Here is a 57671-nt window from a genome sequence, read left to right as displayed (position 1 = left end):
ATCTACTATGACAATGGTAGGGCAAACAACAACCACTACAGATAGTAAACCAGAAACGTGGTATTTTAAAATAGGAGGTTCTTATTTTATGGAAGCTACTGGTACCGAATTTCCAGTTGTAAATGGTCAATTACCAAATTCAGATGTATATGCTGCAAATGGAACTACTTTGGTTTCTAGAGAGACTAACACGGGATCTTTCGGTCAAGGTTTTCGTACTGGTATTACTGCAGGATACCGTTTTACAACTCGTTTTGGACTTGAATTGGGTGTAAATTATTTCAATAGTACAGATAAATTAATGGTGAAAACAGTAAATAGATTAACTTCTGCTGCTCCTTCATTTGTTTCTGGTACTGCTGAGGGGCAAGTTACTGCTCTAGACATAGCTCCTGCTGCTGTCTTGTTTTTTGTACAAAACAAGAAATTTGAGTCGTACACAAAAGTAGGTGTAATTCTTCCTATCCATGGAGATTTGACTATAGAAACTAATAGAACCTATACTTCACCTGCTGGAGTTACAACTGCGTATGCAAAAGAAGAGGTGTTACCAAATCCAACTTTAGGGTTTTCTGGTGCATTGGGAACTACTTATAAATTAGGGAAAAATATTTCTTTATTTGCAGAGATTGAATATCGTAATTTTACAGTAGGTGGCGATACAAAAGAAACCAAAGAATACACCGAAAATGGTGTTGATAAATTAAACACTCCAACTTCATTTAGAGATGGAACGTATTCTTCAAATCATACAAATTACGTTGAACAATTAAACAGTAGTTCAAATCATTATTTGTTTAATCCAAACTTGGCTTCACCATACCCTACAGATACTACAAGACCAAACGAGGCTATGAATGACATTAGTTCTTACATAAGTATTAGTGGAGTAGGAATGACTTTTGGTTTGAAATACAGCCTTTAATTAAATACGATTAAAATATACTAAGACCTTCTGAAAAGAGGGTCTTTTTTTGTATACTACAGTTTTCGAAATCCTTGAAGCCCTAGCCCTGATAGCAGTGGAAATCCTTTTTATTCCGATTTTTTTTTCGGAATAAAAGATTGCAACGGATAGCAGGAAATAGCTCCTAATCACAAGGAAATAACTATTAGCAATACATTTATAGTGAAAACTAATTTTGGAATAGCGTTTGGTTGGGTTTTAATTTCTAAATTTGTATCTTATTTAAAAACAAACAAGCATTTAAACATAAAATAAAAAAAGTATGGCAATAGCAATAACAGATGCTACTTTTGAAGAAGTAGTTTTGAAAGCAACGCAACCAGTAATGGTAGATTTTTGGGCAGCATGGTGTGGACCTTGTAGAATGGTTGGGCCAATCATTGACGAACTGAGCAACGAGTACGAAGGTAAAGTAGTTGTAGGCAAAGTGGATGTAGATGCAAACCAAGAATTTGCTGCTAAATACGGTGTTAGAAACATCCCAACAGTATTGGTTTTCCATAACGGAGAAGTAGTTGGAAAACAAGTAGGAGTGGCTCCAAAACAAACGTATGCAGACAGTTTAGACGCATTGTTGTAATCGTAAGATTAAGATTTATATAGAAAGGTTTGGCGAAAGTCAAGCCTTTTTTTGTGTATTGATATTTTTGTTAAGTGAATATTTGAATTTCTGATGAATGAATTAAATGTAGGGCTCGCTGATTTTTTTAAATTCTCGCAGAGACGCAAAGGCGCAAAAAAACAAAGCAGTACTTTGCGCCTTTGCGTCTCTGCGAGAAAAAAAGCAAGATAAAATTTGGCTTTTGAATTTAATCGGGTTACAATCCTAAACGTTCAAACTTTTTTATACATTTGGAATATGAAGATCGAATCGCAAATAGAGAAAATATCCAGTTTTCAGCATTTGGAATTGTTGGCCAATCAAGTGGTGGAAGGTTTTATTTCGGGTATGCATAAAAGTCCGTTTCATGGATTTTCGGCTGAGTTTGCCGAGCATAAAGTGTACAATGTAGGCGAGAGTACCAAGCATATCGATTGGAAGTTGTTTGCCAAAACGGATCGTTTGTTTACTAAATGCTTTGAAGAAGAAACCAATTTGAGATGTCATATTATTGTTGACAACTCCTCATCGATGCATTATCCAAAACTGAAGGATAATCAGCCGTTTTATGAGAGTAAAATAGGTTTTTCGGTATTGGCATCGGCAGTTTTAATGAATCTGTTGAAGAAACAAAGGGATGCGGTTGGATTAAGTGTGTTTTCGGATAATTATGAGTATTATGCGCCCGAAAAAGGCAGTGATCGTCATCATAGAATGATATTGAACAAGCTAGAAGAGCTTTTGAAGGATTCGAAAGAGAAAAAGCAAACAGATACCATTACTTATTTGCACCAGATTGCCGAGAAAATTCATCGTCGTTCGATGATTATTTTGTTTACAGATATGTTTCAGTCAGATAATGAAGAAGCTCTTTTTAATGCCTTACAACATTTGAAGCATGATAAGCACAAAGTGGTTTTGTTTCATGTGGTAGACAACGAAACGGAGCTTAAATTTGATTTTGACAATGCGCCGAGAAAGTTTATTGATGTTGAAACAGGAGATGAGGTAGTAATTTTTGCCGATAACGTAAAGCAAGAATACGAAAAACAGGTGGGTGATTACTTCAAAAAATTAGCTTTAACCTGCGCTCAGAATAAAATAAAGTACATTCCTGTTGGGGTTGGTGAAAGTTTTGAAAAAATTTTAACGGCATACTTGGTTGAAAAACAAAAGTTTGGATAAAATTGCGAAATTATATTTAAAATTCTCTCACGAAAGGCTTGCGTAAACGAAAATCTATTGTATCTTTGCCACCGCAATAAAGCAGAGGTTTGGTAGTTCAGTTGGTTAGAATACATGCCTGTCACGCATGGGGTCGCGGGTTCGAGTCCCGTCCAGACCGCAATATTGGGGAAAGCCTTTCGTAACAGAAAGGCTTTTTTGCCCAATTAAGGTATCTAAAGCTAGTTGTGTTGTTTTCTCGTCTATGGCGAGAACGGTTTGTAGTTAGACCAATGAAAAGCTTTCCACTTTGTGGATAGCTTTTTTGATTTTAGGGAGATTGTAATTCGTTAATATGAAAAACTTTTTCTTGTTAGTCATGACAAAATGTATAGCTTTTTGATTTTAAAGGAGTTAGTTTTTTTTTTGATTCTTATGTTATAAAATAGTTGCGTAAACGAAAATCTATTGTATATTTGCACTCGCAATAAAACAGGGTTTGGTAGTTCAGTTGGTTAGAATACATGCCTGTCACGCATGGGGTCGCGGGTTCGAGTCCCGTCCAGACCGCAAATATTGTTAGAAGCCTTTCCTTTATGGAGAGGCTTTTTTTATGGATAAAGGTTTAAAATTAAAAGCACTCTTTTTTTTAAACCATTAAGAGATGAAGTTTATTAAGAAAGACTTCAGGACTTACTATTTTAATGTTTCAAGTACATTTTTAAATGTTTTCAGATTTTACAGAAAGATTTCAAGACTTAATTTTCTTAATATCTTAATGGTTCAGAAATTTTTTTATGTTTAGTATATATAGTATAAGAATTGAGCTTTAAAAAAAATAATGTTGAAATAATATCAAATATAGAAGGATTTTTTTTAAACCATTAAGATATTAAGTTTATTACGAAAGACTTCAGGACTTACTATTTTAATGTTTCAAGATATTTGAGAATTACATTTTTAAATGATTCAGATTTTATAGAAAGACTTCAAGACTTAATTTCCTTAATGGTTCAAAATGTTTGAGAATTGCATTTTTAAATGTGTTGAGGTTCTGTACAAATACAATAACAGGTTAAAACAATGCAAGACTATTTTGCCACACAATCCAAAGAAACAAACCCAGATACATCATACAAACCACAAACTTCATAAAAGAAGAAGCAAGAAAACCCAGAAGGGAGCCTGTTGCCGCTTTCAAAGCACGTTTATGGTTTTTGTTGTCATATATAAGTTCACCTATAAATGCGCCCACAAACGGCCCGATAATAAAGCCCAACGGAATTGGAGCAAAAATACCAACAATCAAACCAATATTGGTTCCCCAAATGCCATAGGAACTTCCGCCAAATTTTTTGGTTCCTTTGGCTGGAATGATGTAATCCAAAATGGTCAGTGTAATAGTTATCAATAATGAAATACCAAGAATCCAATAATTGGCTTGAACAGCAGTAGTAAAGTACAATAATACAATTCCAACCCAACTGATGCTTGGCCCAGGTAAAACAGGAAGGAAACTCCCAAAAACGCCCGCAACAACACAAACAAAACCCAATAGTAAAAGGAGAATATCCATAAAAATATTTTTAGTAATTTTGACGCAGAAAATACAAGACCTTAATCATATACGAATATGAGAAAAATAATTGTATTTTTATAACCTATTTGTCCCATTCAAAAAACAAACATTGAAGCAGTTTCCTTTTTTTATAGTTTTTATACTTTTTAATTCCTGTCAATATTTTGACAAGCAGGTTCCTTCCGAAAAGGAATTGTTGCAAAAGGAATTGAAGTCAATCAATTGGAAAGAGGTAGACGAATATCCATCAGTTGTTGATTGTGATAAAATTGAAAATAAGAAGCAGCGAGAACAATGTTTTTTTGAAGTTCTAACCCAGCTGATTCAAGAAAAATTATGTAACGACACCTTGTCTATGCTTTATCCAGAATTGGACACTATTGAGGTAAAAGTGACCATTTTCCCGAACGCTACCATGAAATTTGAACCTCAATTTCCTAAAGATTCGGTAGCATATGATACCGTGAAAATAGACAGTATTCTTAAAGCCCGTTTGGTCGACTTCCCAAAAATAAATCCAGCAATCAAGAGAGGGTTACCAGTAAAAACTCAGTTTATACTTCCCGTAATTCTAAAAGTGGAATAACTAATGCCTTTTACTTTTTCACATCCAGCTATTCTTTTGCCTTTTTTTAAAAGTAAAAAGTTTTCTATTACAGCTTTGATTGTAGGTTCTATGGCGCCAGATTTTGAATTTTTTTTTAGAATGAGAACACAAAGCGAAATAAGTCATACTTTTTCGGGTTTGATATTAATTGATTTTCCGCTTGCAATTATAGTTACTTTTTTGTTTCATGGAATAATAAAAAAACCATTTTTAGCTAATTCTCCTGCTTTTATTCAAAAACGAACTACCGAGTTAAAACACACCAATTGGTTTGAATATTTTAGAAAAAACAGAGTGATAGTCTTTCTTTCTTTTTTTCTTGGAGCATTTTCTCATTTTTTCTTGGATTCATTCTCGCATTGGGATGGTTTTATGGTACAAAGAATATCTTTTTTAAATTCGATATTTCTTTCGTTTCCAATTTATGAATGGATACAGTATAGTACTTCTTTGATTGGGATTGTAATTTTTGGTTTGTATTTCTTTAGAATTCCTAAACAAGCTGTTTCTATTGCTACTATTTCTATACCATTTTGGTTAATTACATTTTTAATTGCGTTAATAATTATTTTTTTTAGATTTACCATAGTAGTGGGTTGGCAAAGAATCGCAGATATCATAATAGCTGTATTAACCTCAATTGTACTGGGGTTAACTTTTTCAAGTCTTATTTTTATAAAGTATAAAAAGCCTTAGAATTTCCTGCCTTTCCAATCATATTTTCCAAACAAGCAATACATAGCCACAGTAGTGCTGAAAACCGGGTACCAAAAACTGCTTAAAAATAAATAGTGAATTTTATTTTTTGTCAAGAAACAGTTGGTTTGCTTGATTAACACAGTGTCTATTCCAAATTTGACAAGGAAATACAATCCAAGAATAGGAAAAGAAAATAAGCCAAAAACAGTTAGAAAAATAAGTGAAACCAAACTAAAATTCATGATAAAGACAAGAAATCCCAGTCTTTTTCCAAAATCACTTTGATAAGAGGTCGTTTTGGATGCCCATCGAACCCGCTGGTAAAACAATGACTTCCAATCATTCAATGGTTTTGTAGTAACAATGAAGTTCTTTGATTTTAAATACGCCACTTTTTCAGGATATTTGGCTATTGCCTTTTGCAACAGAAAAACATCATCTCCACTTGCTATTGTTGTATTTCCATCGAAACCCTTAAGCAATTGAAAGAAAGATTTAGTATAGGCAAAATTCGCACCATTACACATAAACCCTTTTTTGATTCCAAAACTCCCAATTGTTGCACCTTGTAAACTGGCCAAGTCCAATTGCTGGAACTGATGTAAAAAAGAACTTCCAAAATCATAGGTAACCGCGCCTGCAATCATAGAAAATTGATGCGATTGAATGTAGTTGTTCAAAGCTAACAACCAATTTTCAGAAACCACACAATCGGCATCAGTGGTGATAACCCAGTCAGTTTTTACAATTTGCATCGCTGTTGTAATTGCATCTTTCTTTGGAGAATTTGAAACTCGAATGTTGTCAATTAACAAAATCTTAAATTCAAAATCGTTCATCTTAAATCTTAAATCGGAATCATCATCAACCAAAATCACTTCAAACAAATCAGACGGATAATTCAATTTTGAAAAACTTTCCAATAACATGGGTAAATTATCAGCTTCATTTCGAAAAGGGACAATAATACTAAAGCTAGTTTTTGGTTGTAAGTCAATGTGTTCGTATGGATCTATTTTTGTAAAACCATAAATGAGCCAACTTATAGTCAGAACATAAATGATTGCAATGCCTAATAAAAACAAAATCATAGGATTTCTTTGGGGTTAAATTTTTCTTTAGGGGATAAGGGAGTAAAATTCATTACATAATAACTTCCAATAAGCACGGGTAAAACCACATTCAAAAACCACATTAACGTAGTTACAAAAACGACTACCCATTCATTAACGCCCAATATTCCAAAGAAATAAACAGCTACACTCCCTTTTACTGCAAAATCCAAAAACTGAAATGTAGGCAAAGAAGAAGCTAGAAAGTAAACACTTGATATGGCTGAAATGAGAATTAAATAAGGCAAATCAACATCAAAAGCCAAAAACAAAAAGTAGTATTGATGGGAGAAAACCAAATACCTCGATAAGGCCAAAAGCATATTTTTTTGATGAATCGATTTTGGGATTTCGTTAATTTTATGAATCAGTTTTTCTATAGAATAACCTTTAATTTTGATTTTTTTGACTGAGAACAAAACAACAATTAGAATTACCAGAATCCCAAAAAGAACCGCAACTGTTTTGACAGTAATCACGTTGTATCGTGCATTGAAATATAACAATCCAAAAATTCCAAAAACTACAGTCAGAATCATCTGAATTCCGTTGCAAATTAGGTTTAAAAACACTACTTTCTTAGCTTCTTTTTTGTCAAAGTACAATGCTTTTCCGGCATATTCTCCAACACCATTTGGAGTAAATAACCCTGCCGTTAACCCTGCCAAGACCTGTTTGGTAGCTTCTTTTAAAGAAATTGTGTGAAGGCAGGAAACCAAATATTTCCATTTCAGGATTTCGAATAAGCGATTTAATACACTCAAAAGCAGAATAAATCCAATTCCTAAAACCGATTGATTTTTATGAAAAAGCACCATGAATTTTTGCCAGTCGAGCTTGTCATTATTGACCAATTGGTTGTATATAAAATAAAAGGCGCCACCTACAATCAAAAGTTTGACTAGAAGTACGAGGAATTGCTTAGTTTTGTGTGGAATTGAAATCATACCGCAAAGTAAAGGAAAAACTAATACAAAAAGTCGAGTAAATACTGGCTGAATTTCATAAAAAAATCAAATTATAAATAGGTAATGATATGAGTAATAACAAAACATGGCACGAAAAACATAAAGAAGCTTTAGGCTTTGGTAGCCGTTTGGCCGATTCAGTAGCTAAAGGTATGGGTTCTTGGAGATTTATTATTATTCAAAGTGTTTTTGTAATAGTATGGATGGCATTAAACCTTATCGCATATACGAGTCACTGGGATGTGTATCCTTTTATATTACTGAATTTAGTATTCTCTACTCAGGCTGCTTATGCGGCTCCTATTATAATGATGTCTCAAAACAGGCAAAGTGAAAGAGACCGTATTCAAGCGCAATCTGATTATAAAACCAATATAGATGCAAAGTTGGAAATTGAAGCTTTGACAATTAAGTTGGATAAAATTGAAACCGAAAAATTAGATAAAATAATTGCGATGTTGGAAGAGATGAAAAACAATTCTATAAAATAAACTAAATCAGCATATTTCAGTATCACAGCTTTAAAAACAAATGGTGACAAAAGAACGCATTATATTAGGAATAGACCCCGGAACCACAATTATGGGTTTTGGATTGATAAAAATCGTCAATAAAAAGATGGAGTTTTTGCAACTCAACGAATTGCAATTGTCCAAATACGACAATCATTACCAGAAATTGAAAATCATTTTTGAACGCACCATAGAATTAATAGAAACGCATCATCCTGATGAAATTGCGATCGAAGCTCCATTCTTTGGCAAGAACGTGCAATCGATGCTGAAGTTGGGTCGCGCACAAGGAGTGGCAATGGCTGCAGGACTTTCCAGAGACATTCCCATTACGGAATACGAACCCAAAAAAATAAAAATGGCCATTACCGGAAACGGAAATGCCAGCAAAGAACAAGTAGCCAAAATGCTTCAGCAACTGTTAGGGTTGAAAGAATTACCAAAAAACTTGGATTCAACTGATGGTTTAGCAGCAGCGGTTTGTCACTTTTTTAACTCTGGGAAAACGGTCGGAGAAAAAAGTTATACGGGTTGGGATGCTTTTGTGAAACAAAATGAGGAACGAGTTAAGAAATAGTGATCAGTGGTCAGTTTTTTAGTGATCAGTTGTATTTGGTAAAATAGTATTGGCTCTGTTCAAAAAGATAGTAGTTACAGAAACAACCCTTATACATTTATTTTACAGATAAATTTGTTTGTATATATTGGTCTTACCTATGGCACTTTTTGAACACGCCGTGAAATGTGTATGGACTAAAGTCCATCCCTACAATATCTGTCGAGCCTACGGCTCTTTAAAGTGAAGTTCCGTAGGAACGATTCATATTGTAGCCCCGAACTTTAGTTCGGTGAAAGTAAATATCGATATCCAGAAAGTGCCGAAGGAACGACTCATATATACACAGCATTAAAAAACATTAATAGCATCCAAATTAAAACATCACTATCTTTTTAGAATAGAGCCATAGTATTCAATAAATAGTTACTTCTTTCAAAACTGATCACTAAAAAACTGAACACTGAACACTAAATTATGTCAGGAATTTACATACACATACCCTTCTGCAAGCAGGCTTGCCATTACTGCGATTTTCATTTTTCGACTTCAATGAAGAAGAAAGAAGAGATGGTTTTGGCTATAGCCAAAGAATTGCAAATGCGTAAAAATGAATTTCAGAACGAACTTGTTGAAACCATTTACTTTGGTGGAGGAACGCCCTCAGTATTGCAGATTGCAGAATTAAGATTTTTGATTGAAGAAGTCTACAAGAACTATAAAGTTGTTGAAAATCCAGAAATTACTCTTGAAGCAAATCCAGATGATTTATCAACAGAACGAATTATTGAATTGTCCAAAAGTCCAATCAATCGACTCAGTATTGGAATTCAATCCTTTTTTGAAGACGATTTGAAGATGATGAATCGTGCTCATAATTCGGCGGAAGCCAAAAAATGTTTGGCAGAAGCAACAAAATATTTCGATAATATTTCACTCGATTTGATTTATGGAATTCCGGACTCGAGCCAGAATGGCGAACAGGCGCAGCAAATGAGTAACGCAAAATGGAAGCAAAACATAGAGACCGCTTTGTCTTTTGGAATACCGCACATTTCCAGTTATGCTTTGACTGTAGAACCCAAAACAGCTTTGAACAAACTCATTCAAACCGGAAAAATAGCCAAACCCAATGACGAAGCTGCTCAGGAACACTTTGCGATTTTGGTTGAAACCCTCGAAGCCAATGATTTTATCCATTATGAATTATCTAATTTTGGGAAGCAAAATTATTTTTCAAAGAACAATTCGGCCTATTGGTTGGGGAAAAAATATTTAGGAATTGGCCCATCTGCGCATAGTTATGATGGTGTTTCCCGAAGCTGGAATGTCTCGAATAATTCGTTGTATTTAAAATCGATTCAGGAAGGCAAACTGCCCAATGAAATCGAGATTCTCTCGATTGCCGACCGTTACAACGAATCTATTATGACGGGTTTGAGAACGATTTGGGGTGTTTCTTTGGATAGAATTGAAAACGAATTCGGAGCGGAATATTTGGAGTATTTGTACAAACAAGCTCATAAGTTCCTTGACGATGGTTTGCTTGAAATTGTCACTTCGAGTGATTCCGCTTTTGGGAGGAATAGTATCGAGAAGATTTTGAAACCAACTCCAAAAGGAAAATTTTTAACGGATGGAATTGCAAGTGATTTGTTTTATTTAAATTTGGAATGAAATAGAACGCAGATAAAACGGATGCAAGCAACACTGATAAAAATCCGTAGAATCCGCGTTAGTATATCTGAAAAATCCGTGTTCAATTATGATAGCAAACATCAACAACGAATTTAAAGTCAATTTATCAAAACCCATTGATATTTCGATTCCGTTAACTAATTCAGACGAGAATCCAATTGCTTGGTACATCGAAAAACCAGTAATAGAACCCGTTGTTTTTGGCGATTGGATAGGAAGCAAAAAAGATGGAGCATCTACAAATTTCAATAACATTTCCTTCAATCCTCACGGTCATGGAACCCATACGGAATGCTTGGGTCATATTACTCGAGAGTTTTACAGCATCAATCAATGTTTGAAACAGTTTTTCTTTTTGGCAGAACTGATTTCTATTGTCCCAGAAATACGAGGAGAAGATTTGGTGATTAGCAGTAATCAGATTAAAACAGCATTGGGTTTGAAAACACCAGAAGCAATTATCATTAGAACATTACCCAATTTTAAAATAAAAAAATCACTAAAATATTCCAATACCAATCCGCCTTATCTGGCAGAGGATGCGGCAATTTTTATTCGCGAAAGCGGTATCAAACATTTACTGATCGATTTACCAAGTGTAGACAAAGAACATGATGAAGGAAAATTATTGGCACACAAAGCATTTTGGAATGTAAAAGATGTCAATAATTTAAATAATGATGCCCGATTGGATTGCACAATTACCGAGATGATATATGTATCAGAAGAAGTGGAAGACGGAAGTTATTTGTTGAATTTGCAAATTGCTTCTTTTGAGAATGATGCAAGTCCGAGTAAACCTATTTTATACCAAATATGATACAAGTATCCACAGATAAAAAGAAACTTGATGTTTCTTTTATCCAAAATTTTCTAAAAGATATTTATTGGGCAGCAGGAAGGACTATGGACGAAGTGCAGAAAACAATAGATAGTTCAATTTGTTTTGGAATTTACCTCGAAGACAAACAAATTGGCTTTGCAAGAGTAATTACCGATTATGTTGTTTTTGCCTATGTGATGGATGTTTTTATTATTGAAGAACATAGAGGAAAAGGATATTCGTCTGTTTTGATTTCGGCAATGATGGAAGAACCTTCTTTGAAAGAAGTTAAAATATGGAGACTGGCCACGAAAGACGCTCATTTTTTGTATGAGAAATTTGGTTTCAACGCCTTAGCATACCCAGAAAGAATGATGGAAAAAATAGTATAAACAGCAATTCGATTGTTTTCGGACTTTGACCAAGATTAGAGGTAAAGTTCTTATGAAAAACTAAACTTGTGGAAGAGCCCCGATAGCAGTGGAAATCCTTTTTATTTTTCTTTTAAAATAAAAAGATTGCAACGGATAGCGGGACTAATCGTCTTGAATACATCAAATGCTGTGCTCCAAATTAATTATTAATTAAGGCTACGATGAATTTAGAAACTTATTACGAATACTGCCTTTCCAAAAAAGGCGTTACCGAGCATTTCCCGTTTGACGAAGATACTTTGGTTTTTAAAGTTGGCGGAAAAATGTTCGCCTTATCTTCCTTACTGCAATGGGAAAAAGGACATCCTTCAGCTAATCTCAAATGTGATCCCGATTGGGCACAAGAACTACGAGCAGAATATGATGCAATTCAACCGGGCTTTCACATGAGTAAAGTCCATTGGAACACAATTGCTATAAATCAAGATGTCTCTGATACTTTTTTGAAAGAATTAATCGATCATTCGTATGATTTAGTTTTTAAAAGTTTAACCAAGAAAATTCAAACGAAATTTATTGAATAGCGGAGGTAAATAGTGCAAAATAATATTATTTTTGTTGATGTTGAATAGCAATTCTTTATTCTTTTTTTTTAGAAAATTTAATTTATTTAATTCATTCGTCTATACTTTTTTGCAATTCGCCGAAGTCTAATGTATTTTTAACGAAATTATTCCTTACATTTGAGTATAAGTTATATTTTTAGCGTACATAATCTTAAAAATTAACTAAAATGTCAAAATCCTTAAATATTCTTCTTATAGAAGATGATGCAATTGAAGTAATGAAGTTTAATAGAGTGTTATCTACTCTAGGGATGAATCATAAAATTGTTGAAGCTAATAATGGTGAGGAAGCTCTTGGAATATTAAAAGAGAAAGAATTTATACCACATATTATTGTACTTGATTTAAATATGCCTAAAATAAATGGTATTGAATTTTTAAGAATTTTAAAAAATGATGATTTTTTTAAATTTATCCCAGCTATTGTTTTGACAACTTCAAACAATCATAATGATATTTTTGAATGTTATAAAATTGGAATTGCGGGATATTTATTAAAGCCTCTTAAATATGAGGACTATGGAAATAGAATAAAAAATCTACTAGAATATTGGATGACAAATGAATTAATTTCTCAATAGACAATTTAATTTTTCAATAGATAATTATGTACGGAATAGTAAACAAAGCCATTGAAGATTTAGTAATTGCTAATTTTGGCGAAGAAAAATGGGAAGCTATCAAGGAAAGAAGTGGTATTGATATCGATTTTTTTATCAGTAGCGAGCCTTATGACGATGACGTAACTTTTAAATTAGCCGTTGCTGTTTCTGAAGAAATGAACATGACCGTATCAGAAGTGTTGATTGCTTTTGGTGAATGGTGGGTTATCAGAACAACCTCCGAAAAATATCCAGGATTAATGGATTCTGGAGGAAACAATTTAAGAGATTTTTTGGTAAATTTACCTAACTTTCACAACAGAGTAATGTTGATTTACCCAAAATTGACTCCTCCAGAATTTAAAGTAAGTGATATAACCGAAAATGGGTTGTGTTTACACTATTTTTCTAAAAGAGAGGGATTACAAGAATTTGTTAGAGGATTAATTCAAGGATTAGGAAAAATGTTTAATACCCCGCTTACGCTAGAATTAATTCAAACACGTAACGAAGGTAGTACACATGAAATTTTTAAAATAAACTTGTAAATGAATAAATTAGAATTTAATTTTAGTGATGATAGTTTTAACCGGTTATTTCCATTTTATATTCTAATTGATAAGTCATTACAAATAGAAAATTTTGGAAAAAGCTTAGTCAAAATTTGTCCCTTTATAAAAAAGAGCACTCCTTTCTCGGATAATTTTAGCATAAAAAAACCACGTCTTGATAATCCTACTTATGAGGATATAATCAATAACAGCAATCAGCTGACAGTAATTGAAAATAAAATTAACGGGATTCCTTTAAGAGGTCAATTTGAGCTAATAAATAATTCCTTGTTATTTGTTGGGTCACCCTGGTTCAATTCTACGCTTGAAGTTGTTGAAAACAAGTTAACATTTCGTGATTTTGCATTACACGACCCACTTATAGACTTACTCCACGTACTTAACAATCAAGAAAATAATTCTAAAGAATTGAAAGAATTATTAATGGTAGTTAACAATCAAAAAAATAAATTAAAGCAAGCCAATAAGGAAATTCATAATATCGCACTTTTTCCTACCAAAAACCCAGATCCCTTAATACGTATTGACGTTGAGGGAAATATAATTAATAAAAACCCAGCAGCCGAAAAACTCACAATTCTTGAATATGAGGGAATATCATATGAAACTAATGATTTTTTTAAATTTATTATCCACAAAATAGATTTAGATCAAGAGCGATTTACTTTTGAAGCAAAGGCAGAGACTAAAGATTTTTCCTTTATTTGCAAGAGTCTAAAAGAAGAAGGTTATGTAAATATTTATGGAAGAGATATTACAGAACAAAAAAAAGACCAAGCAGAGTTACGCAGATTGTCTCTTGTAGCAAGTATTAACGAGAACGGAATTGTTTTTACACATAAAAACGGAAAAATATTTTGGTGTAATGACTCTTATTTAAAACTTACGGGATATTCTATTGAGGAAGTGATAGGGAAAACACCAATTGAAATAGGAAAAATTGAAGGTTCTGACCTAGAGGATTTAGAAAAAATGTTAATTCCATTTTATAAAGGTGAACCATTTGATCTTGAACATCTTCATCGCAAAAAAAACGGAGAGAACTTTTGGGTTAAAACCAAAGGGCAACCTATTTTAAATTCGAATAACGAAGTAATTCAATACTTTGCTATGATCGAAGATATAACACAAAAGAAAGAGCAAGATGAACGACTTTATTTGCTCTCTTTAATCGCTGAAAAAAATATAAATTCAGTTGTTATTTGTGATAAGCTCGGGCGAATTGAATGGGTGAATGAAAGTTTTTTGAATCTATCCGAATATACTTTTGAAGAAGCAGTAGGTCAAGTTCCTGGGCATTTATTACAGGGGCCTGAAACTAAACCGGAAACTGTTGAGTATTTGAAAAATCAAGTCATGCAAGGATCATCTTTTGAATGTGAAATTGTAAATTACTCTAAATCTGGATACAAATATTGGATTAGGTTACAAGGGCAAGCATTGCTTGATAGAAAAGGTAAAATTAGCAAGTATTTTGCTGTTGAAGAAAATATTACAACCAAAAAAGAATTAGAAAATCAGAAAGAGGAGTTGATGGAAAGTCTGGCTAAAAGTAATAAAGATTTAGAAGATTATGCATCAATAGTCTCACACGACTTAAAATCCCCTTTGCGAAGCATTCATTCTTTGTTGACTTGGATTAAAGAAGATAATGACAAGGAATTTAATGAACAAACATTGAAATACCTCAATATGATTGAGGGGAAAGTGGAAAAAATGGATCACTTAATTGGAGGTATTTTGACCTATGCTAAAATTGATAAAGGAGATTTTGTTGAAGAAAATGTAAATGTTCATCAGATAATTGAAACCATAATCAGTATTATTGATATACCAAAAAATGTTAATATTATCATTAAAAATCAATTACCATTTATACAAGCTGATCGTTTTAGAATCCAGCAGTTATTTCAAAATATAATTGGTAATGCAGTTATTTATGTAGATAAACCCGAAGGTCTTGTTGAGGTAGGGTCCGAAGAATTTGAAGATCATTATGTTTTTTTTATAAAAGATAATGGGCCCGGAATTGCAAAAGAAAATCAAGAAAAAATATTTAATGTATTTCAATCATTTACAACTAGTGACCGTTCCACAGGCATTGGACTTTCTATTGTTAAAAAAATAATTGAGACTTACAATGGCAAAATTTGGATTGAAAGTGAACTAGGAATCGGTACAACCTTTTTTATACAACTTAACAAATAGTAAATATGAAAATTAATCAAGCATACAGAACTGAAAATAATGGTTGGATTTACATTCAGGAGAAAACAAAATTGAATAATCCTATAGTCTTAGTTTTTGCAAATCGGTTTTTATTGGAAAATCAGGAACTTATTCAAGATATTCGTAACGAGTTTCCATACGAGCATATTGTTTTTGGCTCCACTTCAGGTGAAATTATTGGGAATCTAGTTTATGAAAGTTCTATAACTGTAACCGCAATTGAGTTTGACAAAAGTACATTTGCCATAGAAACAGAGAATATTCTTAACTATGATAAGAATGCACTAAATTTAGGAAAAGCATTATTTAACAAAATCGACAAGAAAAATCTAAAACATTTATTTGTTTTGTCTGAAGGTAGTTTTGTAAACGGAAGCTCTTTGATAAATGGGTTGGAAGATCAAATCGATGATAGTGTATCAGTAACAGGAGGAATGTGTGGAGACGATTCCAGATTTGAAAAAACGTTAGCTTCATACAAAGAAGATCCAAAAGTAGGTGAAGTTGTTTTGATAGGTTTCTATGGAGAAACGTTGGAAATTTCTTTTGCTAGTTTTGGAGGTTGGTTGCCCTTTGGACCAGAACGTGTTATTACTAAATCAGAAGGAAATACACTGTATGAAATAGATGGCCAACCTGCATTAGACTTATATAAAAAATATTTAGGCGAAAAGGCGAGTGAATTACCACAATCTTCTCTTTTATTTCCTTTAAATGTTACTCCAATTGGTAAAACAGAGCCTGTTGTAAGAACCATATTAAATATTGATAATGAAAATAATTCGATGATATTAGCAGGAGATGTACCAATGCATTCAAAAGTTCAATTAATGATGGCATCAATTGATGGTATTTCTGAAGGAGCATGTTACGCAGCAAAATTGGCAATGAAAGGAAGAATAAACGACCCTGAAATAGCAATTTTGGTCAGCTGTATTGGAAGAAAGTTAGCTATGAATCAAAGAGTTGAAGAAGAAATAGAGCAAGTACAAGATGTAATAGGAAAAAAAACGGCTATAACAGGGTTTTATTCGTACGGCGAAATTGCACCTTTTAGCGGAACTTCAACAGCAACTTGTGAACTCCACAACCAAACAATGACTTTAACCTTAATAAGTGAATAATGAATTCGTTGTTAAAAAGACAAATAGAAAAAAAATTAAAGGGAACAGAAAACGATTTGAATCCTTTTTTTGAGGCTATTGATGAATCATATAAAAATTATGAAAGTCAGATTGATTTGTTGCAAAGAGCAATGAAAATAAGTTCTGATGAGCTTTTTGACGCGAACCAAAAATTAAGAGCAGAAGCAGAAAGTTTAAAAGAAGTGAATAAAAATTTGGAATTTATCCTAAATTCAATGAATTTGGATATGAATATCAATACAAATATCGATAATTTAAATCCCTCGGAATATATTAAACAGCAATCCATAGTTATTGTTGATATCAATAAGCAAAGAGAATTACTGCTAACTAATCTTGAGAAACAAAATAAAGCATTAAATGAATATGCTCATATGGTTTCCCATGATTTGAAAGCACCTTTAAGAAGTATTGATGCCTTACTTAATTGGTTTATTGATGATAACCAAGTTATTTTGGATGATAACATGAAAAAATCATTGCAACTGATATTGTCAAATGTAGAAAAAATGGATTTGCTTATAAAAGGGATTTTGGATTATTCTTCTATAGACAATCAAGGCATTGTAAATAGAAGTGTAGACTTAAATATGCTTATGGACGATGTTTTCAGAACAATTTTTGTTCCAGATCATGTTAAAATTTGTATCAAAAATAAATTACCTAAAGTATTTGGGAATGATTTTAGATTTAAACAATTATTTCAAAATTTAATTCAAAATGCCATTAAATACAACGATAAAGAAAAAGCAAATATTGAAATTGGAAGTGAAGAAAATAAGGATGAATTTAAGTTTTATATAAAAGATAATGGCATTGGAATTCCAGAGAAATACAAAGACAAAATTTTTGACATGTTTTCTAAATTGGAAAATAATGATCATTCGACGGGAATTGGGTTGTCTATAGTAAAAAAAATTGTGGACTTATACAAAGGTAAGATATGGCTGGAAAGTCAAGAAAATATTGGAACAACATTTTATTTTACAATACTCAAAGATAATGGAGCAACCTAATTTAAATTATATTAATCAATTATCTGGTGATAATGAAGTATTTAAGGCTAAAATTATTGCAATTATAAAAAAAGAATTACCGCAAGAAAAAGCCTTGTATGATAGTCAGATGCTAAATAATGATTTTGTGAACGCAGCCCAAAGTGTTCATAAATTAAAGCATAAAACTTCGATTTTAGGATTAGAAGTAAGTTATCATGTGGCAGAATCTTATGAAGATAATTTAAAAAAGAATTCTACAGAATTACAAAATGAGTTTGATGCAATTCTTAATTTGATGCAACAATTTGTAAACAATTTGTAATATATTTATGAAATGAATTGTATTATAATCGACGACGAAGAGACTGCAAGGGTCATCATTTCTGAAATGGTGTTAAATTTTACAGATTTAAAACTTGAGGAACAATTTCCAAGTGCTATTTCTGCCATCAAGTATTTAAACCAAAATGCAATTGATTTAATCTTTCTTGATATACATATGCCGGATTTCACCGGATTTGATTTTATTCAAACTTTAAAAGATCCGCCCAAAATAATTTTAATAACCTCTGACAAAAATTTTGCAATTGAGGCTTTTGAATATGAATGTATAGTTGATTATTTGGTTAAACCAATATATGAAGAACGCTTTTTAAAAGCAATTCAGAAAGCAAAATCAATAGCTACTGTCTCAAACAAAATACCTTCACCACTTCAGGATACCAATAAATGGATTTATGTAAATATAGACAGGAGATTAATAAAAATTGAGATTACTTCAATATTTGTTGTTGAAGCAAAAGGAGATTATATCTATATAAAAACGGATACTAAAAACTATACAGTTCATTCTACTTTGAAAAAAATTGAAGATAAATTACCCCAAGATATCTTTTTGAAAGTACACCGGTCTTTTATTATAAATACTACTAAAATCATTGATATAGAGGATAATAGTATTTTGATAGGTAAAGATGTTATTCCTATTAGTAGAACAAAAAAAGCAGAACTTATCCAAAGATTAAATTTATTGTAAATATTTTAATCTTTAAGCAGAAGAATTGTTTATAAATAGCATCAAAACACTCAAACGATTGATAAATCTATAAAAAAACACAAATACTTAAAAATTAATTAGTTAGGTGTTTTTTTTTGATTAAATTTGTTTTATTAATTCTTTTAAAATTAGTAAAATTGATTTTATACGTATTCTTTATATTTCCATTTTACACTATTTTGTATTAAGTACAGTACACCATTTAGATAATTGTTTTTTTAATAGTTAAATGGTTGAAATTTAAGACTAGGTTACAATTAAAATTTTTAAACACAAGATTTCTTTAAACTTAAAAAACACTTTTTTTCCTGATTATAATATCGATTAAATAAGTTCGTTTTAGGTTTTTTTTTGATTTGATTAATAGCATTATATTTTCTTTAAATTTTATATCGAAGCATTTGTGCATTTTGACCATAGAATCCCCATTTCTATCTAATACTAATTCAAGATATTGAATTGGTTGTTAATTTTAAATAATCTTAAATCTTAAAATCATGAAAAAACTTTTACTATCCATTAATTTGATTTTTTGTTCTGTATGTTTCTCCCAAGGTTACCAATTTCTGGGGACTTATACTTCAGATGGTACGCCACAGTATTTTGTTACTAGTGATGTGGTTAGTCAAGAAACTTTACAATTAATTGCAAATTCGTTACCCGAGGGTTACAAAGTTCCCGTTTATAATCCACAATATATTACTTCTGGGTATGAAACGGATTTGATTTTGGATAAGGATGCTGAAGTTTGGGTGACTTTTGTTGGAGAAGGCGCAGGATACAGAAATGTGCTGGGGTTTTATACCTATGACATTAATAATCCCCCTACTGTTGCTCCAACAGCTGATAAGATAACTATAATTTTTCCAAACGTATCAGCCGCAGGTAGCGGCGGGAGTCTAGTAGTTGGTAATAAAGTAAAAATAGGTTCTTTTAGTGCAGGAACAGCAATAGGTTGGGTACTTTTGGCCAATGCTTGGAATGGTACAAAGGTAACTTCTGGTTTGTGGCAATTGTATTCAAATCCTAATTTTAACCCAGAAGCCAAAGCATCAGACAGGCAACACAATGTTTTATTAAAAGACCCAGCCAATCAATTAGTTATACTTGGTTTTGAGGACATTAGAAGAGATTATTCTTCTTGTGATCAAGATTTTAATGATGCTATTTTTTATGTAACTGCAAGCCCTTATGATGCAATTAGAACAGAGAACATTGCTGATGTAAGTATTGCTTCAAATGTTTCTTCTGGAAATAATGGAGGTTTGGAAAGTAATGGTGATTTGGCAACATTAATAGCTAAAAGAAATTTCAAAAGAACAAAATTAAATAGCATAAAAGACATACAGTCCAAACAAACCAAATTCGAAAAATCAAATTCGAAAACAAGCAAAACAATGTCAGGAATTGATTTTAGCACTATTATACCAAGTACAGGTATGTATGGAACAGAAACTTCATTTGTTTCCTCTCCAACAGATCTTATTGGTATAACAAATGCAACACAAGTATATTCTGTGGATTATTATGAAAATACAAATAGAGTTGCAGCTGTTTTTGCTACTGAAACTACAAATGGGATATATGATCATTCTAAAGCAATTTGTGATCGTTTGAATAGTTCTTCATTAGAAGATGTTCGAACAATTGAAATTTTAGGCTATCAAGTGATTATGGTAAAACTCAAAAGAGAAAACGGCTTAATTGAATATGCTTTAAATTTTTCGATTCTAAAAGATGGAACCCAAAACAAATTAAAAAGTTATTGGAATATTGGACAGTACCCATTAGGAGACTATATTAATTTTCAAATTTGGGGGTCATCTATGGGGCAAGTAAATAATTTAGCCAATATTATTTTAGCCAAATTTGAAGAGCAAGGCCCAATTATTACAGATGTAGTAACCAATAGAATACCTAACGTATTTGTAAAAAAAGGAAGGTATAAAAACGGGAAATTATATTTGACGCTAATCAATAAATCAAAATCCACAAACGTTTTATTTGATGGAAATAAAAAATCTAATGAATTTGCTTCGGCTACTAATGTTTCTGAAAATTTAAATATTTCAACTTCCTTTGAACAAGATCTTATAGTTGATTTGGGGAATGTTTTTGATGTTGGATTTTCTATTACTGGAGATAAGTCAATGGTAAACGATGCTTTATATTTGGCAGACGGACCTTGGGGATTAGATTATGATATTAATGAAGTAAACAACGCAAAACTACTTATTGATAATACTACAAATACAGAGATTACCTCTGATCAATATGAAATAGAACGAAATTCATCCGCTAGTGGTAATGTAAAAGGAATTGTTAATTTGTTTCGCAATTTACTTCCTGGAGATTTAGTTTTTGATGCAACAAACTATTCGTCATTGGCTTTTACAGTTCAAAATACATTGCCAATTGAAGTGGTCTTAGTTACCGAGGGTATAGTTTGGGAAAACAGATTACGATTTGAGATTCCAGCCTATGCTTCGCCTGAGGCTATTAACTTAGCTTTTGATAAATTTACAAACCCATTGAATCAAAAGTATAATAATGAAAAATTAAGAGGTATTGTTTTTTCTATAAAAGGAGACAATACTACTTTTCAACCTTTTTCAGTAAATGTTTCTAAACTTTTATTGAACAATAAAACATTAGGCCTCCCAAATGTTCAGGGGAAATCTGCAAATAGAATTTACAATTATCCAAATCCAGCTAAATTGTCTACTACTCTTGTTCTGCCAATTAAAACAGAAAGTGTATCGGTAAGAATTGTAGACATTAATGGTGGAATGGTTTCCAAGCAAGAATTCAAAAGTATTTCCTCAAACAACGAAATAACAGTTTCTTTGAATGGATGCATTAAAGGAGTATATATGTTTGTGGTAACTACAAAAGAGAATAATAAATTTTATTCTAAGTTTATTGTAGAGTAATATCTAGTAATGAAAATGAGCTAGTCTTACTTTGAAGGGTACAGAAAATGGTTTTTGTACCGTTCACATTAAACTTCATTGAAAAACTATATTATTAAAAAAACATGATTTTACAAACTATTTTGAAGCTGTAAACAAAGTTCAGCGAATACCTTTTAGAAATAAACACTGATGACAGATTAATTTTGAAAATGAGAATAAGTTTTTTTTGTTTTGAAGAACAATTTAATGTAGTAGATTTCTAATGCTTAATCTGGGTTTAAAGATTAAATTATTATAAAAGCTTGATTTAAAAATAGAACAAACGCTTTGAAACTTTAATAAGTTTTGAATTTTTTTAAGTTGAAAAATATAGCTAAAAAAAGGGCTTAAACTGATTTAAAGTTTAAGCCCTTCTATTTTTGGATAGTTTTCAATACCCCTTCTATAATTTTTTTATTATTGAAATGGAGGTATGATTTGTATTATTAGACAATTATATCCATCAAAGGTCAAAATTCATGAAACTTTGAAAGAAAAATAATTTCACCTCTTTTGTCTAGAAGGGACTTATTAATCTATTTTTTTTGACCAATTATGTAAATGAATATTGTTTCTAAAGAAAACATATGGCATAACAAATTTAATTTATTTGCCAAAATTTATTGTTTAGTGGTCTAAAAAAACAAATTCAATTCTTGATTTGAATAACTGATTTTAGTCCAAAATAGACTGTCTATTCATTAATTAATTTGATTTGTGAAAATTTTATAAGCAATTTAGTCATTAGCCTTTATATGAAAAACAGGTTTTTTTAATATCACCCATCTTAACCGTAAACCGAATTCTGTATATGTAAACCCTGCTACCGAAACCGAAGCAATATTACTTTTGCCACCGTATAAATTAGCTAGTAATCGGTCAGAGAATTTGTATCCTAATCGAGCTTGAATTCTATATGTTAATTGTTTTTCATTATCTTCAATAAATTGATAGCCGAGTGCAGCATTTGCATTGTAAAACCAACTTTTGTTTTCGGTTATTTTTTCGTCTTTCAAGAAATCTAAAAAAATTTCAAAAGCATTAAACTTTTTTGGACTGAAATAAACAGTGGGTACTTGATCTTTAAAACTTATAAATTGGTAATTCAATCCACCTTTTAAAATGGGTTGAGACATAAAGTTGTAATAAAAGGAGGTGAAGAGTAAATTACGTTGGTTATTGTCGGTTTGAGTAGTGAAAAAATATTGGGTAAACCACCCCAAATTAAAATTGGTCCCCATATTATAATTTAAATAATAATTATGAGTTGCAATTTCTTTATCAATTAAATCGGTATTAAAATTTTGTATTTCTCTTTTGTATCCTATTTCTAAATCTTGCAATTTTAAAGGCTTCATTTTAAAATAAGCATTTATTAGGGGTTGGGTATAATTGCTTGCTGTAGAATTGGCTGAGGTTATACCTGCTTCTAAATTGAAACTGATTTTAGGATGAAATTTATAACCTAATCCTAATAAAAAGTCATTTGAGTTGGCCCTAATTTTTGTAATTGAATTTCCTGTTTTTCGAAATTGATAAGTCATGTTTGTTGACCATTTTGTGGATAGTGGAAACGTAATTAATGTTCTTGAAAACATAGCGGTGTTATTTCCGTTATCAAAAGAATAACTTAATTTCTCTTCTAATACAGGGGTATGTTCTTCATTTAATCTTTTTAAAAAGTTAGTTGCATCTTTTTGTTTTTCAAAAACAGTTAATGTAGTTTTTACGGCATCAAATGCAGCATTAATTTCTCCAGACGCATAATAGGCATTTGCGAGACCTAAATTCCCATCAAAAGATTTTGAGTCGTTAGCAAGTATAGTTTGATAATAAGTAACACTATCTTTAAAATCGCTTCTATAAATCGCTAAAGTTGCAGCTAATGAAAGGGCCCAGTTTTCGTTAGGGTATTTTGTGCTTAATTCATTAATTTTTAGTTCTGCTGATTTGAATTTTTTATTCCAGATCAGTGCTTGAACATAGCGTTCTTGCGTTTGTTTGATTAGATTTATGTCGTTGCTTGAAGCCATTTTTTCAATCGCTTCTTCAGAATAAGCAAGTGCTTTTTTGTCTTTCCCGTCAATATGTTCGATTAATGACTTACCGTTCAAAGCAAGAATAGGATCGGTTTTACTTAAAATAGAATAAACGGCTTTTCCCTTGTCAATGTTTTTTGTCATTAAATATAAATTGGCTTTGTTGAGTAGTGTTTCCTTATCATCGGGGAAATCAACTAAAATTTCATTGTAGAAATTTTCTGCTTCTGAATATGATTTATCACTAATTTTTTGATTGGCGTAACCCAATTTTATATATTTTCTCGAAACAAGAGCGCCACTATTGCCTTTGTCTATTTCCAAAGCTCTATTAACATAAAATAATGCGTCTTGAAATTCTTTTAGATTTGACAAAGTATTTGCATATCCCAAATGTGCAACAAAATTAGTTGGATAGTCAGCTACAAGTTTTGTATAGAAGACTTTTGCATCTTTAAAGTTTTTATTCCACAATAAAGATTCAGCATAATTCAGCTTAATTTCTAAATCATCCGGGTATTCTGTTCTTAATTTGATGAAAATGCCTAATGCTTTTTCTGGATCTTTATTTAATCCCACCGCTCTTGCATAACACAATCTTGCAGTTTTGTTTTGAGGATACTCTTTTAAAATAGTTTCAAAAAAAAGTTCAGCTTTGTTAAAGTCCCCTTTCTCAAGATGATCAAAACCCTGACTCATATCTTGAGCTTTAGCAATAAAATTAAACGCAATAAAACAAAAGAAAGTAAATTTTCGAGTAAAATTCATAATTGAATATATTAGGCTTGTTATAAATCAAAATAGAGACTTTAGGTATTCATTATAAATAAACTTATTAAGGGAAAGCATAATTAAAAAGATATTGATTTTCATTTTGAAAACACATACTACAACACCAATTAAATAGGCTTCCTTTTTAATTGGAAACTAATTTACAAAAATAATGTGGCTAATCACTTAAAAAAATGAGATTATATTAAAAATGTTTTTTTAGAATAAAGTTAACAAAAAATCTTTCTTTTTGAATGTAAATACTTCTAATAAACACAAAGTTTTGTTAATTATTTTGTATTTTTGAAATATGATTATGAAAAAAGTATCATTTCAAACATTTTCAATTCCAAAACAGCTAAGTGCTGATCATGTTTTTATGCTCACTATGTTGGGGGTAAATGCAGGGAATTATTTGTACAATTTGTTGTTGGGAAGAATGCTAGGTCCGGCAGCTTTTTCGGATGCGGCGATTTTGATTACATTTTTGTTGGTTTTGTCCTTTTTAGGAATGACTTTTCAGGTGGGGACTGCTAAATATGCTGTTTTATTAGAAAATCAAAAACTAGCACTTTTTATAAAAAATATTGCAAGATATGCATTGCTTATAGGGTTTGCTTTTGGGTTTTTAATATTTATTTTTAACAATAAGCTTCAAGAATTATTTCATACCAAGACAGCAACTATGTTTGTGGTTTTTGCATTTGGAATTCCACTTTACTTTTTAATGAGTGTCAATAGAGGTTTGTACCAAGGTTCCAATAACTTGAAAAAAATGGCTATTACCTATCAGACGGAAATGATAAGTAGGCTATTGATTACCTTATTAGTTGTTTTCTTTTTTCCGAGTTTTCAAAGTTCAATTGTTGTAGCCGCAGGAATAACCTTGTCCTTTGTTTTTGGTCTTTTTCCTTTTCAAAAAGTAATGCTAAAAAAAGTTGTTGTTGACCCTTCTGAAATTTTGGAAAGGAGAGAAATCATAGTATTTTTTGCCTTAACAGCTTTTTATGAATTTACTCAAATTATAATTAACAATAGCGATATTATTTTAGTAAAACATTATTTTGAGGAATATCAAGCTGGATTGTATGCCTCTTTAGCACTTATTGGAAGGGTTGTGTATTTTGTAGCATGGATGTTTGTGATGTTACTTTTGCCTAAAGTAATTCAGTTAAAAAAAGACGGAAAGGATACGCTTCCAATATTAATGACTTATGTAGGCTATATAATTGTTTTGTCCATCGGAATTGTTGGTTTTACTTTTTTGTTCCCTGAATTTGTAGTCTCTATTATGTTCGGAAAGGCCTATCTGCCTATTGCGTTTTTATTGTGGAAATATGCTTTGGCAACTGCTGTTTTTGCAATAGCTAATATTTTTGCCTATTATTTTTTGTCTTTAAATCAATATATGCCAGTAGTCGTTTCGGCTATTTTAGGATTAACTCAGATTGCTTTAATAGCATTTTTCCATTCCACTTTGGAGCAGGTGGTAGAAATGCAAATTTATACCATGTTTGTTTTATTGTTTTTTCAGTTGTGTTACTTTTTTTATTTTAATAAAAAAGGACCCAAATAATTTTATTTTTTAAAATGAAAATAATCTATAGCTAAAGTTTTTTTTCAAATTAGGTAGTGGATTTTTGAATTTTAAAGTATCAAAAAAATTAATTATAGACTTAAATTAAAAGAGTTACCCAAAATAATTTACTATTAACCTAAAACAAGAAAAATGAAAATAGCTGTTGTTACCTCATTTCCTCCAAGTAAAGTTACTTTAAATGAATATGGTTATCATTTGGTAAAGAATTTTGTTCTCAAAGAGGCTGTTTCTCAACTGATTTTAATTACTGATAAAACGGATGGTTTGAAACAGTTGGATTTTGAAAATAAAGAAAAAATTAAAGTAAGGGAATGTTGGGCATTTAATAGCTACTCAAATATTTACTCGGTTTGTAAAGTTATTCTAAAAGAAAAACCAGATGCAGTTTTGTTCAATTTACAATTTGTTAAGTTTGGTGACAAAAAAATACCTGCTGCACTAGGACTTTTAATACCAATGACTTTGCGCTTTTTTGGTTGTAAAACGGTTGTGCTTTTACATAATATTTTGGAACAGGTTGATCTTGAAAGTGCTGGTTTTACCAAGAATAAATTGACTCAAAAAGTGTATAATTTTATTGGAACAAATTTAACTAGATGCATTTTGAGAGCCAATATCGTTGCTGTTACAATAAGTAAATACGTTACCATTCTTCAATCAAAATACAAAGCCAAAAATGTTGTTTTAATTCCACATGGTTCATTTGAAACACCACATTCACCTAATTTCAACTTACCAGCAGGACCAAAGAAATTAATGGCTTTTGGAAAATTTGGAACTTACAAAAAGGTAGAAATCTTAATTGAGGCATTACAATTAATTAGAGAAAATAACAAGGAACCTTTGGAAGTCGTTATCGCAGGTACAGACAGCCCCAATACGCCCGGCTACTTACAAGCTGTGAAAGAGAAATATGCTCATGTTCCAGGTATTTTTTTTACCGGATATGTTGAAGAAAATCAGGTTGAAACTATCTTTAACGAAAGTACTGTAGTTGTCTTTCCGTACACTTCTACAACTGGGAGTTCAGGTGTTTTGCATCAAGCTGGAAGTTATGGAAAAGCTGTTGTAATGCCTGATTTGGGAGATTTGAGCATTTTGGTCAAAGAAGAAGGATATGCAGGCGAATTTTTCAATCCAGAAAGTCCTGCTTCTTTGGCAAAGGCAATCGAAAATATTTTGGACAATGATAGCTACAGACGCCAATTAGCAGAAACAAATTATAAGGCCGCCTGCGAATTATCTATGGAAAAAATTACAGGAATGTATATGGATTATTTTGAAGAAATAAATAAACTGAATTTAGCTTCTCACTCTTAATTAAGTTAACCCGTTGGGTGAAATTCAAATAAAATAAAAAATTAACCACATAGAATCATAGATTAATGCTGAATAGGCAAAGAATAAATAGAAATAGTACTATTTCACACATAGAATAGCTATGTGAATAGTAAAACGTCTATCTCTTTCTTTTAAGAACTATAAATTCTATGTTTCTATGCGGTAAAAAATAATTTCACCCAACGTATTAAGTTAATAATTTATATACAAAAAAGAGGGTTTTTTCTTTCCATCTATTCCTATAAAACCAAATTTTCGTTGTCTGTTTTTTTGCCAAGGCCATTTTCCTGCAACCTGATCTGGCACATGAGGAAAATCATATAGCGTCCATGATACAAATGCAAGCTTATTTTTTTGAAATAGAGCTTGTATTTTTTTATGATATTGTGCTTGGTCTTCTTCGTTTTCACCAAACCAATTCCACATACCTCTATAGGATGGAATACCAAACTCTTGGATGACTACTGGTTTTGAAGTTGCTTTTTCGATTGCTCCATTTTCTTTTTCAAAATCAGACAGTGCATTGTAAAAATGATAGGATACAATATCTACTTTGTCGCTCAAATGTGTAGCTTCGGTAGAATTTGACCATCCGATGGTAACCAAATGATTAGGGTCATTTTCTTTGATAACGGTTAACATTTGATCCAGCCATGACAGAACGTTGCCCTTGTCGCGGTTTTCAAAGTCCAAATTAGGTTCGTTTTTAATATCCCAAGCCAACACTGCTTTGTGGTCTTTGAAAGTACTTACTATTTTTTCTGCATGTCTATGGGTGAGTGTCCAATTTTCGGGCGTATAATCACTGTAAAAATCAAAAAGAGTAACCACTACTTCTAGATTTTTTTGTTCTGCTAAATCCAGTAATTGCGATAGTTTTTTTATTTTTTCTGGATTAACATCGGCTTTGCCAAAATCTTCATATTGAATAAAAATACGAATCGTATTCAGTTTTGCTTTTCTGATGATTTCAAAATCTGCAGCAATTGTATCCAAATTAAAGTTTTCTCCAAAAGTATCCCAAGCAGAGTTTTTCGGATAATAATTAATTCCTTTAATCGTAAATTCAATATTGTTTTTAAATATTTTTTTTCCAATGACTTTAAAAAAAGGTCTTGTTTTAACTGAGTCTTTTACAAATGGTAATATTGGTAATTTCTGGATGTGTCTGACTCTCCAAAATCCATCTTCCAATAGCATCATTACTTTGTAAGTTGCTGTATCTTGAATTTCGGTGATTAATTTTCCTTCTTGATATATTTTTTGGTATTGAATAACATTTTTGTCTGTAAAAACTACCAATTGACCATCTGCACTATAGAATTCTAATTTTGGATTGTGTTTTAATGTTGTAGCTTGAATTTTTATTTTTTCTTTTTTATTGTAAGCAATTGAGTTGTATAAATTAGTTCTTGTATTAATTGTGTAATAATCTTCGATACCGTCTTTTTTATTGGTTTTATGACTTTCATTTTTGATATACCATGAAAAAAGATAATCTCTTTCTATTGTTTTTAGAGTAGTTGGTTCCATAACTCTGCCTGGATTTTCTATACTTTCCCATGTTACTTTTGGTAAATAGGTATTGATATTTTCTTTTTCCAAATGTAGCATTGATGTTCTACTTGCACCAGTATTTAAATAGGACAAAACATTATTAACTGCTAAAAGCAACAATAGATTCAGTATGATGAATGAACTGAATAGTACAATTCGTATCGTATTTTTGTTGTTAATTGATATCATAATTTAGAATTGAAGTTTTTTTGGTAATTCCCAAGGTTGATATTTCAAAGCGATATGTTTTTTCTTTATAAAAATCTTTCGAAATATAAAAATTTGCCACTCCTTTTGCACTTTCTTCAAATAAGGTATCGACCAATTTATTGTTATGGAATATTTTGACTACTACTCTGATTCCGTCAGGGACAATTTGGTTCATAAAACTTTTTAACGGACCTACAGACAATAACCTATTCTCATTTGAAAAGTTGTAATTGAAGTTTGAAATAATCGGTTTGTAATTAATGACTATCGAATTACTTTCTGCTATTCCTGTCACATACCCCTTTATAGTATACGTTTCTTTATGGTCAGGGTGTAGCATTTTTGCGGAAGCAATACCTTTGATTGTGGTTCCAAATGTTTTTAAAACATAATTATTTTTTGTTCTAATTATAAAGGATACTAAAGTACCATCGCTTACTGTATTTCCATATACATCTTTTATTATGGATGTACTTAAATCTGTGATTTGGTTGCCATCTGCAAATTCATGATTTCGTCGAAAAACGATAGTGAAATTAGTTGCAATATTGGGGTAAACTTCTGTTTCTATTTCTTTTACCGCTATAGTATCACATTGAGTAGAAACTAGAAGTTTTCCTGATTTATTTGGCGAAAAAATATTTTTCCATGCAATGAAATTTTTGGTTTTCAAACGGTCTACGGTTATGTTCTCTAAAAATTGATGTTTTATTAACGTTGGGGTGTTTGCTCTTTTCGGGTTGTCGTAACTGTCGGTTGGTATAGTAACCATCATTGTATATTCGGAGCCACCTGCAAGAATACTTGGAGGTCCAAGGTAGTTTTCTATTTTTGTTTCGGTTTTGTCATTAGGCAAAATTTCAAAAGTTCCTTTCAAGCAGTTTTTATTATTGTCGATTAAAAACCACGAAACAACTCCAGCTTTATTTGCATAAAAATCAGGAAGGACAAAACTAATTTTTCCATTTTTGTTTTTTCCATTAAGTAATGTTTTTCCATAATCATGAACAATAAAAAGTTTTGGTTTTGCTGTTTTTGATAAGGTCAAAAAATTAATTTCTATTTTATTTCCAGCTTCAAAATTCGAAATTCGAGTTTGTAATGTAAATTGCAATTTTTTTGATTCTGGCAAAGAAGTTGCAAATGCTACTAGAATTAGTGCAAACAGGCAGAACAAGAAAGCTGTTTTTTTTGTTATCATCTTGGGTTTCCAATATAATTATTGATTTCAATTTTAATATAACTGAAACCTTTTCCTTTTACTTCTTGCAATTGTTCCGGTTCTTGATTTTTATTTCGATTTGGAACTACTTCTTTAGATATAGATTCATTGGCTAACCCATTTACGAAGCAATTTTCTAATGAGGATTTGATGACTTTGTTGTTTTTTAAATCTAGTAATTCGTAATTAAAGTAATTTTTTCGTTGTACTCTAACACCTTCTCGCATAAAGAAATGATCTACATAAATTAATTCTTTTTTTGAATCGTAATAAGATACTAAAAGTTCTGGAATAGTACTCTCTTGAATGCCAAAATTAAAAAGTGTTCCTTTGATATGATTGCCATCAATTTCAAAATCAGAGAGGGCAACTTGAGTGTATAAGTCGGTAATGGTAACGTTTCCAGCACACTGAATATTGAATGTAGAGGGATTTCCTTTCATGTCCAAGGGAGCAAACTCATTTGGATTGAATGTTTTAGGTTTTACATCTGTGTTTTTAATCCAAGCAATGTCTTCAAAGTTAACTTTAAAACTAGTAATTTCCTTTGGCATTAATTTGTGTTTGATTACATATTTGGCATTAAATGAGGCCAGTTTTTTATTTGTTTTATTGTATAAAGTTGCTTTTAAAACAACATCAGCAGGCACATTATCTACATTCTGAATTTCACCAACAATAATGTATTCTTTGTTGAAATAAATAAGTTTTACAGTTAATATTTCAAGGACAGGTTGTTTTAAAACATCATCATGATAGGTTTGTTGTGTCGAAATTTTTCGTCTTCCATGTTTGAAAAATTCGGTAAGGTTATTCGATACAAACTGATCTGGTGGAATGTCTAAGTCTATTTTATTAGGTTCTAAAAACCAATTTCCATTAATTTTCACAACCTCGTGAATATAGTCTTTTGATATAATTTCTAATGGAGTAATCCATTTAGTTTTAGCTATTATTTTAGCTGATTTTTCGGTTTGGTTTAGTATTTTGATGTCAATGGCGTCTAATTTTGCATAAGAATTTATAATTCCATCTTGAACAGCTGTTTCGAGCATAAATTGCGAAAGACTTTTTTTGCCATTAGGATCCAAAAAGGAATGTGCTTTTTCGAAATTTTTGAAATCTATAGCGTCGTAATACGATTTGACTACATTCTTAGGACTTAATTGTGAAGTATTGTTAAGATAAAATAAGAAGGTGAAATAAGAAATTACGACCAATAAGAAAACCGCCCAAAGGTGTAAAATAATTATTAATTTTTTTGAAAAAGAAGGGTATGGAACTGCAAAATCATAAAAATCTGGATGAATTCGGGGTTTTAATTTTAAAGCACGATAAAAAATAGCTTGAATATTTAAAATAAAAGCAATTGCAACGGTCAGTAAAGGTATAATTCCCCACATTAATTTTTGGTACAAGGGAACATCCTCAAAAGGAAGTATTTTTGACAATGGTGCAACATTGAGTTTTTCCCATACCATTATTCCGTTTTCTAGTTGTGTTAATCGATGCCAGCCAGAAAAATATAAAATAGGATCGTAAAATTTATCATTTGAAAACACATATTTTAAATTATATTTTTCGGGAACAGCCAAAAATTGTTGTAAGGATCCAATACCTTCTAATCCCCTAAATTTAGAATTCTCTAATCGTTCCACTGCACGGGATGTTAATTCTGGAAGTCGTCTTGCAGAATGGTAGTTGCCATCAACAGTTAGCGCTTTAGTTTGATAAGAAAGTGTTGCCATTTGATCTCCAAAACCCAAAGGCAAATAACGCCACTGATCGTGTTGATCTTGATTTAAGAAATTAATAATAGGTAGTGTGTTTATTTTTTGAGGTTGAAATGGTCTGAAATAGCCCAGTGTAATAGTAAAAATAGCCATAAATAAAAACGAACCAGCAAACATTCCTGTCAAAATTTTGTAGTACACAGAGCCAAATCGATTTTGAATAGCATCTCGTAAATCTCCCTCAATCAAACGATAAACAAATTCCCCAAACATTGGCAAACTCATGATAGATGCCCACAATGTAAAACGATCTAGAGTCAAAATATTAAAAGCATTATTCCCTAATATCTTGATTGGAATTGGAGTTGTACCACCTGTTCCTAATATGGTTAACAATGTAATTGATAATCCAAAAAAAATATAGCGTTTGGAATAATATCGGTAAAAAACATATGGCAAAACAAACATTAAAATACCCCAAGGTATTACAAAAAACATCAATCCAGAAGAAGTTACCTCCAAAAAATTATCACGACTCCCGTGCGGAATAGGAACTTGTGTTATTGGGTTTTTTTTCGAATTGATCCAATACGGCAAAATACAAAATACTATTAAAAAAACACCGGAACCTCCAATTAAGATGATTCTTTTGAGTAATGAAAGAGTAGTTTGAATGAATAATTTGATTTTTACTTGCTTATAAGATCCTGCTTTTTCTTTTGCCACATCCATTACTGTCATTCCTATTAATGGTAAAATGAAGAAAATCATTCCAAAAAGTGGCGTAACATGATGGGAACAAACAGTTACTGCAATCAAAGATACCGAGTTAAAATAGTGTTTGTATCGTCCAGTTTTTATCCAAAGATAGATTTCGGGAAGCGAGTGCATCAAAATAGAAATTCCTGTAATACTAGGTAATTGCCCAAATATATGAAGCGTTTCTACAAAGGAAGAAGAAAATACCGCTAAAAGCGATGCGTATCCTGCAACATTTCGATTTCCAGTCATTAATAAGGCAAACCGATATACGCCGGTAATAAAAAGAATGATAGCAATTATGGCAACCGTAAAAAGACCAAATTTTAATCCTCCTATTAACGATAAAGCACCTATGCATTGATGAACCAATGGAGGATAGCCCATAACTGTAAATCCAGTATACCAGCTATAATTCCAAGGTTCAAACCAACTGTTTGCATAATGATTACCAAAAAACAAATGAATTAAAGCATCATAAGTATTTTCTAAAGTAAAAAAAATAGCACTCGAGTGGAAGACAACTCCAATAAGTAAAGCGACTAATAAATATTTATTTGATTTTTCTTTCAATTGATAAGTGCTTTGTTTGCTTTTGTAAATATAACGTATATCAGCCAATTATAAATAACTACTGTAAACATTCATTAACCGAAACATAACTGCCATTCATCTAATTTATTAAAATAGTAGGAATATTAAAAATAAATTTGATTATGAATTTTAAATGAAAGTAAGATGAAAATTTTAATAGTTGACGACACAGAATCAGTTTCATTTGGTTTCTTTTTAACAAATTTTGGTTACGAGGTAAAATTTGCTAGCACGATTTGTGATGCAAAAGAAATTTATAATGAGTTTAATCCCTTGATGGTAATTGTCTGTATAGATGAACCGCTTTTAAAAAATAATCAAACTGAACAATATGTGTTTGGGTTGAATCACGAAATTCTAGGAATTGATTTTATAAAATACATTAGAAAAGTCAAAAAGCATTTTACGTCTATTATGGTTTTGTCAGAAGATGCCAAAGAAAATTTTTTCCTAAAAGGAAATGAATTTGGTTTTTCTTCCAATTTATTCAATAGTGTGGATAATAATATTAGATTAAGTTTACTTAAAAGCCGCAATTAATTGAATTACTCCCTTCTCAAGTTTCTTTAAATAGGAATGAGAATAACTTTTTTTAAATTCAAAATCATGATTTAATGCTTTTTATGTTTATAATTTACTTCAAAATCAAATAGAGATTTTTTTCTTTATTAGAAAAAGAAAAGTCAAGAATAACTGTGTTATGGTATCTTTTTATTTTGAATAGAAAGGAATAAAGAGTGTTTTATTGCGGTAAATTTAAGGATTAGATGGTATAAGAAATATAATAGAAGTCCATTTGCTATAAAACAAATTTAAATATAATAAAAACAAAAAAAATTACATAAATTAATACAACAACCCTTTTTAATGCCCTCCCCCCAAATCAGGTGATGCTTAAGTTTTAAACTTAAATGTTGCCTGATTTTTTTATTATTTCGCCTAATGGGTGTATTTCTGTTTCATCCAAATACTTGATAAAACTTCATAGCGAATCCGACACATACAATAATAGTAAGCTAACAGACTATTTTGATGTTACAAAAAAGGTTCAACGAATGCCTTTCAGAAATCAACAACTATAAGGAAATACTTTTTTTATTTGAATTTAAAAATGGAAGAACCAGACAAAATACATTTTGAACTCCAATTTAAAATATAATTACCATGTGAATTCAGTTGGAGTCGATTTCTTCTACGGAATCCTTGACTACATGTAATGGTCTTCTCTAATTTATGCAAATTGCTATGAATCAGTTTTTTTTGTAAATAATTGAGAAACATCTTTTTTATAGTAAGAAGTTGAATTCTTAATTTTGTTGTTGCACATGTCAAAAATTAACAATAGCTTAGTAGGAATTTATTATATTAAGTAGGTTGAGCAAATTAAGTATTTTTTTCGAGTTATTTTTAAAAAATTAAGTCACAGAACCCAATATCATTTTTTAATCATTTTTAAACCACTAAATATGAATATTTTAATTGTAGACGATCAAGAACTTGTATTGTTGTCCTTAGAGAAATGTTTGACAGACATAGGCTATGATGTCATTACTTCCCATAATGTTTTTGATGCCATAGAAAAATATGATCTTTTTAATCCAAGTTTAGTCATTGCGGATATTAATATGCCAGGATTGGCCGAAAAGAATTATCCAGAGTTAGAAATTTTAAAGGGCGAGGAAACTTCAGGATTAGATATTGTTCGTTATATAAAGAAAATTAAAAAACAAGATACACCTGTTGTAATTCTTTCTGGAAATAATGATGAAGAAATTATTTTGAAAGGATTTGATCTAGGGGTTTCGGATTACATGAAAAAACCGCTCAGTTTAAGTGAAATTGGTGCCAGAGTAAAGCGATTAATTGGTGCTAATGAACACAAGCCAGAATCGGTCGTTAATAATAAAAATAGACTCATACAAAATAATTGTGTTGGGGTGGTTATTCCTTGTTACAATGAAGAAAAAAGATTACTAGGTGCTGATTTCAGAGAATTTGTACACAAAAATCTTGGATATCATTTGTGTTTTGTAAATGATGGGAGTAAAGACAAAACACTAGAAGTACTTCAGGAGTTAAGACAAGGCAAAGAAGATTATATTAGTATTTATGATTGTCCACAAAATGGAGGTAAGGCTGAAGCAGTAAGGCTTGGGATGTTGCATTTGGCAAAGCAAACCCAATTTGATTATTTAGGTTTCTTGGATGCTGATTTGTCAACTAATTTTGAAGATTTTGATGATTTAGTAAATACAATTTCCAATTCGAATTACAAAATTGTGAGCGGATCCCGAATTAACAGAATGGGGGCAGATATTGCTAAAGAATCAGCAAGAGCCATTATAAGCAAATCGATTAATTTTATTATTAGAAAAACTTTAGAGATGGATTTTAAAGACACACAATGTGGCGCTAAAATCATGAGTAAGGAAGTTGTTGAAAAAACTTTTCAAAAGAAGTTCTTGACCAAATGGTTGTTTGATGTTGAGATTTTCATGAGAATGAAAAAAATATATGGAAAAGAAGAAACTAAAAAAATGGTATGTGAGAAACCATTAAATAGATGGGTACACATGGATGGTTCAAAACTTTCTTTTAAAGATTCGTTTAAAATTATATTCCAAATAGGACAAATTGCAATTCATTATAGATAGAAAGTTTTAAATGTTGTTAGTTTCTCCACGAATTGTGGGGGTTTTAATTTTAAATCCCTAAATAAGATTCATTAAGCTATTTAAACCTTAATGAATCTTATTTATTTAATTATCTTATTTAGATAAAGTCGCTACTTTAATATATTTCATACAATTGAAGGATTAACCATATTGTTTAAAGAAGTATTTGATTGTTGTTGTTTCGTTTTATATTAATTCTATTTGGTTTTAAAATTTTAACAAAGAAAAAATAAATGAATTTGTTGAATTAACAAATTAGACATTACTTTTGTGATGATATTTAGAATGAATAATAGCAAAGTACTTACTTTAATAAATTTGGCATATCCTATGAAAGAACAGATTAAAAAATTTTTAAACGAAGAACAAGATCCAAAAGCAATTGAGAAAGTAACTTCAAAATTGCAAGACATATTAATGAAAAACGAAGAAGTAGGATATATTGCAGTACAAAAAAAACCTGCACTAACTGTACTTCCGGATAGTATCGTTATGACAAATAAAAGAATCATTATTTGTCAACCGAAAAATTTAGGTCTTTCGATGAATTTTATTGATTATACTTGGGATGACATCGAAGGAACTTTTGTTAAAGAAAACATTCTAGGATCAGAATTTTCTTTTTCTACAAAGACAGATATGCAGGTTTCAATTGATTATATTCCAAAAATTCAAGCGCGTAAAATATTTACGTACGCCAAAGAACAATTGGATATTTTGAAAAATCGTGCTGCTTCAGGTACTCCAATTGCTGAAGAAGTTCAAGAATCTTTAATCGAAGAAGCCGAATTAATTGAAGAAATGGTTGCGGAAGAAGTAACTGATTTTGCCGAAATTATGCCAGTAGTTTCAAATTACGCTGAACCAATTGTGGAAAACACAGCGGGTTCAACCGAGAAAAAATCAAGTGAGTTGTCACAAGACGAATTGTTTGCAAAACTCCAAAATTATAAAAAATTGTTAGACAACGGATTGATTTTACAAGGCGAATACGACGCTTTCAAAAAAGAGATTTTGAGCTATATGTAGTTTAGTAGCTTCAATTATATTTAAAAAAAGAAACCCGACATAAATTAATTTGTCGGGTTTTTTTCTGTCACAATGTTTTCATTTGCTTTTCTACAAAATTATGAGATTGTTTTTCTAATAATTCGGTTGTATTTTTTCTTTGCAAATTATAGAGTTGTTTATCATCAGCAATATCTGCATATACTTTATCATGCATAACAGCACTTGTTTTTATCAATAACTCGCGTTGGTATTTGTCTTGCTCGATAGTGGCTTTGAGAGCTGTTTCCAAGTCTTCCAGTTTATAATCGTATTCTCCTCTTGGCGATAATAATTTGGCTATAATAGGAGAAGTTTCGATCGCTAAAAACAACAACATTATAAAAAAGGAAGGGATCCACGGTAATTTGTTCAACGCATTGATTCTCGCCATCAAACCGTCAAATCCATCAATGATAGGCTGAGTTTCGGTTACTTTTTTGTCCAAATCGGTTTGCAGTGTTTTGGTTCCTTTTTCCAAAATAGCGATTTTGGCCAAATTGTTTTTTCGAATGGTATCCAGTTCCTTTTTTGACAAATCGTGTTTGGCAATTTTCTCTTTAAAAACAGGACCTTTTCCTAGTTTTTTTGTACCAGCAGTTCCTTCAGCTTCTTTGATGTAAGTTTCATAAAGCGTATTAACTTCCTTTTCTTTAGAGGTTATTTCGGCATTAAGAGTCTTGATTTCGGCTTTGTTTTTGTCTAAATCCGATTTGAAATAATTGGCCACTTCTTTCTTGTTGTTCAAAGCCATAGCATTTTTCTCTTTCAATAAAACGGTATTGATTTCTTTTTCAAAAATTTTAATTTCCAATGGTTTCGAAATAACAATGGCAATAATGAAAGCCAATATAATTCGGGGAGTCGCTTGTAGCAATTCATTAGAAAAACTGTCTCTTTTTCGGATAGTAGATACAATAAAACGATCTAGATTAAAAATAAGCAAACTCCAAACAAAGCCAAAAAGCAAGGCAGGAATGACATTGTCGAAAACGGTAAAAAGGGCATAAGCACTGGCAATAAAAGCCATAACAGCAGTAAAAAAAACAGTGGCGCCAATACCAACAAATTTGGTTTGTTCACCATCAGAGCAACCTTCAAGTAGGTTTTTGTCTGCTCCCGAGCAGAGAATGAAAAATTGTTTTAACATGATTGATTTGATTTTTGATTGATGATGCAAATTTAACGCCAAATAATTAATAATGTTCTAAAATGTTGATTTGTTTTTGGTTAGCGTTTCGTTTTTAACTAAATATTAATTTAACATTATCAAACTTTTTTTTGTGCGAGTATTCATAACAATATGTTAATTTTTCAAAAGGATTGAATTAATGTTTGAAATATAGTTTTGCATTAAAATTAATTTAACAAAAATATGAAAAGAAAATACTTAGTTGTGATACTCTTTTGCTTTGCTTTAGTTGGATATGCCCAAAAAGGAGTTATTTCTGGAAAGGTTCTGGACAAAGAGGATAAAATGCCTTTGCCAGGTGCAATGATTGAAATTGTAGGGATGAATAAATACACCATTTCAGATTATAATGGGAAGTATGAATTTCTTAATGTTGCCGTGGGTTCGTACGCCGTTCAGCTGAAATATTTGGGGTATGCTGTAGCAAAAGGGGAGGTAGTAGTTACAGATGGGGCAAATACCGTTTATAACTTTGAGTTAACAACTTCAGGGACTGAATTGAATGAAGTTGTTGTTGGGGATATTTTAAAAGGACAGGCGAAAGCTTTGAGTCAGCAAAAACACAATAAGAACATTAGTAACGTGATTTCTTCTGATCAAGTTGGGCGTTTTCCAGATGCAAATGTTGGGGATGCTTTGAAAAGAGTTCCTGGGGTTACGATGCAAAACGACCAAGGCGAAGCCAGAAATATTATAATTAGAGGATTGGCACCGTCATTAAACTCGGTTACTTTGAATGGAGACAGAATTCCGTCGGCCGAAGGGGATAATCGAAATGTACAAATGGATTTAATTCCGTCAGATATGATTTCGACCATTGAAGTAAGCAAGACACTAACTCCTGATATGGACGCAGATGCAATTGGTGGATCCGTAAATTTGGTTACTAGACCCACTCCAAATGGTGAAAGAATCTCCGCAACCCTTGCAGGAGGTTATGCCCCAATTCGCGATAAGGCTATTTATACCGCGGGCTTAGTTTACGGTAATCGTTTTTTTCAGGATAAGTTTGGAGCTGTAGTAAGTGGCTCTTATAATAATGTAGACTATGGTTCAGACAATATTGAAAACGAATGGGTAAAAGATGATTTTGGAAATGAATTTGTGCAGGCTTCTGAAATTAGAAAGTATGATGTACAACGTATTCGTAGAAGTGCTTCGGTAGCTTTAGATTATAAATTTAACGAAAACAACACCATTTTTGCTAATGCGATTTACAATTGGAGAGATGATAGAGAAAACCGTTTCAGAACAACTTATGACGATATTGAAGCCATTTATGATGCTGTTGATGATGAAAAAATTGTTGGTTTTGAAGGTCGAGTAACTCGCCAAACAAAAGGGGGAGTTGATAATGACAGAAATAAAAGCAGAAGATTAGAAGATCAGCGAGTACAAAATTATTCACTTAGAGGAGAGCATTTAATCAACTCTAAATTAGATTTAGATTGGTCAACTAATTATTCTACAGCCAGAGAATACCGTCCGGGTGAGCGTTACATCGATTACCGTCAGGAAGGATTAGATATGACTCAGGATTTATCGGATACAAGATTTCCTTTGGTTACAACTACTGGCGAAGCATTGGATGAATTTGAATTGGATGGACTTTCTGAAAACACAGATGAAACCAAAGAAAGTGAATTTGGAGCCAAACTAAATATTCGTTTTCCGTTCACCATTATTACAGCAGAAAAAGGACGAATCAGAACCGGTCTTCGTCTTCGTATGAAAGAAAAATCAAGAAATAATATGTTCTACTCTTACGAACCTATTAATGGCGATATGGATTTATTATCTGATATTTCAACAAGTTATTTTGATGGTAAGGATTTTAATCCGGGCAGTAAATATGTGCCAGGAACTTTTGCATCGGCAAACTTTTTAGGGAATCTGGATTTGAATAATGCTTCTTTATTTGACAAAGAAGCAGATCCTTCAGAATATTTAGCGGTAAATTATAATGCCAAAGAAAATATTTATGCTGCTTATGTAAGATGGGATCAGGATTTTAATGATAAATTATCAATGGTTTTGGGTTTCCGTGTAGAAAACACTCATATTGATTATACAGGAAACCGTGTTTTGGATGAAGAAGAATTAGAAAGTGAAATCAATACAACTAATACGTATACTAATGTATTGCCAAGTGTTACTTTTCAATACAATGCTACCAAAGATTTGGTTTTGAGAGCAGCTGCTACTACAGCTTTGGCCAGACCAAATTATTATGCCTTGGCTCCTTATGTAAACAATATTGCATCTGACCTGGAAATTACAGCTGGTAATCCAGACCTTGATGTGACCTATTCTTATAATTATGATTTCATGGCAGAGAATTATTTCAAGTCTGTTGGATTAATTTCTGGAGGTGTTTTCTATAAAAAACTGCATGATTTTATCTACAATTACAGTGATAGCCAATACACAACAGAAAAATTTGCTACTGATTTTCCAGAACAAGATAATCCAATTCCAGTAGGAGAAAATTGGACATTTGTTCAGCCTAAAAATGGAGATATGGTTGATGTTTATGGTTTTGAATTTGCTTTTCAGCGTCAGTTGGATTTCTTCGAAAGCAAATTTTTGAAAGGTTTCGGAATCTATTTAAATTATACTTTTACCAAGTCTGAAGCAAAAGGAATTGCCGATGAAGATGGAAATGAAAGAAAAGACATTAGCCTTCCGGGAACTTCTCCACACATGTTTAATGGCTCATTGTCTTGGGAAAACAAACGTTTTTCGGCTAGAATTTCTACGAATTATACTTCTGATTATTTGGATGAATTGGGATCAGAATCCTATAATGACAGTTATTATGACAAACAGTTTTTTGTAGATGCGAATGCTGCTTATAAAATCACGCCACACATTCGTATTTTTGCTGAGGCAAATAACTTGACCAATCAACCGTTGCGTTATTATCAAGGTGTTGAATCACACACCAAACAAGCAGAATACTATCAAGCACGCTATAATTTGGGATTAAAGTTTGATTTTTAAATAAACCTTTTAAATAGTTAAGGAAGGCAACAGGATGTAATGTCCTGTTCCCTTTTTTATAGTAATTACAAAATGAAACAAATAATTTACTTTTTTTTATCAGTATTGGTTTTTCAATTTTCGTTTGCACAACATGCAGAGAAAAGAGAATTGTCAGGCTATACGGAAGGCTATATTCCCGAACTGCAGAAAATTGACAACAGTTTGAATTTTTTATTAATGGGTGATTTTGGACGCTACGGGCAATTTTATCAAAAAGAAGTAGCAACCCAAATGGGAAAAGCAGCTGCTACTATTGAATCTGATTTTGTAATTTCCGTGGGGGATAATTTTTATCCTAACGGAGTAAGAAGCACTAAAGACTATTCTTGGATTGCTTCTTATGAAAATATTTACACGGCCTATAGTCTGCAAAATGATTGGTATGTGGCATTAGGAAACCACGATTACAGAGGAAATATTCAAGCAGAAATTGATTATTCGGACATTAGCCGTCGTTGGCACATGCCTGCAAAATACTTTAAAGAAATATTTAATTTAGAGGATGGAAATAAAGTATTAGTTTTGATTATGGATAGTACTCCTTTTATTGATAGCTATTACAAAAAAGGAACGGATATGTATGAAAATATAATTGCACAAGATACAACAGCTCAAAAAAAATGGTTGATTCAAGAATTGGAAACAAAAGATGAATCTATAAAATGGAAAATTGTAGTGGGACATCATCCTTTATACAGTGGAGGTAAACGAAAAGAGAATACTGATACCAAAAATTTTGAAAAGAAATTTGCTGCAATTTTTGATGCTTATAAAGTGGATGCCTATTTCTGTGGTCATGAACATGATTTACAAATAATAAAACCGAAAGGACGCTATACAACACAGTTTTTATCGGGCTCAGCTTGCGAAGTACGCCCAACAGGAAATAGAGAAGGAACCTTGTTCTCTGCGCAGTCTCCAGGATTTATGACTTTTTCTCTAACAAATTCTAAACTATTAGCCCAAGTTATTGATTCCAGTGGCGCTATAATTCATACTACTACAATCGAAAAAAAGAAATCAAATGAAAAATAAAATTATAATTGCATTAGCCCTGATAAGTTTTGTATTTACTTCTTGTGAGAATAAGTTGGCTCCCATTCGCAAAGATGCTATGAAAGCAACAATAGTAACACAAGCCTTACCTCACGATACAGATGATCCCGCTATTTGGATAAATCCCAATGATGCTGCAAAAAGTATTATTATTGGTACAGATAAAGATACTGATGGTGGTTTGTATACTTTTGATTTGGAAGGAAAAATTATTGCAAAATCTGAAACTTTAAAGCGACCTAATAATGTTGATATTGCCTATGGTTTAATTATAAATGGAAAAAAAATAGACGTTGCAGTAACTACAGAACGGGAAAGTAACACCATCAGAATTTTTAGTTTACCAGATTTGAAACCGATTGACAATGGAGGAATTGCCGTTTTTGATGGTGAAAAAGAACGTGATCCAATGGGAATTGCTTTGTATACACGAGCAAGTGATCAAGCTGTTTTTGCAATAGTTGGAAGAAAAAGTGGCCCCTCTGGAACCTATTTATGGCAATATCAATTGACTGATGCTGGAAAGGGAAAAATAGGAGCGACAGTTGTTCGAAAATTTGGAAAATACAGTGGCAAAAAAGAAATTGAAGCCATCGCTGTTGATAATGAATTAGGAGTTGTTTATTATTGTGATGAGCAATTCGGAATTAGAAAATACAATGCGAATCCAGCTTTAAATGATAACACTGAATTAGCACTTTTTGGTCAAAAAGGTTTTAAAGCAGACAATGAAGGAATTGCTATCTACAAAAGTTCAGCAACTTCAGGTTATATTTTGGTTTCCAATCAACAAGCCAATACTTTTATGGTGTACCCACGTGAAGGAGATAAAGGAAACTCAAACAAATATACATTGATAGCAGAAATTCCAACATCTACAGTAGAATGTGATGGAGCAGATGTAACTTCATTAAATTTAGGAGGACAGTTTCAAAAAGGATTGTTTGTAGCAATGAGTAATGGCATGACTTTTCATTTTTATAATTGGGAAGATCTTCAAAAGCGAATTGATTTAGCTAAAAAGTAAAGCTTTTCAGGTTTATAATAATAACAAAACCCGGCATCAATTATTGTCGGGTTTTTTGTTTTTCAAATTAGGAGTTTTTTTTATTAAAAAATAGGTTCTTACCCCAATTTTTCGTCTCAACAATTCCTTCAGCTACTTTGATATTGATTTCAGAAAGCATATTAACTTCTTTTTCATTATTAGCAATTTAGACTTTATTATTCTTGATTTCGGTTTGTTAAAATCTAAATAAGTGTGTAAAAATTACCCAACTAGGATTAAAAATTACCCACTTCTAAAGAATTTTTAAATTCTAATTATTTTTTAAATATCTAATAATAAGTATTTTACATCTATTCTTGCTCGATTATAAAAGATGGCACGATAATTTCATTAAGTAAAATATAAAATTTAAAAAAACTATTATTATGAAAAAATTAATCTTATCAGCCGCAATTATTTTAGGGAGTTTTTCAGCATTTGCACAACAATCAACTCCTCCGAAATCAGAAGTAACAACTCAAACCGTACAAGACCCTTACACCGAAATTAAAGTGGAAGAAGTGCCAGAAGCTGTAAAAAGAGCCTTAATAAAAGCGTATCCAACGGCCATTCTTGACAAAGCTTTTATCAACGAAAAAAAAGAGTATAAACTACAAATTACAGTTGGAGACAAAGTTGGCGCATTGTATGCTGATGCAACTGGAAATTGGTTAAAAAAATAATTTCAAAAACAAACAACTAAATTAAATCATTAAACAAAAATTATTATGAAAAAGTTAATCTTATCAGCAGCAATCATTTTGGGAAGTTTCACAACATTTGCTCAAACTTCAACTCCTGCAAAAGCAGTAGTTTCAACACAAAAAGTGGAAGAAAAATATACGGAAATCAAACTGGAAGAAGTTCCTAGTTCTGTGATTTTAGCGGTGAAAACGGCTCAACCTGAAGCGATTATTGAAAAAGCATATATCAACGAAAAGAAAGAATTTAAATTGGAAATAAAAGTTGGTGACCAGAAATCTACTGTTTATACAGATGCGGCTGGGAACTTAACAAAAAAATAAGTTGGGGAACTTAGTATTCAGAATGAAGAAGGAGAGAGATTTAATAAATCGCTCTCCTTTTTTTATAGGTTTATTATGAGAATCTAATTTTAATAACTTTACTTTAGCAAATAAAGCTAAGCCCTATGTCAAAGATTTTATTAATAGAAGACGATGTTTCCTTCTGCAAAATGCTGGAAAATTTTCTCATAAAAAAATCTTTCCTTGTAACAACTGCGTTTACAGCAGAAGAAGCAAAGACTAAAATTACAAGTCAAAACTTTGACCTCGTTATTACAGATTTAAGGCTTCCTAACTACGATGGAATCCAACTTATGTCTGAATTTAAAACCGCATATCCAACAATTCCAGTTATTCTAATGACTGGTTATGCAGATGTTACTACAGCGGTAAAAGCTTTAAAAAATGGCGCTACCGATTACATTTCGAAACCGTTTAATCCCGAAGAAGTTTTACTTGTTATTTCAAATGCATTGCAAATTCCTGTTGTATCAATAGCAAATGATATAGTTGTTAATGCAATAAAAAACAATATTTCATCTGGTGAAGATGTTGTTTTGGGAATTTCGGCGGCATCAAAAAAATTAACAGAATACATTCAGCTTGTAAGTCCAACCGATATGTCTGTTTTAATCATTGGCGAAAGCGGAACCGGAAAAGAGGTCGTTGCAAAAAGTATTCATCAAAATAGTTCCAGAAAAAATAATAATTTTATAGCCGTAGATTGTGGAGCAATTCCCAAAGAATTGGCCTCTAGTGAGTTTTTTGGGCATTTAAAAGGATCTTTTACAGGAGCAATAAATGATAAAATAGGTTGTTTTGAAGCTGCTAATAAAGGAACGCTATTTCTGGACGAGATTGGTAATCTTTCTTATGAAAACCAAATTCAGCTTCTAAGAGCTTTGCAGGAAAGAAAAATAAAACCAGTGGGAAGCAACAAAGAAATCAATGTGGATATCCGTATTATTACGGCTACAAATGAAGATTTAAGACAAGCTGTAAAGAATGGAACTTTTCGTGAAGATTTATACCATAGAATCAATGAATTCTCGATTCAATCTCCTTCTTTGATTGAAAGAGATGTAGATTTAATGATTTTTGCCGATTTCTTTCTTGACAAAGCAAATAAGCAGCTGAATAAAAAGATCATCGGTTTTTCTTCCGAAGTAGTAACGATTTTTGAACTTTACAGATGGCCTGGGAATTTAAGAGAACTTCAAAATGTAATTAAGAGAGCCACGCTTTTATCACAAGGAGATTTTATAGAAAAAAGCACTCTTCCGCTTGAAGTTTTTCAAATAGAAAGTAGAAATTCCAGTGATTTTTCTTTATTTGAAAATGAAAAAGACACCATTTTGAATGCCTTGGAACAAGCCAATAATAACAAATCGGAAGCAGCAAAATTGCTTAAAATAAACAGAAAAACATTATACAATAAATTAAAACAGCACGATATCAATTAGTTTATTTCTTTTTCTAAAAGTAAAAAAAGTGTTGTAATTGCAGTTTTCAAATCGTTAAGTTTAACTTCCATTTCCTCGAATGAAAATGCTTTAGATTCCAATTCGTTTAAGATTTGCACGATGTCATAAGCTTCAATTTGTTTAAACATTGGCGTCATTCGATGCGCAGTTTCTTTTACTTTTAAATTATTTTTTTTAGAAATTGCTTCTTCTACTAATGATAAGTTTTCTTTAGTTGATGCCATAAAAGAAAACACAAACTCCTTTAAAACAGCTACCTCATTGGACAAAAATGATTTTAATGAGGTTAGTGAATAGCTTTTTGTTGAAACAATGCTGTCCTTAATTTCTATAGCTACAGAAAACGGAGATTCCCTATTGTTCAAAATGGAATCTATAATTTCTAATAATACTTTTGGAGAATATGGTTTTCGTATCACATGGGCAAATCCTGCATTTAGATAGATTTCTGTTGCCAAATCGGTTCTTCCAGTTATGGCAATGACTGGTTTTTTGTCAAAATTTAGGGTTGTAGATTCCTTTAGTTTCTTCAAGAATAGAAAACCGTCCATTTCTGGCATTTGAATATCGGTAATTATAAAATCAATTGCATTGTTTTCCATTGCCTCCATTGCAATCGATGCATTGCTAAAAGGCAACACTTTAAAATTATTCTGGCGCAAAATTTCGGTCGTCAAGTTCAACAAATTAATGTCATCATCAACTACAATAACGGTTAGTGTATTTATGGGAAAATCAGTTTCATCTGTTTTTTGAGAAGAAGAATCAAACAACAACGGAAGTTGAATCTCAAAAACACTTCCTTTTCCAAAAACACTCTTTAGGCTTAATTTTCCGTCAAGAATTTCCACCATTTTTTTTGAAATTGTGAGTCCTAAACCTGTTCCTCCATATTTTTTTTCAATATTTTCATTGGCTTGGGTAAACTCTTCAAAAATTAATTGTTGTTTGTCTTCCTGTATTCCAATTCCTGAATCTTCAACTTTAATTGTAAAGAAATTATTTTCAACATTGGCACTAACATCAATTGTAATAAATCCTTCAGCAGTAAATTTAAAAGCATTACCTATTATATTAGTAACAATTTGCCTCAAGCGGAATGGATCTCCAATGATTTTGTTTTGAAAAATGGAATCGATTTCAATGGAAAGATGTATTGGTTTTTGCTCGTAAACGGATTGAATACTTTTTGCAACTTCATGAATAACGTCAGTCAAAGAAAAAGGAAGTTTTTCTATTGTAATTTTTCCTGCTTCAATTTGGGTGAAGTCAAGTAAATCCTGAATTAGATTTGTAATGTATTCTGAAGATCCTTTTATGTTTTTTGCAAAATACAGTTGCTTTTTTGTTAACTCAGAATTCCCTAAAAGTTCGGTATACCCAACAATTGTGCTCAATGGCGTTTTTAAATCGTGACTGACTGTTGAAATAAGTTGCTCTCGATTCCTTAGTAATCTTTTGGTTTTGCTGTTGGCTTCTTCAAGTTGTTTTTTGTAGGATTGCGTTTTGGAAAAATCATTTAGAATCAAAATCAAAAAAAACAAAGTGGAAAATAATCCTAGTACTGCCGCGATGGTAACAATTTGATTATTTCGTTTTAACGAATTTTCCTTTTCTAAATAGATTCTAGTTGTGTTTTTAATAATTTCTCTTTCAATTATGCTCAAAACTTTTCTTAACTGGTCTGAAATTAAAAGTTCATTTTGAAGTAATTTGTTTTCTTCAAAATTCAAAGTAAATTTCTTTTTTAGAGTAGCATTCTTTACCTCATTAAGCAAGGTTTTGGAGACCATTATAATCGAATCCGATTCTTTTTTGCTTAATGTATTTGAGCTGTCATCTGGAATGTTCTCGTTTAAATAGGCCACATATTTTTTAAGGACACTTCGTTGGTAACTTCCCAATTCGGCTGGCTTTTTTATAAAATCTTCCAATTGGAGTTTTCTAAGTGACGTTTCCATTTTGGTTAAATCATTAATGGCTTTTTTAAGCGCTATTTCATCATTTGTTTTGTTTTTTATGGATTTTAGTTGCTTAATATTATTTGTTTTTTTAGACAGTAAAAGCTTAACACTGTCCAATAAAGTAATTTGATATTGTGTAGTGACTAACAATTTTAAAGAATCAATTTCTGTTTTTAAAGAATCTGTTTTGGAGGTATAATTTTCAAAATCTTTCTTCGATTCGGATTGGATGGTTATTCGAGCCAAACTTTCGGTTTTGTATATGTTTGAAAGCAGATTGCTGACTTTTAAAATCTTATTATTAGCCATAGTAGCTTTACTCTCTGCCTCGGTTAGCTCTTTGTTTTCTGAATATAAAAACCAGCTTACACCCACAAATAATGTTGCTAAAACCAGATAACTGATAAAAATTTTTATTGGGGTGTGATTTTTTTTAAGATTCATCATTCAAAGATAAGAATAACAAAAAGGAATAGACTTAGATTCTGCAACAGACTTCATTACAGTGTTGAATCCAAGTTATAATGGACAAAAAAAAAAGAGCTGTTCAGTAACGAACAACTCTTTTTAGTAAAAATAAAATTAACTTAAGCAATTGGAGCTCCAGCCAAAATTTCGGCATTGGCAAATTCTTTGAACTTGGCAAAATTATCTTCAAATTTTTGAGCCAATTCACTCGCTTTTTTATCGTATAATTCTTGATCTTCCCAAGTATTTCTTGGATTTAATATTTCAGATGGAACATTTGGACAAGATTGAGGAATCGCAATTCCAAATACATTATGATTTACAAATGCAACATCATTTAATTCTCCGTTTAATGCTGCAGTAATCATTGTACGGGTGAATTTCAACTTCATTCTGCTTCCTGTTCCATAAGGGCCGCCAGTCCAACCTGTATTGATAAGCCAAACTTTCACATTGGCATCTTTCATTTTTTTGCTTAACATTTCAGCATACTTTGTTGGGTGCAATGGCATAAATGGTGCGCCAAAGCAGGCAGAGAAGTTAGGCTGCGGTTCTGTAACACCCGCTTCTGTACCCGCTACTTTTGCAGTATATCCTGAAATGAAATGATAAGCAGCTTGTCCAGCAGTTAGTTTCGAAATAGGAGGTAGAATTCCGTAAGCATCTGCTGTCAGGAAGAATATGTTTTTTGGGTTTTTCCCAATAGAACCCGGTTGAATATTGTCAATATGCTCAATTGGATAACTTACTCTAGTGTTTTGTGTGATAGAGACATCTTCAAAATCAACTGCATTGGTTCCGGCTTTGAAAACTACATTTTCAAGAATCGCTCCCTTTTTAATAGCTCTAAAAATGTCTGGCTCATTTTCTTCCGTTAGATTGATAACTTTAGCATAACAACCGCCTTCAAAATTAAAAACGTTGTTTTCATTGGTCCATCCATGCTCATCATCTCCAATTAATTTTCTGGCAGGATCGGCAGACAATGTTGTTTTACCTGTTCCGGATAAACCGAAAAAGATTGCAGTATCTCCATCTTCACCAACATTGGCACTACAATGCATTGGCAAAGTATTTTTAAAAACAGGTAAAATAAAGTTCAAAGCCGAAAAAATTCCTTTTTTCATTTCTCCTGTATAGCCTGTTCCTCCAATTAAGGCAATCTTTTTAGTAAAATCAAGTATTGCAAAATTACCTTGGCGTGTTCCGTCAACGGCCGGATCTGCAATAAATCCTGGAGCACAAATCACCGTCCACTCTGGTGTGAAATTTTCTAATTGCTCATTTGTAAGTCTCAAAAACATATTGTGGCAGAATAAGTTGGCCCAAGCAGTTTCTGTAACAACGCGAACATTTAATTTGTAATTGGTGTCGGCACAAACATAAGAATCCCTAACAAAAACTTCTTTATTGGATAAATAGGCTGTAACTTTTTTATAAAGTGCATCAAATGCAGTAGATTCAAATGGAATGTTTACTTTCCCCCACCATACTTTGTCTTCTGTAATACTATCTTTTACTATAAATCGATCTTGAGGAGATCTTCCAGTAAACTCACCTGTATTTATTGCTAAAGCTCCTGTAGAATTTTCAACTCCTTGTCCAGATTGAATGGTAATGTCGTGTAACTCCTTAGGGGATAGTTGATACTGAATTTTAGCATTTTCAATTCCCAATTCCTTAAGCGAAATCGATTTCGTAAATAAAGCGTAGTTGTCCATAAAATTTTATTTTTGTGAGTGTTGTTTATTTCACTGCAAAAGTATAATATTTTTTTATAACCACATTATATTTATTATTTCTTTTTTAATGGTTTTATTAAGTCAAATAATAAAATAAACCAAGCTGAAATAAGAAATAATCCTCCTATTGGAGTAATAAAACCAAAGATTTTAAAATCGATAGGGGTTAATCCATTAGTTGCTAAAAAATAAATGGATCCTGAGAAGAAAATAACACCAAAAACAGTCAAATTATAGATCTTTTTTTTTGTTTTTTGGTTAATAATTGTTGTGGTACCAATAAACAATAAAAACAAAGCGTGGTACATTTGATACCGTACCCCCGTTTCAAAAGTTGTTATTTGTTCTATAGAGAGTACTTTTTTTAGGGCATGTGCACCAAATGCTCCTAAAATTATAGCAATCATACCAAAAATGGCAGCTGTTGAAATTATTTTTTTGTCCATTGCGAAATTTATTTATTTACAAATATATTTTTTATATTCTAAACAAAAAGTATTTTATCAGGTTCTTTTTAGGTATATATTAAGAGCGTAAATGCAGTGTTTCATCGATTTTTTTCAAAATAAATCAAGGTTTAAATAAAATAAATTCAAATGTTTTTACAAAGTAGTTGTTATAAATACAACAATATTGTATGTTTGTGTTATAATAATAAAACACTTTGAAAATGTTTCGTTTAAAATTGGGATGAAAATGTCCTTTTTCAAGAAGAATAAACAAAAATATAATATATAGAATACAAAAAAATACAACTCATGAGAACAATTCTTATTATTGGTGCAGGAAGATCGGCGTCTTCTTTGATTCAATACCTTTTGAACAAATCGGAATCTGAAGAATTGCATCTTGTTATTGGAGATTTATCTTTTGCTTTAGCTGAAAAAAAAACAAATCAGCATCCAAATGCCACTCCTATTGCTTTGGATATTTTTGATAATGTACAAAGGAAAAATGCAATTGAAAACGCAGATATTGTAATATCCATGTTGCCAGCTCATCTTCATATTGAAGTAGCAAGAGATTGCATTGTATATAAAAAGCATTTAGTGACGGCATCCTATATAAGTGATGCTATGCAAGAATTGGATGTAGCTGCCAAGGCAAACAATCTAATTTTAATGAATGAAATAGGTCTCGATCCTGGAATTGATCACATGAGTGCCATGAAAGTGATAGATGAAATCAGGGAAAAAGGCGGAAAAATGCTTTTGTTTGAATCTTTTTGTGGTGGTCTTGTAGCGCCAGAATCAGATAATAATCTATGGAATTACAAATTTACTTGGGCACCAAGAAATGTAGTTTTAGCGGGTCAAGGTGGTGCTGCCAAGTTCATTCAAGAAGGGGCTTACAAATATATTCCGTACACAAGTTTGTTTCGTAGAACAGAATTTTTAGAAGTAGAAGGATACGGTAAATTCGAAGCCTATTCCAATAGAGATTCTCTCAAATACAGAAGTGTTTACGGTCTTGATAATGTGCTTACCTTATATAGAGGTACTATTCGTAGAGTTGGTTTTTCCAAAGCTTGGAATATGTTTGTGCAATTGGGAATGACTGATGACAGCTATATCATGGAAAATTCCGAGAATATGAGTTACCGTCAGTTTGTAAATTCATTCTTGCCATATCATCCGACGGATTCTGTAGAAATTAAAATGCGTTTGATTCTCAAAATTGACCAAGACGATATCATGTGGGATAAGCTTTTGGAATTGGATTTGTTCAATCGTAATAAAAAAGTGGGTTTGATTGATGCTACACCCGCTCAAATTCTTGAAAAAATACTCTCTGAAAGTTGGACTTTAGAGCCAGACGATAAAGATATGATTGTAATGTACCATAAATTTGGATATGTTATCAATGGAGAAGAAAAACAAATTGATTCCAAAATGGTTTGTATAGGAGATGATCAAACCTATACAGCTATGGCAAAAACCGTTGGATTACCTGTTGCTATGGCTACTTTGTTAATTTTGAACGGAAAGATTACAACTCCTGGTGTACAACTCCCGATTCGTAAAGAAGTGTATGAGCCTATTTTGAAAGAGTTAGAAGAATATGGAGTGTTGTTCAATGAGCAAGATATGCCGTATGTGGGATACAATCCTGATAAAGTTTTTAGTTAAGTTTTTTTTAGATTTTTTTTAGATTTTTTTTTAGACAAATCCGCTTCGAATGAAGCGGATTTGTTGTTATTATCTAGTTTTTTTCAAGGCCAATTTTAATTGGTATATTGTATTTTACTCTAACAATCTCATTGTTTTCTTTTCCAGGAATCCATTTTGGAGATAGTTTTAATACACGAATAACTTCATCAGCCGTTCCAAAACCTAGGTCTTTTACAATTTCAAACTCGGATAAACTACCGTCCTTTTCTACCATAAAAGTCAATATAATTTTACCTGAAATTTTTAATTCATCTGGGATATTAAAATTGGTGCCAATGAATTTATAGAATTCTAAAACTCCTCCAGGAAATTCAGGTTGTCTGATTTCCACTGTAACATTGTTCTTTTCGGTTATAGTATCTAATGGTTTGTTTTCTGTCACACTGTTTATTTTGGATTCAATGTGTACAGTATCAGATTTTTGTGTGGATTGTGTTTTGTTTCGAAGTTTATCTTTTATAACTTCATTTTTATAAAAATTGCTTTTTGTTTGAATTGAATGGCTTGATGGGTTTTTCATAGCCACTGTTTTAAAAGAAATGCCGTAAAAAAGAGCCGTTAAAACAGGAAGTAATGCAATTTTTTTTAAAGTTTCTTTGGTTTGCGATTTGTTTTTCGTCATCATAAGGAATCGTTTTTTGGTTACTAAATAGTTTAAATTACTGGCTAAGTAAAAAGGTTGGTTATCGTTTGCCTTCGATAATAATAAAGCTTGGTAAAACGGAACGTTATTAAAATAGTTCACCACTTTCTCATCTGCGAGAAATTCATGATTGAGTTGAATGGCTTTTTTATAAAAAATAAAAATGGGGTTAAACCAAAATAGTGTTTTTACAATTTCTATTAGTAATACATCCAAAGTGTGTTTTTGTGTAACATGTATTAATTCATGGGTATATAATTCTTCTTCAATTTTTTGATTGCAATATTCGGTTTCGTTTACAAAAATGGTATTCCAAAAAGTATGGGGTAATGTCTTTTCCTTTAGTAAAACTAATTTTGCGTTTTTATACTTTATTAAAGTATTCAAATGGGTTCTGGAAGTTATTCTCAAAATGTTTCTCACAAATCGGAAGAGTAGCAATGAGGTGACTATACAGTATAGACTCCAAATAATTATTGGAGTATAATTGAAAGTTTCTGGTACAATTGTTACAATTGTATTTGCAGTAACAGCATTAATTGTTGGAGTTACTGCAGAAAAGGATTCGTCAATAATTTCAATTGATATGAAAGGAATTACAAACGAAAATACAAGACAAAACAGCAGGTAAAACCGATTGAATTGGTGCATTTTTTCTTTTTCCAATAGTAAATGGTAAATAGCAAGGAGCACGAATAGGCTCAATGTTGATTTAATTAAAAAGTCGATCATTTTTTCTTTTTTTGAATTTCACCATCTATTATTTTTTTGAGTTCCTCCAATTCCGATGAAGATAAATTCGTTTCGGTGGTAAAGAAAGAAGCAAATTGCGAAGCCGAATTGTTGAAGAAATTGCTAATCAATCCGTTTACGTGTTTCGAGAAATAATCTGTTTTTTTGACCAAAGGATAATATTCTCGTGAATTTCCAAATTCGTTGTATGCTACAAATTTTTTGTCAATCATTCTCTTTAGCAAAGTAGCGACCGTTGTTGTTGCTGGTTTTGGTTTTGGGTACGCTTCGAGTAAGTCTTTCATAAAGGCTTTTTCGAGTTGCCAAAGGTGTTCCATTAATTGTTCTTCGGAGTTGGATAGTTGCATGTTTTTTTAATTTATAATTGCCATTGAAATTGCTATTGAAATTGCCATTGATATTGAAATTATAATTATTGATTCAATTCAATTTCTGAAATTAATTCTCCATTATTGTATTTCTTTATGATAGTTGGTTTTCCTTTTTCATTGTAGAAATTCCAAACTCCATCATAGAACCAATGAATTTCGATAGTGTCTGTAGTTGTTTTGGTGTATCCTTTTGAATGAATTTTTCCGTTTTCAAAATAGGTTGTTGTTTTGCAAATGTTACCCTTGTATTTTTCTCTTTTGATAATTTTTCTATTTAAGTAGTAGCGCCATTTTTTTATGGGATCATCGTTTTTATACTTTCCGACCGATTTGTATTTGGCGCTGTCAACTTCATAATGTTCAATCCAAAGTCCCTCTCTTTTTTTGTTTACCTTTTGATTTATTGAAAACTGACTTGCATCCAATAAGCAAAAATGTTAAGAATATAAAAATGAAAAAGTATCTCATAATTTAGTTTTGCTCTACATAAATAGATAATGCTCTACAAATGTAGAGTAAAAAATGACATGACCAAATTTTTGCTTGAATTTTTTTTTCGTGAAGCATTAAAAACATGCAACTTAAGCTGCGTTTTATGGGTTTTGCCAATTAAGAATAGTCTTGGTTTTTAAAATAAATATCTTATGAAAACCAAAAGCCCTAGCCCAGATGGGAGCGGCATCCTGTTGTCCCGGAGTTCGGGGCAACAGATATAGTGGACAGCTGGAATTAGCTCCTAATTATTTAGAAAAAAGTCAAAAAAAATCCGCTCTTTGCAGAACGGATTTAGTTGTTTTTTAAAGAAGTCTTATTTACTCAACTCCACAAAATATTTGTAAAATAACGGAATAGTTTCAATCCCTTTCAGGTAATTAAAAATCCCAAAATGTTCGTTTGGAGAGTGAATAGCATCACTATCCAGACCGAAGCCCATCAATATCGTTTTGCTTTTTAGCTCTTTTTCGAACAAAGCAACAATAGGGATACTTCCTCCGGAACGTACGGGAATTGCAGGAACACCAAAGGTTTCGGTGTACGCCATATTAGCCGCTTTGTAACCTATGCTGTCTGTAGGCGTCACATATCCTTGACCGCCGTGATGAGGAGTAACTTTTACGGTAACTCCAGCCGGTGCGATGCTAGTGAAATGTTTGGTAAACAACTCAGTGATCACTTCCCAATCTTGATTAGGAACCAAACGCATGGAGATTTTGGCGAAAGCCTTACTCGCGATAACGGTTTTTGCACCTTCTCCAGTATATCCACCCCAAATTCCGTTTACGTCTAGGGTAGGGCGAATCGAGTTTCTTTCGTTGGTAACATAGCCGCTTTCGCCATAAATGTCGTTTAGGTCTAGCGCTTTCTTGTAATTGTCAAGATTAAAAGGTGCCTTGGCCATTTCAGCTCTTTCTTCTAGAGTTAATTCTTCTACATTATCGTAAAAACCGGGTATGGTAATGTGGTTGTTCTCGTCATGCAAAGAAGCAATCATTTTGGACAATACATTAATAGGATTGGCAACAGCTCCACCGTATAATCCAGAATGCAAATCACGATTTGGCCCAGTTACTTCTACTTCTACATAGCTCAATCCGCGCAGTCCAGTTGTGATAGAAGGTTGTTGATTGGAAATCATTCCAGTATCCGAAATCAAAATCACATCGTTTTTAAGTTTTTCAGTATTGTTTTCCACAAAGGTTTTTAGATTGACGCTACCTACTTCTTCCTCGCCTTCAATCATAAATTTCACATTGCATGGCAAAGTGTTGCTTTGAATCATATATTCAAAAGCTTTTACGTGCATGTACATTTGGCCTTTGTCATCACAAGATCCTCTAGCAAAGATGGCGCCTTCTGGATGAATGTCTGTTTTTTTGATAACGGGTTCAAATGGAGGAGAAGTCCATAATTCTAATGGATCGGCAGGTTGTACATCATAATGTCCATAAACCAAAACAGTAGGTAATTTTGGGTCGATTGTTTTCTCACCATAAACAATTGGATAGCCTGCAGTCTCGCAAATTTCAACAAAATCGCAACCGGCTTTCTCTAAACTTACCTTTACAGCCACGGCAGTGTCAAGAACATCTTGAGAAAATGCAGTGTCTGCACTTACAGAAGGAATCTTCAATAAATCTATTAACTCATTGATAAAGCGATCTTTGTGATTTGCAACATATAATTTAATATCTTCCATGAAATCAATTTTTTTTAAGAATCAAAAATACAAAAAATAGTATGAATAATTTTTTTAAAAATTCCTTTGAATATTGGAAGATATGATTATCTTTGCACCCACAATTGAGCGGATATGGTGAAATTGGTAGACATGCCAGACTTAGGATCTGGTGCCGCAAGGCGTGTAGGTTCGAGTCCTATTATCCGCACCAAAAGCTTCTCATCTTGAGAAGCTTTTTTTGTTTTTACCTCTTTGTTGTTTTCTAATTTTTTAACGGTGAATTTTTGGTAAGCCTCGAAATTTTAGATTAATTAAAGAATCTCAAAAGTTGGGAGCTAAGCAAAATCAGGAGCTAATCCTGCTCTCATTCCAATCTTATGAGCCGAACGCCGGCTCCTAAGGATTTTCCCTTCTATCAGGGCTAGGGCCTTGGTTTTCATAAAAAAATTTGTTTTTATAAATTTTCAAAAGGGACACCTTAATATATAGGAAGGCTACTGTGAAGTAAAAACCTGAGTAATCCCTGTAAAACCAGACTTTTTTAAATTGAAAAAATGATATTGGGCTATACCTTATATATAGGTATAGAAAACAGTAATTAAATTATTGTTGTTAAAAGATAAAGAATCCGTGTAAATCCGTGTTTTTGCTTTAGCGAATCCGTTTCATCCGCGTTCGATTCGCACTCAGATTAGATTAAATGGAGCTGCAGAGGGAGTTCGGGCGCTTAATCCCGTAATAAAGCGGATAAAAGTGTGTCATTGTATATAAGATAGGAAACTCCAGAGCAAAAAACCCGCAAAAACCTGTTAGATCCGTGGCTAAATCCGGCGCAACAAAACACAGAACCAAACCCAAACCTCCCTAAAGCTGATAAAATCATCAAAAACGCCTATCAGAAATCCAGAAATCCTCAAAAAGGTGGGGTTGTAAATTTCGATATATCAATGTGTTAAAAGATAAGTGTAAAATTAAGGTAAAATAAATGTAAAAAGTCATTGTTTAAACGAATAAAGGGTCTACTTTTGCACCCGCAACAGCGACTAAGTTCTTTAATACATTGACAAGCGAGAAGAGATCGAGAGAAAATTTATTTTCAAAAAAAGATTTAAAAAAGCTTGTGAGAAGTAAAAGAGTTT

At 31.8% G+C, this 57671-nt stretch carries 46 protein-coding genes and 3 tRNA genes (1 of these 49 running past the window's edge); 34 read left to right on the top strand and 15 right to left on the bottom strand.

The window, feature by feature from the left end; genetic code table 11:
* The 5 genes from AC8GF4_RS15260 to AC8GF4_RS15240 form a co-directional block, all read left to right on the top strand.
* On the top strand, positions 1–925 hold the 3' portion of the coding sequence (locus AC8GF4_RS15260) for an outer membrane beta-barrel protein (RefSeq protein ID WP_506595797.1). It extends 35 nt beyond the left edge of the window; only the last 925 of its 960 coding nucleotides appear in the window; its start codon lies beyond the left edge, outside the window; the stop codon is at positions 923–925.
* Positions 926–1229: 304 nt separating this feature from the next.
* Positions 1230–1547: a thioredoxin gene (gene trxA, locus AC8GF4_RS15255; RefSeq protein ID WP_506595796.1), complete on the top strand. Its 318-nt coding sequence runs from the start codon at positions 1230–1232 to the stop codon at positions 1545–1547.
* A 279-nt stretch (positions 1548–1826) separates the two neighbouring features.
* Positions 1827–2753: a DUF58 domain-containing protein gene (locus AC8GF4_RS15250; protein ID WP_506595795.1), complete on the top strand. Its 927-nt coding sequence runs from the start codon at positions 1827–1829 to the stop codon at positions 2751–2753.
* A gap of 86 nt (positions 2754–2839) precedes the next feature.
* A tRNA-Asp gene (locus AC8GF4_RS15245) sits at positions 2840–2913 on the top strand.
* 315 nt (positions 2914–3228) lie between these two features.
* Positions 3229–3302, top strand: a tRNA-Asp gene (locus tag AC8GF4_RS15240).
* A 505-nt stretch (positions 3303–3807) separates the two neighbouring features.
* Here AC8GF4_RS15240 and AC8GF4_RS15235 read toward each other — a convergent pair.
* Positions 3808–4308 (bottom strand): DUF456 domain-containing protein, encoded by a 501-nt coding sequence (locus AC8GF4_RS15235; RefSeq protein WP_506595794.1) that lies wholly within the window; start codon positions 4306–4308, stop codon positions 3808–3810.
* Positions 4309–4420: 112 nt separating this feature from the next.
* Between AC8GF4_RS15235 and AC8GF4_RS15230 the strand changes: the two genes are divergently transcribed.
* On the top strand, positions 4421–4897 hold the full coding sequence (locus AC8GF4_RS15230) for a hypothetical protein (protein ID WP_506595793.1): 477 nt from the start codon (positions 4421–4423) through the stop codon (positions 4895–4897).
* 3 nt (positions 4898–4900) lie between these two features.
* A complete protein-coding gene (locus AC8GF4_RS15225) occupies positions 4901–5614 on the top strand; it encodes a DUF4184 family protein (RefSeq protein WP_506595791.1) in 714 nt (237 codons plus the stop codon).
* On the opposite strand, the gene AC8GF4_RS15220 is transcribed toward AC8GF4_RS15225, so the two are convergent.
* Both AC8GF4_RS15220 and AC8GF4_RS15215 read right to left on the bottom strand, forming a co-directional pair.
* The gene (locus AC8GF4_RS15220; RefSeq protein WP_506595790.1) at positions 5611–6708 is read right to left on the bottom strand and encodes a glycosyltransferase family 2 protein; all 1098 of its coding nucleotides are present in this window, start codon (positions 6706–6708) and stop codon (positions 5611–5613) included. The two genes, AC8GF4_RS15225 and AC8GF4_RS15220, sit on opposite strands and share 4 nt — an antisense overlap.
* Positions 6705–7676 carry a hypothetical protein gene (locus AC8GF4_RS15215; RefSeq protein ID WP_506595787.1) on the bottom strand — a complete coding sequence of 324 codons (972 nt, stop codon included), beginning with the start codon at positions 7674–7676 and terminating at the stop codon, positions 6705–6707. Before AC8GF4_RS15215 ends, AC8GF4_RS15220 begins: the two co-directional genes overlap by 4 nt.
* Before the next feature lie 89 nt (positions 7677–7765).
* On the opposite strand from AC8GF4_RS15215, the gene AC8GF4_RS15210 reads away from it, so the two are divergent.
* The 14 genes from AC8GF4_RS15210 to AC8GF4_RS15145 all read left to right on the top strand — a co-directional run bounded on the left by AC8GF4_RS15210 (position 7766) and on the right by AC8GF4_RS15145 (position 21822).
* Positions 7766–8188 (top strand): DUF1003 domain-containing protein, encoded by a 423-nt coding sequence (locus AC8GF4_RS15210; protein ID WP_506595785.1) that lies wholly within the window; start codon positions 7766–7768, stop codon positions 8186–8188.
* Between the two features lie 43 nt (positions 8189–8231).
* Positions 8232–8786, top strand: coding sequence for a crossover junction endodeoxyribonuclease RuvC (gene ruvC, locus AC8GF4_RS15205; protein WP_143378189.1), 555 nt, complete (start codon positions 8232–8234; stop codon positions 8784–8786).
* A gap of 456 nt (positions 8787–9242) precedes the next feature.
* Positions 9243–10442 (top strand): radical SAM family heme chaperone HemW, encoded by a 1200-nt coding sequence (gene hemW, locus AC8GF4_RS15200; RefSeq protein WP_506595783.1) that lies wholly within the window; start codon positions 9243–9245, stop codon positions 10440–10442.
* A gap of 88 nt (positions 10443–10530) precedes the next feature.
* The gene (locus tag AC8GF4_RS15195; RefSeq protein WP_506595781.1) at positions 10531–11283 is read left to right on the top strand and encodes a cyclase family protein; all 753 of its coding nucleotides are present in this window, start codon (positions 10531–10533) and stop codon (positions 11281–11283) included.
* Positions 11280–11678 carry a GNAT family N-acetyltransferase gene (locus AC8GF4_RS15190; RefSeq protein ID WP_506595779.1) on the top strand — a complete coding sequence of 133 codons (399 nt, stop codon included), beginning with the start codon at positions 11280–11282 and terminating at the stop codon, positions 11676–11678. Before AC8GF4_RS15195 ends, AC8GF4_RS15190 begins: the two co-directional genes overlap by 4 nt.
* Before the next feature lie 203 nt (positions 11679–11881).
* Positions 11882–12244 (top strand): MmcQ/YjbR family DNA-binding protein, encoded by a 363-nt coding sequence (locus tag AC8GF4_RS15185; RefSeq protein ID WP_506595777.1) that lies wholly within the window; start codon positions 11882–11884, stop codon positions 12242–12244.
* Positions 12245–12453: 209 nt separating this feature from the next.
* The gene (locus AC8GF4_RS15180) at positions 12454–12867 is read left to right on the top strand and encodes a response regulator (RefSeq protein WP_506595775.1); all 414 of its coding nucleotides are present in this window, start codon (positions 12454–12456) and stop codon (positions 12865–12867) included.
* 26 nt (positions 12868–12893) lie between these two features.
* The gene (locus AC8GF4_RS15175) at positions 12894–13436 is read left to right on the top strand and encodes a heme NO-binding domain-containing protein (RefSeq protein ID WP_506595773.1); all 543 of its coding nucleotides are present in this window, start codon (positions 12894–12896) and stop codon (positions 13434–13436) included.
* Positions 13437–15668, top strand: coding sequence for a PAS domain S-box protein (locus AC8GF4_RS15170; protein ID WP_506595772.1), 2232 nt, complete (start codon positions 13437–13439; stop codon positions 15666–15668).
* 5 nt (positions 15669–15673) lie between these two features.
* Entirely contained in the window at positions 15674–16813 is a 1140-nt protein-coding gene (locus tag AC8GF4_RS15165) for an FIST signal transduction protein (RefSeq protein ID WP_506595771.1), read from the top strand.
* Positions 16813–17850: a sensor histidine kinase gene (locus tag AC8GF4_RS15160; RefSeq protein ID WP_506595769.1), complete on the top strand. Its 1038-nt coding sequence runs from the start codon at positions 16813–16815 to the stop codon at positions 17848–17850. The genes AC8GF4_RS15165 and AC8GF4_RS15160 overlap by 1 nt, the downstream gene beginning before the upstream one ends.
* A complete protein-coding gene (locus AC8GF4_RS15155) occupies positions 17837–18154 on the top strand; it encodes an Hpt domain-containing protein (protein ID WP_506595767.1) in 318 nt (105 codons plus the stop codon). The genes AC8GF4_RS15160 and AC8GF4_RS15155 overlap by 14 nt, the downstream gene beginning before the upstream one ends.
* 12 nt (positions 18155–18166) lie before the next feature.
* A complete protein-coding gene (locus AC8GF4_RS15150; RefSeq protein WP_506595765.1) occupies positions 18167–18868 on the top strand; it encodes a LytR/AlgR family response regulator transcription factor in 702 nt (233 codons plus the stop codon).
* 518 nt (positions 18869–19386) lie between these two features.
* Positions 19387–21822: a DUF4114 domain-containing protein gene (locus tag AC8GF4_RS15145; protein ID WP_506595763.1), complete on the top strand. Its 2436-nt coding sequence runs from the start codon at positions 19387–19389 to the stop codon at positions 21820–21822.
* A 758-nt stretch (positions 21823–22580) separates the two neighbouring features.
* On the opposite strand, the gene AC8GF4_RS15140 is transcribed toward AC8GF4_RS15145, so the two are convergent.
* Positions 22581–24650, bottom strand: a complete 2070-nt coding sequence (locus AC8GF4_RS15140; RefSeq protein ID WP_506595762.1) for a tetratricopeptide repeat protein — start codon at positions 24648–24650, stop codon at positions 22581–22583.
* A 319-nt stretch (positions 24651–24969) separates the two neighbouring features.
* On the opposite strand from AC8GF4_RS15140, the gene AC8GF4_RS15135 reads away from it, so the two are divergent.
* Both AC8GF4_RS15135 and AC8GF4_RS15130 read left to right on the top strand, forming a co-directional pair.
* Complete coding sequence (locus AC8GF4_RS15135) at positions 24970–26229, top strand: MATE family efflux transporter (protein WP_506595761.1); 1260 nt, start codon at positions 24970–24972, stop codon at positions 26227–26229.
* Between the two features lie 153 nt (positions 26230–26382).
* Positions 26383–27573: a glycosyltransferase gene (locus tag AC8GF4_RS15130; RefSeq protein ID WP_506595759.1), complete on the top strand. Its 1191-nt coding sequence runs from the start codon at positions 26383–26385 to the stop codon at positions 27571–27573.
* A gap of 213 nt (positions 27574–27786) precedes the next feature.
* On the opposite strand, the gene AC8GF4_RS15125 is transcribed toward AC8GF4_RS15130, so the two are convergent.
* From AC8GF4_RS15125 to AC8GF4_RS15115, 3 genes are read right to left on the bottom strand one after another with little or no spacing between them, the layout of a single operon-like run.
* Complete coding sequence (locus AC8GF4_RS15125) at positions 27787–29340, bottom strand: glycoside hydrolase family 2 TIM barrel-domain containing protein (RefSeq protein WP_506595758.1); 1554 nt, start codon at positions 29338–29340, stop codon at positions 27787–27789.
* On the bottom strand, positions 29327–30562 hold the full coding sequence (locus AC8GF4_RS15120; RefSeq protein WP_506595757.1) for a hypothetical protein: 1236 nt from the start codon (positions 30560–30562) through the stop codon (positions 29327–29329). The genes AC8GF4_RS15125 and AC8GF4_RS15120 overlap by 14 nt, the downstream gene beginning before the upstream one ends.
* Positions 30559–33648, bottom strand: a complete 3090-nt coding sequence (locus AC8GF4_RS15115; protein ID WP_506595755.1) for a hypothetical protein — start codon at positions 33646–33648, stop codon at positions 30559–30561. The genes AC8GF4_RS15120 and AC8GF4_RS15115 overlap by 4 nt, the downstream gene beginning before the upstream one ends.
* A gap of 165 nt (positions 33649–33813) precedes the next feature.
* Between AC8GF4_RS15115 and AC8GF4_RS15110 the strand changes: the two genes are divergently transcribed.
* The 3 genes from AC8GF4_RS15110 (at position 33814) to AC8GF4_RS15100 (ending at position 37373) form a co-directional block, all read left to right on the top strand.
* Positions 33814–34209, top strand: a complete 396-nt coding sequence (locus AC8GF4_RS15110; protein WP_506595754.1) for a response regulator — start codon at positions 33814–33816, stop codon at positions 34207–34209.
* A 926-nt stretch (positions 34210–35135) separates the two neighbouring features.
* The gene (locus tag AC8GF4_RS15105) at positions 35136–36323 is read left to right on the top strand and encodes a glycosyltransferase (RefSeq protein ID WP_506595752.1); all 1188 of its coding nucleotides are present in this window, start codon (positions 35136–35138) and stop codon (positions 36321–36323) included.
* 351 nt (positions 36324–36674) lie between these two features.
* The gene (locus AC8GF4_RS15100) at positions 36675–37373 is read left to right on the top strand and encodes a PH domain-containing protein (RefSeq protein ID WP_506596059.1); all 699 of its coding nucleotides are present in this window, start codon (positions 36675–36677) and stop codon (positions 37371–37373) included.
* 67 nt (positions 37374–37440) lie between these two features.
* Here the strand turns inward: AC8GF4_RS15100 and AC8GF4_RS15095 are convergent, their stop codons facing one another.
* Complete coding sequence (locus tag AC8GF4_RS15095; protein WP_506595750.1) at positions 37441–38541, bottom strand: DUF4407 domain-containing protein; 1101 nt, start codon at positions 38539–38541, stop codon at positions 37441–37443.
* Positions 38542–38766: 225 nt separating this feature from the next.
* Between AC8GF4_RS15095 and AC8GF4_RS15090 the strand changes: the two genes are divergently transcribed.
* From AC8GF4_RS15090 to AC8GF4_RS15065, 6 genes are all read left to right on the top strand, one after another.
* Complete coding sequence (locus AC8GF4_RS15090; RefSeq protein WP_506595749.1) at positions 38767–41586, top strand: TonB-dependent receptor; 2820 nt, start codon at positions 38767–38769, stop codon at positions 41584–41586.
* Between the two features lie 72 nt (positions 41587–41658).
* Positions 41659–42663 carry a metallophosphoesterase gene (locus AC8GF4_RS15085; protein WP_506595748.1) on the top strand — a complete coding sequence of 335 codons (1005 nt, stop codon included), beginning with the start codon at positions 41659–41661 and terminating at the stop codon, positions 42661–42663.
* Positions 42653–43711: a phytase gene (locus AC8GF4_RS15080; protein ID WP_506595747.1), complete on the top strand. Its 1059-nt coding sequence runs from the start codon at positions 42653–42655 to the stop codon at positions 43709–43711. Before AC8GF4_RS15085 ends, AC8GF4_RS15080 begins: the two co-directional genes overlap by 11 nt.
* Before the next feature lie 407 nt (positions 43712–44118).
* Positions 44119–44415: a hypothetical protein gene (locus AC8GF4_RS15075; RefSeq protein ID WP_506595746.1), complete on the top strand. Its 297-nt coding sequence runs from the start codon at positions 44119–44121 to the stop codon at positions 44413–44415.
* A gap of 45 nt (positions 44416–44460) precedes the next feature.
* On the top strand, positions 44461–44757 hold the full coding sequence (locus AC8GF4_RS15070; protein WP_506595745.1) for a hypothetical protein: 297 nt from the start codon (positions 44461–44463) through the stop codon (positions 44755–44757).
* A 125-nt stretch (positions 44758–44882) separates the two neighbouring features.
* On the top strand, positions 44883–46220 hold the full coding sequence (locus AC8GF4_RS15065; protein ID WP_506595744.1) for a sigma-54-dependent transcriptional regulator: 1338 nt from the start codon (positions 44883–44885) through the stop codon (positions 46218–46220).
* Here AC8GF4_RS15065 and AC8GF4_RS15060 read toward each other — a convergent pair.
* The 3 genes from AC8GF4_RS15060 to AC8GF4_RS15050 form a co-directional block, all read right to left on the bottom strand.
* On the bottom strand, positions 46217–48652 hold the full coding sequence (locus AC8GF4_RS15060) for a hybrid sensor histidine kinase/response regulator (protein WP_506595743.1): 2436 nt from the start codon (positions 48650–48652) through the stop codon (positions 46217–46219). The genes AC8GF4_RS15065 and AC8GF4_RS15060 overlap by 4 nt on opposite strands.
* 140 nt (positions 48653–48792) lie before the next feature.
* Positions 48793–50394: a phosphoenolpyruvate carboxykinase (ATP) gene (gene pckA / locus AC8GF4_RS15055; RefSeq protein WP_506595742.1), complete on the bottom strand. Its 1602-nt coding sequence runs from the start codon at positions 50392–50394 to the stop codon at positions 48793–48795.
* Positions 50395–50468: 74 nt separating this feature from the next.
* Positions 50469–50861, bottom strand: coding sequence for a DUF423 domain-containing protein (locus AC8GF4_RS15050; protein WP_506595741.1), 393 nt, complete (start codon positions 50859–50861; stop codon positions 50469–50471).
* Positions 50862–51173: 312 nt separating this feature from the next.
* On the opposite strand from AC8GF4_RS15050, the gene AC8GF4_RS15045 reads away from it, so the two are divergent.
* A complete protein-coding gene (locus tag AC8GF4_RS15045; RefSeq protein WP_506595740.1) occupies positions 51174–52544 on the top strand; it encodes a saccharopine dehydrogenase family protein in 1371 nt (456 codons plus the stop codon).
* A gap of 73 nt (positions 52545–52617) precedes the next feature.
* Here AC8GF4_RS15045 and AC8GF4_RS15040 read toward each other — a convergent pair whose 3' ends face one another.
* The 4 genes from AC8GF4_RS15040 to AC8GF4_RS15025 form a co-directional block, all read right to left on the bottom strand.
* The gene (locus AC8GF4_RS15040) at positions 52618–53961 is read right to left on the bottom strand and encodes a M56 family metallopeptidase (protein WP_506595739.1); all 1344 of its coding nucleotides are present in this window, start codon (positions 53959–53961) and stop codon (positions 52618–52620) included.
* The gene (locus AC8GF4_RS15035) at positions 53958–54329 is read right to left on the bottom strand and encodes a BlaI/MecI/CopY family transcriptional regulator (protein ID WP_506595738.1); all 372 of its coding nucleotides are present in this window, start codon (positions 54327–54329) and stop codon (positions 53958–53960) included. The genes AC8GF4_RS15040 and AC8GF4_RS15035 overlap by 4 nt, the downstream gene beginning before the upstream one ends.
* A 65-nt stretch (positions 54330–54394) precedes the next feature.
* Positions 54395–54778, bottom strand: coding sequence for a hypothetical protein (locus tag AC8GF4_RS15030; protein WP_506595737.1), 384 nt, complete (start codon positions 54776–54778; stop codon positions 54395–54397).
* A gap of 383 nt (positions 54779–55161) precedes the next feature.
* Positions 55162–56550, bottom strand: coding sequence for a dipeptidase (locus AC8GF4_RS15025; RefSeq protein WP_506595736.1), 1389 nt, complete (start codon positions 56548–56550; stop codon positions 55162–55164).
* Between the two features lie 108 nt (positions 56551–56658).
* On the opposite strand from AC8GF4_RS15025, the gene AC8GF4_RS15020 reads away from it, so the two are divergent.
* Positions 56659–56743 (top strand) — tRNA-Leu (locus AC8GF4_RS15020).
* Positions 56744–57671 lie beyond the last annotated feature (928 nt).

It is taken from the genome of Flavobacterium rarum (SeqCode) (assembly GCF_965234445.1).
GTDB classification, from domain to species: Bacteria; Bacteroidota; Bacteroidia; order Flavobacteriales; family Flavobacteriaceae; genus Flavobacterium; species Flavobacterium rarum.
Note: the sequence above shows the minus strand (reverse complement) of the source record. Positions and strands in the feature narration are given on the sequence as shown.

What these genes read in the sequence shown, in the direction of transcription:
- AC8GF4_RS15220 (WP_506595790.1), bottom strand. Translation starts at nt 6,708, where the DNA reads ATGATTTTGTTTTTATTAGGCATTGCAATCATTTATGTTCTGACTATA.
- AC8GF4_RS15215 (WP_506595787.1), bottom strand. Translation starts at nt 7,676, where the DNA reads ATGATTTCAATTCCACACAAAACTAAGCAATTCCTCGTACTTCTAGTC.
- AC8GF4_RS15195 (WP_506595781.1), top strand. Translation starts at nt 10,531, where the DNA reads ATGATAGCAAACATCAACAACGAATTTAAAGTCAATTTATCAAAACCC.
- AC8GF4_RS15190 (WP_506595779.1), top strand. Translation starts at nt 11,280, where the DNA reads ATGATACAAGTATCCACAGATAAAAAGAAACTTGATGTTTCTTTTATC.
- AC8GF4_RS15250 (WP_506595795.1), top strand. Translation starts at nt 1,827, where the DNA reads ATGAAGATCGAATCGCAAATAGAGAAAATATCCAGTTTTCAGCATTTG.
- AC8GF4_RS15145 (WP_506595763.1), top strand. Translation starts at nt 19,387, where the DNA reads ATGAAAAAACTTTTACTATCCATTAATTTGATTTTTTGTTCTGTATGT.
- AC8GF4_RS15130 (WP_506595759.1), top strand. Translation starts at nt 26,383, where the DNA reads ATGAAAATAGCTGTTGTTACCTCATTTCCTCCAAGTAAAGTTACTTTA.
- AC8GF4_RS15060 (WP_506595743.1), bottom strand. Translation starts at nt 48,652, where the DNA reads ATGATGAATCTTAAAAAAAATCACACCCCAATAAAAATTTTTATCAGT.
- AC8GF4_RS15025 (WP_506595736.1), bottom strand. Translation starts at nt 56,550, where the DNA reads ATGGAAGATATTAAATTATATGTTGCAAATCACAAAGATCGCTTTATC.
- AC8GF4_RS15170 (WP_506595772.1), top strand. Translation starts at nt 13,437, where the DNA reads ATGAATAAATTAGAATTTAATTTTAGTGATGATAGTTTTAACCGGTTA.
- AC8GF4_RS15050 (WP_506595741.1), bottom strand. Translation starts at nt 50,861, where the DNA reads ATGGACAAAAAAATAATTTCAACAGCTGCCATTTTTGGTATGATTGCT.
- AC8GF4_RS15210 (WP_506595785.1), top strand. Translation starts at nt 7,766, where the DNA reads ATGAGTAATAACAAAACATGGCACGAAAAACATAAAGAAGCTTTAGGC.
- AC8GF4_RS15045 (WP_506595740.1), top strand. Translation starts at nt 51,174, where the DNA reads ATGAGAACAATTCTTATTATTGGTGCAGGAAGATCGGCGTCTTCTTTG.
- AC8GF4_RS15185 (WP_506595777.1), top strand. Translation starts at nt 11,882, where the DNA reads ATGAATTTAGAAACTTATTACGAATACTGCCTTTCCAAAAAAGGCGTT.
- AC8GF4_RS15225 (WP_506595791.1), top strand. Translation starts at nt 4,901, where the DNA reads ATGCCTTTTACTTTTTCACATCCAGCTATTCTTTTGCCTTTTTTTAAA.
- AC8GF4_RS15085 (WP_506595748.1), top strand. Translation starts at nt 41,659, where the DNA reads ATGAAACAAATAATTTACTTTTTTTTATCAGTATTGGTTTTTCAATTT.
- AC8GF4_RS15175 (WP_506595773.1), top strand. Translation starts at nt 12,894, where the DNA reads ATGTACGGAATAGTAAACAAAGCCATTGAAGATTTAGTAATTGCTAAT.
- AC8GF4_RS15090 (WP_506595749.1), top strand. Translation starts at nt 38,767, where the DNA reads ATGAAAAGAAAATACTTAGTTGTGATACTCTTTTGCTTTGCTTTAGTT.
- AC8GF4_RS15160 (WP_506595769.1), top strand. Translation starts at nt 16,813, where the DNA reads ATGAATTCGTTGTTAAAAAGACAAATAGAAAAAAAATTAAAGGGAACA.
- AC8GF4_RS15125 (WP_506595758.1), bottom strand. Translation starts at nt 29,340, where the DNA reads ATGATATCAATTAACAACAAAAATACGATACGAATTGTACTATTCAGT.
- AC8GF4_RS15135 (WP_506595761.1), top strand. Translation starts at nt 24,970, where the DNA reads ATGAAAAAAGTATCATTTCAAACATTTTCAATTCCAAAACAGCTAAGT.
- AC8GF4_RS15165 (WP_506595771.1), top strand. Translation starts at nt 15,674, where the DNA reads ATGAAAATTAATCAAGCATACAGAACTGAAAATAATGGTTGGATTTAC.
- AC8GF4_RS15075 (WP_506595746.1), top strand. Translation starts at nt 44,119, where the DNA reads ATGAAAAAATTAATCTTATCAGCCGCAATTATTTTAGGGAGTTTTTCA.
- AC8GF4_RS15180 (WP_506595775.1), top strand. Translation starts at nt 12,454, where the DNA reads ATGTCAAAATCCTTAAATATTCTTCTTATAGAAGATGATGCAATTGAA.
- AC8GF4_RS15095 (WP_506595750.1), bottom strand. Translation starts at nt 38,541, where the DNA reads ATGTTAAAACAATTTTTCATTCTCTGCTCGGGAGCAGACAAAAACCTA.
- AC8GF4_RS15150 (WP_506595765.1), top strand. Translation starts at nt 18,167, where the DNA reads ATGAATTGTATTATAATCGACGACGAAGAGACTGCAAGGGTCATCATT.
- AC8GF4_RS15235 (WP_506595794.1), bottom strand. Translation starts at nt 4,308, where the DNA reads ATGGATATTCTCCTTTTACTATTGGGTTTTGTTTGTGTTGTTGCGGGC.
- AC8GF4_RS15040 (WP_506595739.1), bottom strand. Translation starts at nt 53,961, where the DNA reads ATGATCGACTTTTTAATTAAATCAACATTGAGCCTATTCGTGCTCCTT.
- AC8GF4_RS15110 (WP_506595754.1), top strand. Translation starts at nt 33,814, where the DNA reads ATGAAAATTTTAATAGTTGACGACACAGAATCAGTTTCATTTGGTTTC.
- AC8GF4_RS15080 (WP_506595747.1), top strand. Translation starts at nt 42,653, where the DNA reads ATGAAAAATAAAATTATAATTGCATTAGCCCTGATAAGTTTTGTATTT.
- AC8GF4_RS15155 (WP_506595767.1), top strand. Translation starts at nt 17,837, where the DNA reads ATGGAGCAACCTAATTTAAATTATATTAATCAATTATCTGGTGATAAT.
- AC8GF4_RS15035 (WP_506595738.1), bottom strand. Translation starts at nt 54,329, where the DNA reads ATGCAACTATCCAACTCCGAAGAACAATTAATGGAACACCTTTGGCAA.
- AC8GF4_RS15100 (WP_506596059.1), top strand. Translation starts at nt 36,675, where the DNA reads ATGAAAGAACAGATTAAAAAATTTTTAAACGAAGAACAAGATCCAAAA.
- hemW (WP_506595783.1), top strand. Translation starts at nt 9,243, where the DNA reads ATGTCAGGAATTTACATACACATACCCTTCTGCAAGCAGGCTTGCCAT.
- AC8GF4_RS15070 (WP_506595745.1), top strand. Translation starts at nt 44,461, where the DNA reads ATGAAAAAGTTAATCTTATCAGCAGCAATCATTTTGGGAAGTTTCACA.
- trxA (WP_506595796.1), top strand. Translation starts at nt 1,230, where the DNA reads ATGGCAATAGCAATAACAGATGCTACTTTTGAAGAAGTAGTTTTGAAA.
- AC8GF4_RS15065 (WP_506595744.1), top strand. Translation starts at nt 44,883, where the DNA reads ATGTCAAAGATTTTATTAATAGAAGACGATGTTTCCTTCTGCAAAATG.
- AC8GF4_RS15140 (WP_506595762.1), bottom strand. Translation starts at nt 24,650, where the DNA reads ATGAATTTTACTCGAAAATTTACTTTCTTTTGTTTTATTGCGTTTAAT.
- AC8GF4_RS15105 (WP_506595752.1), top strand. Translation starts at nt 35,136, where the DNA reads ATGAATATTTTAATTGTAGACGATCAAGAACTTGTATTGTTGTCCTTA.
- AC8GF4_RS15120 (WP_506595757.1), bottom strand. Translation starts at nt 30,562, where the DNA reads ATGATAACAAAAAAAACAGCTTTCTTGTTCTGCCTGTTTGCACTAATT.
- pckA (WP_506595742.1), bottom strand. Translation starts at nt 50,394, where the DNA reads ATGGACAACTACGCTTTATTTACGAAATCGATTTCGCTTAAGGAATTG.